Here is a 57671-nt window from a genome sequence, read left to right as displayed (position 1 = left end):
TCATCCGCCGGCAGCGCGTCGAGGAGCTCGAGCAGCCTCGCACGCAGGGCGGCACGGTCGTCGCCGGTGGTGACGCGGACGGCGCCGACCAACCCGGAGAAGGCGGTCTCGTACTCGCCGGCCACAAGCGCCGCGTCCGCGGCCCGCAGCGCCTCGGGCACCGCACCCTCGCCCGCGTCCGCGTCCTCCGACACGCGCCGCGCCGCCCGGACGTACCGCAGCGCCTCGACGAGCGTGTGATCGCCCGGGCGCGCGTCCACGAGCGCGGTGAAGCGCTCCTCGGCGGCCGCGAGATCCCCCTCTGCCAACGCCTCCTCCGCGGCGTCCCGCTCGGGATCCGACGCCTCGTCCGGCTCGGTCTCCCCGGTCTCCGGGGCCGGCCCGCTCAGCTTGCCTTCGGTCGCGCGGAGCACGGCCGCGAGCCACTGGCGGAGGGCGTCCTCGGGCTGCTCGCCCTCGAAGTCCGCGAGCGGCCGCCCGGCCGCGACGGCGTAGACCGTCGGCACCGCGCGCGCCTGGAGGGCCTGCGCGATGCCCGGAGCCACGTCGACGTCGACCGTCGCGTGCACCCACTGGCCCCCGGCCTCCTCGGCCAGGGCCGCCAGCGTCGCCGTCAGCGCGGTCGGCGCCCGCTGCGACACGAGTTCGAGTATCACCGGCACCTGGGCGGAGCGGACGAGGACCTCCTGCTCGAAGGAGGCCTCGTCCACCTCCACCCGCACCCGCGACCCCCCGTCCTGCGGCGGACCGCCCTGACCCGGGGCGCGACCGGGGGCGGCCGCGTCCCGGCGGGTCTCGGCTCGCTTCTTCAGGCCGGAGAGATCGACGGCGCCGGCGAGCGACGCCGCGAGCTTCTGCTCGGCGGCGGACGGGGGTCGGTTACCTGGTCTCGTCACGTCTCCGATCCTTCCACGATGCCCGGACGGGGGTGTCAGCCGGCCGCGGGCACCCGGATGAGCAGGGCGTCACCCTGGCCGCCGCCGCCACAGAGCGCGGCCGCGCCGAGTCCGCCGCCCCGCCGGGCGAGCTCGAGCGCCAGCGTGAGGACGACGCGGTTACCGGACACACCGATCGGGTGGCCGATGGAGATGGCCCCGCCGTTGACGTTGACCTGGTCCGAGCTGAGCTCGAGCATCCGGGTCGAGTGCAGCCCGACGGAGGCGAAGGCCTCGTTGAACTCGAACAGGTCGATGTCCTTGACATCGATGTCCGCACGCCTGCAGGCGTCCAGCACCGCGTCGGCGGGCTGGTGCTGAAGCGTCGAGTCCGGGCCGGCGACCGTCCCGTACCCGACGATCTCGGCCAGGACGGTCCAGCCCTCGGCCTCGGCGCGCGCGGCGCTGGTGACGATCACAGCGGAGGCACCATCGGAGATCTGCGACGACGATCCGGCCGTGATGGTGCCGTCCTTGGAGAAGGCAGGCTTGAGCTTGGCCATCGACTCGGGCGTTGAGTCGGGGCGCACCCCCTCGTCGGTGTCCACCACGGTCTCGCCCTTGCGGCCCTTGACCGTGACCGGCACGATCTCGTCGGCGAACCGGCCCTCCGCGGCGGCGGCGGCCGCGCGCTGGTGGGAGATCGCGGCGAACTCGTCCTGGTGCTCACGGGTGATCTCGAGCTCGACGTTGCGGGCCTCGGTGAGCGCGCCCATCGGCTGGTCCGTCGGCACGTCGTGCAGGCCGTCGAAGGCCATGTGGTCCAGGACCTCGATCGAGCCGTACTTGTAGCCGGCCCGGCTCTTGGGCAGCAGGTGCGGGGCCTGCGACATGGACTCCTGGCCGCCCGCGACGACGACCTCGGAGTGGCCCGAGCGGATCGCCTGGTCGGCGAGCGCGATGGCGGTGAGCCCGGACAAGCACATCTTGTTGATGCTCAGCGCGTCGACGCGCTTGGGGATACCGGCCGCGAGCGACGCCTGCCGCGCGGGCATCTGACCGTTACCGGCGGACAGAACCTGACCCATGATCACCTGGTCGACGGCCTCGGCGGGGACGTTCCCGCGCTCGAGGGCGGCGCGGATCGCGATGCCGCCCAGCTCGGGAGCGGACAGGGAGGACAGGCCTCCCTGCAGGCGGCCGAACGGGGTACGGGCACCGGAGACGATGACGGTGCGGGTGGGGTCGGCGGTCATGGGACACCTTCCGATCGAGGGGAAACGACTGTACTGGCCAAACTACCGGGAAGGGGGAACGGATAACGTGGCAGGTATGACCACCACCCCAACCGGCCAACCCTTGCTGCCCTCCGAGCTCGTCGTGGCGATCGACCACGTCGGCGTGGCGGTGCCCGACTTCGACGCCGCGGTGGCCTGGTACCGCGACAACCTGGGCATGGAGAACCTCCACGAGGAGGTCAACGAGGAGCAGGGCGTGCGCGAGGCGATGCTCGGATCGCCCGGTCGCCCCGAGGGCAGCGCCCTCCTCCAGGTCCTGGCACCGCTCGACGAGACCTCGACGATCGCCAAGTTCATCGACCGCAACGGGCCCGGTATCCAGCAGATGGCGGTCCGTGTCACCGACATCGACGCGATCACCGAGCACCTCACCGGCCGCGGCGTCCGGGTCCTGTACCCCGCGCCCAAGCGGGGCACGGCCGGTTCCCGCATCAACTTCGTGCACCCGAAGGACGCGGGCGGCGTGCTGCTCGAGCTGGTCGAGCCCGCCTCCGACCAGCACTAGGCGCGACGACCGCGCCCGCGGCTAGGGTGGGGGCATGTCGAGCATGCACACTCCCCCGGCGACCGTCGAGCCGTTCGCGGTGGTGCGCAAGGGTTTCGACCGCGAGCAGGTGACGGCCGCCCTCTCGCGCCTCGAGGCCGAGGCGGAGCTCCTGCGTGCTGACCGCGACGCCGCCGTCGCCCGTGCCGACCGGGCCACCGCGGAGGCCGAGCGTGCACGCACACGCGTGAGCGAGCTCGAGGCGCGTGTCGCGGAACTCGGACGGGCGCCGGTCACCAGCGACCAGATGTCGGATCGTCTGTCCACCATGCTCTCGCTCGCCACCGCCGAGGCCGCGGCCATTCGTGACGCCGCCCTCGCCGTTGCCGATCGCGTCCGCACGGAGGCCGAGGAGGAGGCGTGGCGACTCCGGGAGACCGCGGCCGCCGAACTGGCAAACGTCCGCGCCCGCGCCGCCGCCGTCCGGACCGAACACACCGGCGTGCTCGCCGCGGCCCGCACGCGGGCGGAGGAGATCGTTCGCGCTGCCCAGAGGGAGGCGCGGTCACTCGACGAGGAGGCCGCCCGTCGTCGGGAGCAGATCGACGAGGATTTCCGACTCGCGTCGGATCTGCGCCGCAGCGAATCCCTGCGCGAGGAGCGCGAGCGTCACGACGCCGCGGTAGCCGCCGCCGACGCGACGCGCCGTGAGGCGCACGAGGAGGCGCGCCGGATCGTCGACCGGGCCCGTGACGAGGCGCGGGACGTCACGGCGCGGGCCCGCGCGCACGTCGACGAGCTACGGGATCTCCGGCAGCGCGTGATCGGCGATCTCACCACGATTCGCGCGAGGCTCGAACCCGTCCCCGGCACCGAGGGCGACGACGCGTTCGAGCTGCCGCCGGAACCAGGGTTCAGCTCCAGCGACGGGTGAGGCCACGCCGGCCGCGACCGGACCAGCACCCGGCGTGCCAGTGCCGTCGTTCCTCATCGCCACCCGGCCGGTCCGGCCACGCGACGACGTGAGGTGTTCCCGCGGTCACGAGGTGATCACACCCCGGGCATCGATAGTCCTTCGTAGCCCGCGCCGCCGGGATCCGCCGGACGTGGTACTGATCGGGATCGCCGGCGGGGCCGGACTCGAGCGCGCCGCCGCCGAGGCCGTCCCGCCGGGGCGCGGGGCGTTCGCCGCCGCCGCGCCGGTGTCTCCTGGGCATCGGCCGAGCCCGCTCAGAAGAGCCGGAGGTCGGTGGACTCGATGCCGCGGAGCGTGTCGTAGTCGAGGGTGACGCACCGGATCCCCCGGTCCGTGGCGAGGGTCCGGGCCTGCGGCTTGATGACCTGGGCGGCGAAGATCCCGGTCACCGGGGCGAGCAACGGATCGCGGTTGAGCAGTTCCAGGTACCGGGTGAGCTGCTCGACGCCGTCGATCTCACCGCGACGTTTGATCTCCACCGCGACGGTCACCCCGTCGGCGTCACGGCCGAGGATGTCGACCGGCCCGATGGCGGTCATGTACTCGCGGCGCACGAGGCTGTACCCGGGCCCCAGGGTCTCGATGTGTTCGGCGAGCAGCTCCTGTAGGTGGGCCTCGACGCCGTCCTTCACGAGACCCGGATCCACGCCGAGTTCGTGATGGGACTCGTGGTGCACCTCGGCCACGGTGATCCGCAGCTGCTCCCCCGCCTTGTTCTCCACGATCCAGAGGCGGTGGTCAGGGTTCTCCGGATGCTCCTGCTCGGTCAGCGAGCAGGGCGGCGTCATCCAGTTGAGCGGCTTGTACGCCCGGTCGTCGGCATGGACGCTGACCGAGCCGTCAGCCTTGACGAGCAGCAGGCGCGGCGCCATGGGAAGGTGCGCGGTGAGACGGCCCACGTAGTCGACCTGACAGGTGGCGACGACGAGACGCAAGGATTCCTCCTGAAACGGGCGATGGACCGGTGCGGTCGGGCAGCGGACCGGGATCGCGGTCCCGGGGTGTCAGCGGTGTGGACGCCGTAGTCGGATCTGCTCGGTCGAACAGGCCTCGACCCACGCGAGCATCCCGGTCAGTTTGGCGGGGGCCAGACACAGCTCGCCCTCGACGAGGGTGCCCCGGGGATCGGTGCCGGAGAAGGGGACGATCACCTCGCCCTCCTCGGCCACGTCGAGCTCGGGGCCGGTCGGTTGCCGCCGCGCCCCCAGTGCCAGACTCCGACGATCCAGCCGGACGTCGGCCCCGAACCGGACGCTGCCCAGGCGGTAGAAGCCGACGTCGGTATCGGAATACCGGACCGCTCCGTATCGCCACGACTCCTCCCCTGTCCTCCGCACGAGGACCGACGTGGAGTTCCGTCGGACGACCACCAGACGATAGACCGCGGCCGCGACCACCGGGATCAGGACGAGCAGGACGACGACACCGAGAACGATCTCGATGGGAGCCGTCAATCTGCTCAACTCCTTCCGGTGGCCGCGGCCGGGGTGCCGGTCGGGCCGGGGGGTCGACTAGGCGCCGGCCTTCTCGATGGCGCGGAGGCGACCCCGGGCCGTTGCGGCGGCGGCGGCATCGTCGCCGGCCTCGGACAGCGCCTTCTCCGCGGCGGAACGGTCGATCGCGTCGGACCACTCCGCCGCCTCACCGAGGATACTGACCTTGTGAGCGGTGACCGAGAGGAAGCCGCCCTGGACCGCGGCGACCTTCTTGCCCTCGTCGGTGTAGACGGTCACGGTGCCACCGGCGTCCAGTTCGCCGAGCAGCGGCTCGTGCCCGGCCTGGATGCCGATCTCGCCCTCGGTGGTCTTGGCGACCACCATCGTGGCGGTACCGGACCAGAAGCGGCGCTCGACCGTGACGAACTCGACTTCGATGTCAGCCATTGTCTACGGTCACTTCCCCGAGAGCTTCTTGGCGGCCTTCTCGACGTCGTCCAGACCGCCGATGCCGTTGAACGCCTGCTCGGGCAGGTGGTCGAGCTCGCCCTTGCACAGCTTGTCGAAGGCCTCGATGGTCTCGGACAGCGGCACGACCGAGCCGACCTGGCCGGTGAACTTCTCGGCGACGAGGAAGTTCTGGCCGAGGAAGCGCTCGAGACGACGCGCGCGCTGGACGGTGACCTTGTCCTCCTCGGACAGCTCGTCCATACCGAGGATCGCGATGATGTCCTGGAGCTCCTTGTACTTCTGGAGGATCCGGATGACTTCCTGCGCCACGCGGTAGTGCTCCTCGCCCACGATGCCGGGCTCGAGGATGCGGGAGGTCGAGGTGAGCGGGTCGACGGCCGGGTAGATGCCCTTCGACGCGATGGAGCGGGAGAGCTCCGTGGTGGCGTCGAGGTGGGCGAACGTGGTCGCCGGCGCGGGGTCGGTGTAGTCGTCCGCGGGGACGTAGATCGCCTGCAGCGAGGTGATCGAGCGCCCGCGGGTCGAGGTGATCCGCTCCTGCAGCTGACCCATCTCGTCCGCCAGGGTCGGCTGGTAACCGACGGCGGACGGCATACGGCCGAGCAGCGTCGAGACCTCGGAACCGGCCTGGGTGAATCGGAAGATGTTGTCGATGAACAGCAGTACGTCCTGACCCTGCACGTCGCGGAAGTACTCGGCCATCGTCAGGGCCGAGAGGGCGACGCGCATACGCGTCCCCGGCGGCTCGTCCATCTGACCGAACACCAGGGCGGTGTCCTGGAGGACGCCCATCTCCTCCATCTCGAGGAAGAGGTCGGTGCCCTCACGGGTGCGCTCGCCGACGCCGGCGAACACCGACGTACCGGAGAACTCACGCGCGATACGGGTGATCATCTCCTGGATGAGAACGGTCTTGCCGACACCGGCGCCACCGAACAGGCCGATCTTGCCGCCCTTCACGTACGGGGTCAGCAGGTCGATGACCTTCACGCCGGTCTCGAGGATCTCGGTCTTGCCCTCGAGCTGGTCGAAGGCCGGCGGCTCGCGGTGGATGCCCCACTGCTCGCCGTCCCGGCCCGTGCCGGGGGCGTCGAGGCAGTCGCCAAGCGCGTTGAAGACGTGGCCCTTGACGACGTCGCCGACCGGCACCGAGATCGGCTTGCCGGAGTCGACGACCTCGGCACCGCGGACGAGACCGTCGGTCGACTGCATCGAGATGCAGCGCACCATGTTGTCGCCGAGGTGCTGGGCGACCTCGAAGGTCACCGTCTTGGCGACGGCCGGGAGGGTGATCTCGGCCGTGAGGGCGTTGTAGAGGGCCGGGAGGGCGCCGCGCGGGAACTCCACGTCGACGACCGCGCCCAGGACGCGGGAGACCCGGCCGGTGAGACCGGCCGTGCCCGTCGTGCTCTGATCGGTTACAGCTGTGGTCATTGTCTAGTCACTTCCTGCGCTCGCGGCGAGCGCACCGGCTCCGCCGACGATCTCGCTGATTTCCTGGGTGATCTGTGCCTGACGGGCCTGGTTCGCCTCACGGCTGAGACCCTCGACGATGTCGGTCGCGTTGTCCGTCGCCGACTTCATGGCCGTACGACGGGCCGCCGACTCCGACGCCGCCGACTCGAGCAGTGCGGCGAAGGCCCGGGTCGACATGTACCTCGGGAGGAGGTTGTCGAGCAGGGTGTCGGCATCCGGCTCGAAGGTGACCTCGGGCTTGAACTCGGCCTCCGGGGAGTCCATGTAGTCCTCGCCCAGGTCCAGCTCCTCGATCTCGACCTGGGTCTCGATCGGCGCCAACCGCCGCGCCTTGGGCGTCTGGGTCAGCATGGAGACGAACCGGGTGTAGACGATGTGGACCTCGTCCACGCCCTTACGGGTCGTGTCGCCCTGGTGATCCTCACCGAGGAACTCCGCGGCGTCGAACGAGTCCTCGCCGCCGACAGCGAACGCCTTCGACAGGAGCTGGAAGGCCGGCCGGGCCTCCTGGTAGTCGGGCTTCTCGGAGTGCCCGGACCACGAACCGGCGAGGGGGATCTCCCGGAACGTGTAGTAGACGATGCCCTTGTTGCCGAGGACGTAGATGTCCACCTCGCGACCCTCGCCCTCGAGGTACGCGATGAGCTCGGCGGCCTCCTTGAGGACGTTGTGGTTGTACCCGCCGGCCATACCACGGTCGGAGGTCACCACGAGCACCGCGGACCGCTTGGGATCCTCGGGCTCGTTGAGCATGCGGTGCTGGATCGACGACGCACTCGCGAGGTCGGTCAGGATCGCCGTGATCTGGTCCGCGAACGGCTTCGCCGCGGCGACCCGTGCCTGGGACTTGGAGATCTGCGAGGTGGCGATCAGCTCCTGGGCCTTGGTGATCTTCTTGGTCGAGTTGACCGACTTGATCCGGTCGCGGAGTTCGCGCAGGTTGGCCATGGTCTCAGATCACGCTCCTCTCGCCCGAGTATCGGATGGCTGTCATCGCGAGGCCTCAGGCCTTCTTCTTCTTGGTGACCGTCAGCGTCTCGCGGTCGATCTCGTCCTCGGACAGCGCCTCGGCCTCGGGCTCGTTGACGACCCGCGAGCCGTCGGAGGCCACGAAGCCCTCCTTGAACTCGTCGGTCTTGGCCTTGAGGGTGGACATCGAGTCGTCGGACAGCGCGGCGCCGCCGGCGATCTGCTCGTAGACGTCGGAGGCGGCGTGGTGCAGGTGCTCGAGGAGCTCGTTCTCGAAGCGACGCACGTCCTCGACGGGGACGCTGTCGTAGAAGCCCTCGCCCGCGAGGTAGATCGACACGATCTGGTCCTCGACGGCCACCGGCGAGCTCTGGTCCTGCTTGAGGATCTCCACCAGACGCTGGCCGCGCTCGAGCTGGGCCTTGGAGGCGGCGTCGAGGTCGGAGGCGAACGTCGCGAACGACTCGAGATCGCGGTACGCGGCCAGGTCGAGACGCAGCGAGCCGGAGACCTTCTTCATGCCCTTGGTCTGGGCGGCGCCGCCGACTCGGGAGACGGAGATACCGACGTTGACAGCCGGCCGCACACCACGGTTGAACAGGTCGGACTCGAGGAAGACCTGGCCGTCGGTGATCGAGATGACGTTGGTCGGGATGAACGCCGAGACGTCGTTGGCCTTGGTCTCGATGATCGGCAGGCCGGTCAGCGAGCCGCCGCCCATCTCGTCCGAGAGCTTGGCGCACCGCTCCAGCAGGCGGGAGTGGAGGTAGAAGACGTCACCCGGGTAGGCCTCGCGGCCCGGCGGGCGACGCAGCAGCAGCGAGATCGCACGGTAGGCGTCGGCCTGCTTCGACAGGTCGTCGAACACCACGAGGACGTGGTTGCCCTGGTACATCCAGTGCTGGCCGATGGCCGAGCCGGTGAACGGGGCGAGCCACTTGAAGCCAGCGGAGTCGGAGGCCGGCGCCGCGACGATGGTGGTGTACTCCATCGCGCCGTGCTCCTCGAGGGTCGCCTTGACGCCCGCGATGGTGGAGCCCTTCTGGCCGACGGCGACGTAGATGCACCGCAGCTGCTTGGTCTTGTCGCCCGACTCCCAGTTGGCCTTCTGGTTGAGGATGGCGTCGATGCAGACGGCGGTCTTGCCCGTCTTGCGGTCACCGATGATGAGCTGACGCTGGCCGCGGCCGATCGGCGTCATGGCGTCGATCGCCTTGATGCCGGTCTGCATGGGCTCCTCGACCGGCTGACGCTCGAGGACGGAGGGCGCCTGCAGCTCGAGGGCGCGGGTGTCCTCCGACTCGATGTCGCCAAGGCCGTCGATCGGCTGGCCGAGCGGGTTGACGACGCGGCCGAGGAAGCCGTCGCCGACGGGCACGGAAAGGACGTCACCGGTGCGACGGACCTCCTGGCCCTGGGCGATCTCCTCGAAGTTGCCGAGGATGACCGCGCCGATCTCGCGGTCCTCCAGGTTCAGCGCGACGCCGAGGATGCCGCCCGGGAACTCCAGCAGCTCGTTGGCCATCGCCGAGGGGAGACCGCTGATGTGCGCGATGCCGTCACTGGTGTCGACGACGACGCCGACCTCTTCCTTGGTCGCGTCGGTCGAAACAGTCGAGGTGTAGTTCGCAATCGCGCTGCGGATCTCATCGGAGGAGATCGTCAACTCCGCCATGTCATTCCTGCTCTCAAAGTCGGGATGTGCTTTATAGGTGTGTGCCGAGCCTCGACCACTGGAGACCGCAGCTCGTCGTTCGACCGGTCGAACCGGTCAGCGCAGGGTGCGCCGCAACGCGTCCAGGCGACCCGCCACGCTGCCGTCGATGATCTCGTCACCCACGCGGACCACCGCCCCGCCCAGCAGGGCGGGATCGACGTCGTTGTGGATGGCCAGCTCGCGGCCGTAGATCGACGCGAGCCGGCCACGGAGGTCGTCGGTCTGCTGCTCGGTCAGGGGCTCCGCGCTCGTCACCACGGCCACGGCGCGGCCGCGCAGTTCCGCGGCCTGCCGGGAGATCTCCATGAAGTCGTCCGCGGGCATACCGGCCGGCCGGGCGACGGCCTGGGAGGCCAGCGCCTCGGTGACCGCGGTGACCTTGCCGTAGAGCACCTGGGCGAGCAGGGCCCGCTTGGCGTCCGCCGGCGCGGTCTTGTCGGCGAGGGCCTGCTCGAACTCCGCGTCGCCGGCGACGATGCGGCCGAGCCGGAACAGCTCGTCCTCGACCGTCTGGAGCTGGCCCTGCTGCTCCGCGGAGCGCAGGAGCGCCTCGCGGCCCAGCAGGATCAGGCCCGCCCGCAGTTCACGCGGGTTGGACCAGTCCCGGGACACCGCAGCGAGCAGGAGGTCGAGCGTGGTCTGGTCGACCTTCCACCCGAACACCCCGCGGACGAGGTCCTGGCGGGCCTCCACCGGGGCGGACGTGTCGGCCACGGCGACCCGGAGTGACCGGTTGTCCTCCAGGACGTCGACGACCTGGAAGAGCTCCTGGCCCACCTTCGCACCGGTCGCCCCGCCGGCCGGATCGGCGGCCAGGGCGGACTTCAGTGCCTCACGGGTCTGGTCGAGCGCGTCGCGACTCGCTGCGTGCATGGACTCCACTTCCCTTAGTTCTTGCCCGCGCCGGGGACCCGGTCGAGGTCTGCCAGAAAGCGGTCGATGGTGCCGGAGCGACGGACGGAGTCCGACAGCTGCTCACCCATGAGCCGCTCGGCCAGATCGACGGACTGACGCCCGAGATCGGAACGCAGTTCCGCGACGATCTGCTGACGCTGGGCCGCGAGCTGCTGGTTGCCGGCGGCGACGATCCTGTCGCTCTCGGCCTGCGCCTCGGCCTTCATGTCCGCGAGGATCTGCTGGCCCTGGGCTCGCGCGTCGTCGCGGATCTTGGCCGCTTCGCTGCGCGCCTCGGCGAGCTGTGCCTTGTACTTGGCCAGCTCCTCCTTCGCCTCGGCCTGGGTCTGCTCGGCACGACGCAGACCGCCCTCGATCCGCTCCTCTCGCTCATCGAGAACCTGCTGGAACTTCGGAAGGATGAACTTCCAGAACAGCCAGAGGATGACGGCGAGCGGGATGAGCGACCAGACGATGTCATACAGCGGAGGAATGAGCGGGTTGGGGCTCTCCTCCAGGGGGAGTGCTTCCCCCTCGGCCGCCAAGATGGCGATGACGTTGTTCATGGTGCGTCCCTAAGAGGTCGGTGTGTCGTCGATCAGAACAGGAAGCCGGCGACGATACCGATCAGGGCGAGCGCCTCGGTGAAGGCGATGCCGAGGAACATCGTGGTACGGAGGGTGCCGGCCATCTCGGGCTGACGGGCCATGCCCTCGACGGTCTTGCCGACGAGGATGCCGATGCCGATGCCGGGGCCGATCGCGGCGAGGCCGTAGCCGATGGCGCCGTAGCCGCGGGCGGTGGTCTCAGCGGCCTGGGCGAGAGTGACGATGTCCATGTGGATCCCTTTCAGATGGCCGGGGTGGGTGGTTCCGCCCCGGTCGGACGTGGGTTGTCGGTTTGACGGGTGGTCGTGTCAGGCCTGACGGCCCGGGTACTAGTGGTTCTCCGCGTGGAGCGCACTGTCGATGTAGACGGCGACCAGCAGCGCGAAGATGTACGCCTGCAGGAAGATCACCAGGAGCTCGAACAGCGTGAACGCGATCGACAGCACGGAGATGCCGGCGGACAGCAGGGTCCAGCCGTTGAGCTGCCAGAAGAAGAAGTTCGACGCGCTGAACAGCAGCACGATGATCAGGTGACCCGCCAGCATGTTGGCCATGAGTCGGATGGTCAGCGTGGCGGGACGCAGGATGAAGGTCGAGACCAGCTCGATCGGCACCACCAGCAGGTGCAGGGCCGGCGGCAGGTTGGGGATGACCACACTCGCCTTGATGAAGCGGGCGAATCCGTATCGCCGGGACCCGGCGTAGATGAAGGTCACGTAACCCAGCAGCGCGAGGACCAGCGGGAAGCCGATCCGCGCGTTCGGCGAGATGTTGAGGCCCGGGATGATGGTGGGCAGGTTCATCGCGATGACCGCGAAGAAGATCGTCGCGATGATCGGCAGGAAGCGGCGCCCCTGCTCCTTGCCGAGGATCTCCTCCGACACGTGGACGCGGACGAAGTCGAGGCAGATCTCGGCGACGTTCTGCACACCGCGCGGGACGAGCTTCGGGTTGCGCATCGCGAGCACGAAGAAGGCCAGCAGCACGACCGCCATGAGGAGGCGGACGAGCATGAGCCGGTCCAGGGTGAAGGCACCGCCTGCGAAGTCCGTCAGCCACTTGTCGACAGGGAAGAACTCCTTGTCGATGTTCGGGGGATGGAACTCGCCTTTGAAGGCCAGAAGCGTGGTACTCAGTGTGTTCTCCCCTGGTCGTGTCGGGCGACGGGCGCCCCAGCGCGTTCGGTGTGAGCGGCCCGGAGTTCGCGGCCGGATCGGGTCAGCGCGCGAACGTCGTCAGGCCACGTGGCAGCCCGGTGACGTGCTCGTCTCACCGTCGTAAAGAGTAACACCCCGGTCTCGGTCCGTGATGGCAGGGGCACCCCTCAGGGGACGGTGGGTTCGACGTACGGCGTCCGGGCCTTGAGCACGGCCCACGTCTCCCCCGCCAGCACCACGACCAGCGCGACGATGATCGTCACGCCGAAGGCCGTGTGCGAATAGAAGTCGAACTGTGCGAGTGCGGCGACCAGACCCATCGCCACGACGAGCTTGAGGAGCCACGTGCCCAGCACGACCGCCGCGGTCGTCTGGGGCGCCGAGCGCGCTGTGGCGATGACGACGATCGCGGTGGTGAGGACGAACGCCCCGCCGATGCCGGCGCCCATCAGGGCGCCCCACAACCCGGGCAGACCGTCGACGAGCGCCCAGACGATCGCGCCGACGACGGCGAGCACGGCCAGGGCCAGGACACCGAACCGGACCGCCTTGCGCAACGCGGCGGTGTGCGGGCTCTCGGCGGGATGATCGGCGGGGGCGGGCGTGTCTGTCATGGGGTGCAGCCTAGCGGGACGCGGTCTTGCCTCCCGAGTGATGTTGCGCCCGGGAGCTGCGGAGGCGCGGCACCAGGGTCGCGGCCAGCACGGAGAGCAGACCGGCGGCGACGAGCGGCACGATCACCTCGGTGGGCAGCATGGTCGCGCCCACGGCGCCGAAGGCGATGAGCGAGACCCACGCGTAGATCACGAGGGCGACGCGGCGGTGGGAGTGCCCCAGCGCGAGGAGCCGGTGGTGGAGGTGCATCTTGTCGGGCGCGAACGGGCTTCGCCCCGCCCCGACGCGGCGGACGACCGCCATGACGAGGTCCAGGACGGGGACGAACATCGCCGCGGCCACGACGATCACCGGGGAGAGCAGCACGATCATCTCCTGCGGCCCGTACAGGCTCTGCGAGATCTTCCCGGACGCGCTGGTGGAGGCCGCGGCGAGCACCAACCCGATGAGCATCGACCCGGAGTCGCCCATGAAGATGCGCGCGGGCTGGAAGTTGTGGGGAAGGAAGCCCAGGAGCGCGCCCGCGAGCACGGCGGTGACGAGCGCCGGCGGATAGGCGCCTACCGTTCCGCCCTGGTCGAGCATGATCCCCACGGAGAACACGCAGATGGCGAGCGCGGCGATCGCGCCGAGTCCGGCGGCGAGCCCGTCGAGCCCGTCGACGAAGTTCATCGCGTTGACGATCGCCAGTGTGAACACGACGGTGAGCAGCCCGGCCTGCAGCTGGTCCAGGACGAGGATGTTGCCGTCGCCGAACGGCAGGTACACGAGGGTCCACGACACGCCCATGGCGACCAGGACGCCGGCGGCGGCGGCCTGGCCGGCGAGCTTCGTGACGGCACCGAGGCCGAGGATGTCGTCGACGATCCCCACCAGGACGATCACGCCTCCGGCGATGATGGTGGCCTCGACGTCGGGCGCGAAGGGCGGGAACGCCCTGTTGAGGGCGGGGAGCTGGGCGGCGAGGTAGACGGCGACGAGCATCCCGGTGAAGACGCCGACCCCGCCGAGCCGGGGTGTGGGCACGACGTGCACGTCTCGCTCACGCGGGTACGCGAGTCCGCCGATCGCGGGCGCCACTCCCCTGACCAGCCCGGTCACGACGAAGGTGACGAGGCCGGCGGCGACACCGATGAGCAGGAGCTCCCGGAACGGGATCCCGATGCCCACAGCTCAGCCGCGCAGGGCCGCGGGGTCGATGCCGAGGACCTCTCCGACGCGCTCGGCGGTCACCGCTCCCTCACGCACGATGCGCGGGGCGGCCCCGGTGAGGTCGACGATCGTCGACGGGGCCCCGATCGCGCAGGGACCGCCGTCGAGGTACACGGCGACCGAGTCGCCGAGCTGCTCGCGCGCCTGGGCGACGGTCGTCGCCGGCGGCTGTCCGGAGACGTTGGCGCTGGACACCGCGAGCGGGCCGACCTCCCGGAGGAGCTCGATGGCCACCGGATGCAGCGGCATGCGCAGCATGACGGTGCCGCGGGTGTGCCCCAGGTTCCAGTTCAGCGACGGCGCCTGGTGGACGATGAGGCTCAGCCCGCCGGGCCAGAAGGCGCGGATGAGGTCGCGGGCGGGGGCGGGCGTGCTCACGACGAGGCCGTCGATGGTCTCCCACGATCCGACCAGGACGGGGACGGGCATGTCGGGGCCGCGGTGCTTGGCCGACAGCAGCAGGTTGACGGCGTCGGGGTCGAAGGCGTCGGCGGCGATGCCGTAGAGCGTGTCGGTGGGGGTGACGACCAGCCTGCCCGCGCGCAGGGCGCCGGCCGCGGAGCTGAGGCCGACCTCGCGGCCGGTGTCCTCGGTGCAGTCGTAGGTGATGGTCACCGGGTGGTCCCCTTCCGGGCGCTCGTGACGACCTCGTCGTCGTCGTTGTTGCCACTGTGGTCGCCGACGGCGCCGCGGCGCGCGTCGAGTCGCCTCGCGGTGACGAACCGCGGCCGACCGGCGAGGTCGGTGTGCTGCTCCACGGTACCGAAACCCCCCTGCGCGGAGACCACCGCGGCGACCGCGTCGCCGGTCGTGTCGTCGTGCTCGACGGCGAGGAGGCCGCCGGGCGCGAGGAGCGCTGCCGCGAGGTCGACGAGGGGGACGACGACGACGAGGCCGTCCCCTCCCCCGAACAGCGCGGTGGCCGGCTCGTGCGCGAGGACCTCGGCGGGTAGGTCGTCGGTCACGGGGATGTACGGCGGGTTGGACACGACGGCCGCGACCCGGCCCCGCAGGTGCGCGAGGGTCTCGATATCGGTGGCGTCGGCGCGGTGGACCTCGACCGGGGCGTCCCCCGCCGCCGCCCGCTCGTCCGCGTTGCGGCGGAGCCACTCGAGGGCCGCGTCGTGCAGTTCGACGGCGTGCACGCGGGCGTCCGGCCGGGCGTGGGCGATCTCCAACGCGATCGTGCCGCTGCCGGCGCACAGGTCCACCACCACCGGTCCGGGTTCGGGCGTGGGCGCGGGCAGGGCGGCGAGGGTCCACTCGACGAGCAGTTCGGTCTCCGGGCGCGGGATGAACACGCCGGGCCCGACGGCCAGGTCGAGCCGACCCGAGGCCGCGCGGCCCAGCAGGTACTGCAGGGGCGTCCGGTCTCGCGCACGGGCGGCGACGATGCGCTCGACCTCGGCCACCGCCGTGGCGTCGAGGTCGTCGGCGATCATGAGTCGGCCGCGATCGATGCCGAGGACGTGGGCGCAGATGAGCTGTGCCTCGGCGTGCGCGGAGTCGACACCGGCCGCCTGCAGCGTCCGGGTCGCCGAGCGCACCACCTCGGCGGCCGGGGCGGGGCGGGGATCCACGACGTCAGCCGCCTTCCACGGGGCTAGGCCTGTTCCATGCGGCGACGGCGCTCCTCGGCGGCGAGCGCGTCGAGCACCGCGTCGAGGTCGCCGTCCAGCACGGCGTCGAGATTGTGGGCCTTGAACCCGACCCGGTGGTCGGCGATGCGGTTCTCCGGGTAGTTGTAGGTGCGGATGCGCTCCGAGCGGTCGACGGTGCGGACCTGGCTGGCCCGCCCCTCCGCCGCCTCCGCCCCGGCGGCCTCCTCCGCGGCGGCCTGCAGCCGCGCGGCGAGCACCTGGAGTGCGCGCTGCTTGTTCTGCAACTGGCTGCGCTCGTTCTGACACGTGACGACCGTGCCGGTGGGCAGATGGGTGATGCGCACCGCGGAGTCCGTGGTGTTGACGCCCTGCCCGCCCTTGCCGGACGAGCGGTAGACGTCGATCCGCAGATCCGACTCGTCGATCTCCACCGGGCCGACGTCCTCCGGCTCCGGGAAGACCAGCACCCCGGCGGCCGAGGTGTGGACACGTCCCTGCGACTCGGTGACGGGCACCCGCTGCACCCGGTGCACGCCGCCCTCGAACTTCAGTCGCGACCAGACCCCGTCGCGGGACGGCTGGCGGGAGCGGATGGAGAACGATGCGTCCTTGTAGCCGCCGAGGTCGGACTCGGTGACGCCGAGGACCTCGACGATCCACCCGTGCTTCTCGGCGTACCGCGTGTACATGCGCGCCAGGTCGGCTGCGAACAGCGCGGACTCCTCACCGCCTTCGCCGGACTTGATCTCCATGACCACGTCGTCGGCGTCGTGCGGGTCGCGGGGCGCGAGGAGGTCCGCCAGTCGTGCCTCGAGCTCGGCGGCCTCGGCGTCGAGACGGTCGGCTTCCTCGGCGAACGACGAGTCGTCCCCCGCGAGCTCGCGGGCCGCGGCGGCGTCGTCGCGCGTCGAGACCAGCGCGCGGTGACACTGCACGATCGGGGTCAACTCGGCGAACCGCTTGCCGACCCGGCGCGCGGCGGCCGCGTCCTCGTGCAACGTCGGGTCGGACAGCTGCGCCTCGAGGCCCCCGTACTCGGACAGGACGTCGTCGATCGAGGACGGCGACCGTCCCGCGCCCTGGGTCACTCCTCGTCCTGCGGCAGCGTGGGCGTCGTCTTGGCCACCTGCAACAGGAACTCGTAGTTGGTGTTGGTCTTGCGCAGCTGCGACATGAGCAGGTCGATGGCCTGGTGGGTGTCCAGACCCGAGAGCACCCGGCGGAGCTTGTGCATGATGCCCGCCTCCTCGGGGCTCATGAGCAGCTCCTCCTTGCGGGTGCCCGAGGGGCCGACGTCGACGGCGGGGAAGACCCGGCGCTCGGCGATCCGACGGTCCAGCTTGAGCTCGGCGTTGCCGGTGCCCTTGAACTCCTCGAAGATCACGGTGTCACCGGCCGAGCCGGTCTCGACCATCGCGGTCGCGATGATTGTCAGGGACCCGCCGTTCTCGATGTTGCGTGCCGCGCCGAGGAACCGCTTGGGCGGGTACAGGGCGGTCGAGTCGACACCGCCGGACAGGATGCGCCCCGAGGCCGGGGACGAGTTGTTGTAGGCGCGACCGAGACGCGTGATCGAGTCGAGGAGGACGACCACGTCCTGGCCCAGCTCCACCAGCCGCTTCGCACGCTCGATCGCGAGCTCTGCGACCTGGGTGTGGTCTGACGGCGGACGGTCGAAGGTGGAGGCGATGACCTCGCCCTTGACCGACCTCTGCATGTCGGTGACCTCCTCCGGTCGCTCGTCGACGAGCACGACCATGAGGTGGCATTCGGGATTGTTCGTGGCGATCGCGTTGGCGATGTTCTGCAGGATCGTGGTCTTACCGGCCTTCGGCGGCGACACGATGAGGGCGCGCTGCCCCTTGCCGATCGGCATGATCAGGTCGATCACGCGGGTGGAGATGATGTTCTTCTCCGTCTCGAGCCGCAGCCGCTGGTTGGGGTACAGCGGGGTGAGCTTGGAGAACTCCGGACGCTGGCGGGCCTGGTCCGCCGGGCCGCCGTTGACCGTGTCGATGCGGGCGAGCGGATTGAACTTCGCCCGGTTCTTGCCACCCTGTCCGCCACCGCGGCCGCCACCCTGGCCGCCGCCCGGACCGTCGTACTGTCCGTCGGACTGCCCGTCACGGGGCATCTTGACCGCGCCGGTGATCGCGTCACCGCGACGCAACCCGTAGCGACGGATCATGTTCATCGACACGTAGACGTCGTTGTTGCCGGCGAGGTATCCGGAGGTGCGGACAAAGGCGTAGTTGTCGAGGACGTCGAGAATGCCCGCGACCGGCTGGAGGACGTCGTCCTCCCGCACCTCGGTCTCACCCTCGGCCGGGCGGTTGCCGCCACGGTTGCGCTCGCGACGGCGGCGACCACGACGACCGCGGCCCCCGCCGCCATCGTCGTCGCGGTTCTGGCCGTCGCCACGGGGGCCGTTGTCGCCGCCGTCCTGGCCGCCCTGGTCGTTCCGGTTGCTCTGACCGTCCTGGTCGCTGCGACCACCCTGGTCGCTGCGACCACCCTGGTCGTTGCGACCACCCTGGTTGTTCCGGCCGCCCTGATCGTTCTGGTCGTTGCGACCACCCTGGTTGTTCCGGCCGCCCTGGTCGTTCTGGTCGTTGCGGCCACCCTGGTTGTTCCGGCCGCCCTGGCTGCCGCGGTCGCTGCGGCCGCCCTGCTGGTCACGGGTGTCCTGGTCGCGGTTCTGCTGACCGCGCCCCTGCCGCTGACCACCGCGGCTGCCGTCCTCGCGGCGCGACCGGTCGCCCTGGGCGCGTCCGTCGCCCTGGGAGCCGCCCTCGTCGCCCGCCGGTGCCGACTCGCCGCCGTCGGCGCCGTTGCGCGCCTTCTCCCCCGCGTTGTCCGCGCGGTTGCCGCGTCCCCGGCGACCCGCGCCGGTCGACGGTGCCGATTCATCGGCCGAGGGAGACTCGGACCGCGCCTGTTCCTCCGCGCGGCGGGGCGCGTCCGTCTGCTGCGGTGCGTCTGCCCGGCTCGTCGCCTCGGCTTCGCGCGGGGTCTCCGCCCGGCGCGGGGTCTCTGCCCGGCGCGGGGTCTCGGCCTGACGCGGGGTCTCGGCACGGCGCGGCGCGTCGGACTGAGCGGGGCGGCCGCCTCGCGCGCCTTCGATCATCGCGACGAGGTCGCCTTTGCGCTTACCCGAGAGGCCCTTGAGGCCCATCTGCTGCGCCAGTGCCTTGAGCTCGGGCAGTCGCATCGCCGACAGCGCGGCACCCTGGGGCGGGGTGGAAGTGGTGTCCGTCGAGGTCACAAGGATCCTTTCTGGGCCCGGGGCCGGGGCGGTGTGTTCCGCCTCGCATCGAGCAGGTGTCCGGGAAGCGGACTCGGCGTCCCGGGGTGGCCACGTGGGCCTTCCGCACCGGCACCATGGCCGGGCACGGGTCTTTCGTCTGAGGGGGATCCACGCGAGGGGAGAACCGCCCGATGCGGGGGATCCCTGTATGCCACTCGCCGATCGGCCGCTCCGACCGAGACCGACCCACGCCATACCGACCTGCTGCGGCGGGAATGGAAGTGGGATGACTCGGGACGCGGGGACGACCGGGCGCCCGTGACTGAGGACCAGCATACTACCCGGATGCCGATCTCGCGCACATCCCCCTCGCGCGGGTCGCGACCGGCGTGAGGGGCGGTCTCCCGGGCCGGTAACGTACACCACACCGGAGGGCGCACGACGTGGAGGTGACCGTGTTCGGAACCATGGCGGACACGCCGTTGCTCGTCTCCCGCATCCTCGAGCACGCCGCCGAGCGACACGGCGGTTCCACCGTCACCGGATTCGTCGGCGACCTCGAGCCACGGCCCGTCCGCTTCGACGTCGTCGCCTCCCGCGCCGCCGCCACCGCACACGCGCTCGCCGGCCTCGACGTGCGCCCCGGCGACGTGGTGGGCATCCTCTCCGGCGCCCGCACGGAGGTCGTCGAGTTCATGTTCGCGCTGCCGGCCATGGGCGCCGTCGCACTCCCCGTGAACATCCTCCGTTCCCAGGACTTCATCCTCTCCGCCCTGAGGGACAACCGGGTCGAGGTGATCCTGGTCGATCCCGAACTGCTCCCCTCGGCGTACGCCGTTGCCGCACAGGTCGAGACGCTGCGCCACCTCGTCGTCGTCGACGCCACCGTCACCTCCGCCCCCGGTGACCTGCGCGCCGAGGTCCACGCCCTCGAGGCCCTCCTCGACGGGCAACCCACCACCTACCCGTGGCCCGAACTCGACGAGCGCTCCGCGGCGGCCATCGCCTACACGTCGGGCACCACCGGCGCCTCCAAGGGCGTCGCCTACACCCACCGGTCCATCTGGCTCCACTCCATGCAGATGTGCATGGCCGAGAGCGCGGCGCTGCGCAGCGGCGACACCGTCCTGACCACCATCCCCATGTACCACGTCATGTCGTGGGGACTCCCCTACGCGGCGTTCATGTCCGGCGCGGGCGTCATCACCGCCAGGCCGCGCCCGGGAAAGGTGATGAGCACCGGCGCCGACGTCGCCGGACTCCTCGGCACCTACCGACCCAACAAGATGGCGACCACACCCGCCACTCTCCAACGTCTCCTCCAACGCCTCGAGACGAACCCCCAGCAGGTCGGCCACCTCAGCGAGGTCCTCGTCGGCGGTTCCCCCGTGCCCGAGGCGCTGTTCGACGCGTTCGTCAAGCGCCACGGCGTCACGATCATGCAGGCCTACGGCCTCACCGAATCCAGCCCGATCGCCACGTTCGCCCGCCCGGATCCGCACTCGTCGGCCACCTACCGACGCGCACAGATGCTCGGCCAGGGCAGGTTCCCCGCCGGCGTCCAGGCCCGCCTCGTCGACGGCGACCGGGTGCAGCCGAACGACGGGTGGTCCGCCGGCGAACTCCAGATCCGCGGACCGTGGGTCACCGCCGGATACCTCGGGGACGAGGCGTCCGACCGGTTCGTCGACGGGTGGCTACGCACCGGCGACGTGGGCACCATCTCGCCGAGGGGCTACCTCGACGTGGTCGACCGGGTCGACGACATCATCGCCTCCGGGGGAGAGCTGATCTCGACCGTCGAACTCGAGCACGCGGTGCTGCGGGACGACCGGGTCGCGGAGGTCGCGGTCGTCGGCGTGCCGGACGAACGCTGGGGCAACCGGCCCCTCGTGCTGGTCCGCCTCAAGGCCGGCGCCACCGCGACCGCCCGCTCGCTGTGGGACGGGCTCGACGGGCTCGTCGAGCCGTGGAAACGCCCCGATCACTGGGCGTTCGTCGACCACATCCCCCAGACCACCGTCGGAAAGTTCGACAAGATCCGGATCCGCGCCCGCCACGCCGCGGGCGACTACCAGGTCACGACGATCGCACCGCGCTGACGCCGGTCAGCCGGCCGCCACGACGCGGGCGCCGTCCGCGATCTCCAGGTCCCGGACCGTCCACCCCTGCCGCTCCGCCAGCTCCCGCAGATCCTCGGGGAGCGCGCCGGTGCCGAGCACCAACACGGTCGGGCCCGCACCGGACACCGTCGCGGCCAACCCGCGCTCGCGGAGCCGCGTGACCCACTCGGTGGTGCCGACCAGGGCCGGCGCGCGGTACGACTGGTGCAACCGGTCCTCGGTCGCGGCCAGCAGGTGTTCGGGGTGGGACGCCAGGGCGACCGACATGAGTGCGGCGCGGCTCGCGTTGAACGCCGCGTCCTCATGCGGGACGGTCGCCGGCAGCAGACCCCGGGTCTGGGCGGTCGAGGACGTCTCCGACGGCACCAGCACGGTCGCCACGATCGACGGGTCGACCTCCATGCGCACGGCCCGGTAGTGGACGCCGTCGGTCGACCGCTCTGTCCACGAGACCACGACGCCGCCCAGGACACTCGCCGCGGCGTTGTCCGGATGGCCCTCGAACTCACTCGCCAGTTGCACGAGATGGTCGGTGGACAGCGCACCGTCCATCAGCCCGTTCGCCGCCACCAGTCCCCCGACCGCGGCCGAGGCCGACGATCCGAGACCACGCGAGTGCGGGATGGCGTTGGAACACGAGATCCGGACGCCAGGCGCTCCGACGCCGCCCGCGCGGAGCCCCGCCTCCACGGCCTTGGCCACCAGGTGGGAGGCGTCCTCGGGCACCTGGCCCGCACCCTCCCCAGAGACCTCGAGCTCGAGACCCGAGGCGATGACGGTCACCGTGATGGTGTCGTACAGGCCGAGCGCGACACCGAGCGCGTCGAACCCGGGCCCGAGGTTCGCGCTCGAGGCGGGGACCTCGATCGTCACCGTCCGACCGACCGGCAGGATACGCCCGCCCGAACTGCCGAAGACCTCCGGGCCGGAGCCGTCCACGTCGCTCACTGCAGACCGAGGGCGCCGGCCACCGCGGAGGGATCCACCGGCACGGGCTCGACCTCGGGCATGCCCAGCAGCGCCGTGTCCGGGTCCTTGAGACCGTTACCGGTCACCGTGCACACAATGGTCTGCCCGGCCTCGAGTTCGCCGTTCGCGTGGGCGTCGAGCAGGCCCGCCACCGACGCGGCCGAGGCGGGCTCGACGTAGACGCCGTCCTTGCCGGCCACCGTGCGGTACGCCTCGAGGATCTGCTCGTCCGTGCGCTTGCGGAACGTGCCACCGGACTCGTCCCGCGCCGCCACGGCGCCGTCCCACGACGCCGGGGCGCCGATCCGGATGGCGGTGGCGATGGTCTCCGGGTCCTTGACCGGCGCGCCGTCGACGAGCGGTGCCGCACCCGCGGCCTGCACGCCCATCATCCGCGGCCGGGTCGAGATGACGCCGTCGGCGTGGTACTCGGTGTAGCCCTTCCAGTACGCGGTGATGTTGCCCGCGTTGCCGACGGGCAGGAAGTGCAGGTCGGGCGCGCGGCCGAGGACGTCGACGATCTCGAACGCCGCGGTCTTCTGTCCCTCGATACGCACCGGGTTCACCGAGTTGACGAGCCCGATCTCCGCGTAGGTGGCGGTGGTCTTGCGTGCCAGCTCGAGGCAGTCGTCGAAGTTGCCGTCGACCTGGATGATCGTCGCACCGTGCATGACCGCCTGGGCGAGCTTGCCGGCGGCGATCTTGCCCTGCGGGATGAGCACCGCGCAGCCCATGCCGGCCCGGGTCGCGTACGCCGCCGCGGACGCCGACGTGTTACCCGTCGACGCGCACAGCACCGCCTTCTGGCCCCGTGCCTTCGCGTCGGTGACCGCCATGGTCATGCCGCGGTCCTTGAACGAGCCGGTCGGGTTGAGGCCCTCGACCTTGAGGTACACCTCGCACCCGGTCACCGCGGACAGATGGGTGGCGTGGATGAGCGGGGTGCCGCCCTCGTACAGCGTCACCGGCTCCCAGTCGGAACCGATCGGCAGGCGATCGCGGTAGGCCTCGATGAGGCCGGGCCACCGGCGGTGCACGGGCTGGTGGGTGTTGCTCATTCGGTGTCCACTCCCTCGAGACGGATGACGCTGGTGATGGCGGTGACCGCGTCCTGATCCGACAGCGCGGAGACGGTGTCCGCCAGAGCGCGCTCGGTGGCCAGGTGGGTCAGAACGGTGATCTCGGCGGTCGGCTCGACGTCCTCGGTCGCGGCGTCGGGCACCTCGACCTCGGTCTGGCGCACCTGGGCGATCGAGACCCCGTGCGTGGAGAACTCAGTGGCCACCTGCGCGAGCACACCCGGCTTGTCCGCGACCCGCATGCGCACGTGGTACCGGGTCGAGATCTCGTCCATGTTCGCCACCGGCAGGGCGGCGTACGTCGACTCCCCGGGGGCCCGCCCCGCGCCGGCCTTGTTGCGTGCGGCCGCGACCATGTCGCCGAGCACGGCGGAGGCCGTGGGCGCGCCGCCCGCGCCCTGACCGTAGAACATGAGGCGACCGGCGGCCTGGGCCTCCACCACGACCGCGTTGAACGCGCCGTTGACCGCGGCCAGCGGGTGGCTGTTCGGTAGCAGGGCCGGGTACACGCGCGCCGAGACGGCCTCCGAGCCGTCGCTCTGACGCAGCTTCTCGCAGATCGCCAGCAACTTGATGGTGCAGTCCATGTCACGCGCGGACTCGAAATCGTCGGGCGAGATGCGCGAGATGCCCTCGCGGTAGACGTCCCCGGCGGTCACGCGACTGTGGAAGGCGATCGAGGCGAGGATGGCGGCCTTCGCCGCGGCGTCGTAGCCTTCGACGTCCGCCGTCGGGTCCGCCTCGGCGTAACCCAGCCGCGAGGCCTCGGCGAGCGTCTCCGAGTAGTCCGCGCCGGTCGAGCCCATCTCCGACAGGATGTAGTTGGTGGTGCCGTTGACGATGCCCACCACGCGCTCGACCTGGTCGCCGGCCATCGACCGACGCAGCGGCCCGATGACGGGGATCGCGCCGGCGACGGCCGCCTCGAAGTACAGGTCGGTGTGCGTCGAGTCCGCGGCCTCGGCCAGCTCGTCGGTGTACTCGGCGAGCAGCGCCTTGTTCGCGGTCACCACGGCCTTGCCGTGACGCAGCGCCTCGAGCAGGAGGGGACGTGGGAGGTCGATGCCGCCCATGAGCTCGACGACGATGTCGACGTCCTCGCGCGAGACGAGCGAGGCCGGGTCCGCGGTGAGCAGATCCGGGTCCAGTCCGCGGTCCTTGGTCAGGTCACGGACGGCGACGCCGCGCAGGACCAGGGGCGCCCCGATGCGGGCGGCCAGCGCCTCGGCGTTCTCGGTCATGTAGCGGATGACCTCGGATCCGACGGTGCCCATTCCGAGCACCGCCACTCCCACGGGTCGCACGCCCGACGCGGTTACGTCGCTCACTGTCCCACCTCCAGGCTCGTCAGATCGTCCAGGGTCTCACGGCGCAGCATCAGTCGTGCCCGCCCGTCGCGCACCGCGACCACCGCGGGACGCCCGATCAGGTTGTAGCGGCTCGACATGGAGTAGCAGTACGCGCCGGTGGCCGCGACGGCCACCAGGTCGCCGGGGCCGGCGTCCTCCGGCATCCACAGGTCGCGGACCACCACGTCACCGCTCTCGCAGTGTTTGCCCACGAGCCGGGACACGACCGGTTCGGCACCCGAGGCACGACCCACGAGCCGGGCGTCGTAGACGGCGTCGTAGAGGGCCGTGCGGATGTTGTCGCTCATGCCGCCGTCGACGCTGATGTACCGCCTCTGCTCGCCCCCGGCGAGGTCGACGTCCTTGACCACACCGACCTCGTACACGGTGACCGTCCCGGGACCGGCGATGGCGCGGCCGGGCTCGACGACCAGGGTCGGAGGGGTCAGCCGCGCGTCACGCGCGAAGCCCTCGACGATCTCGCGGAGGGAGGCGGCGAGCCTGGCCACAGGAGGCGGATCGTCCGAGGGGACGTAGCTGATCCCCAGTCCTCCGCCGAGGTCGAGGTGATCGAGCTGAGCGGTGCGTTCCGTGCCGAACTCGTCGACGATGTCGCGCAGGAGTCCGATGACCCGGCGGGCCGCGAGCTCGAAGCCGTCGATGTCGAAGATCTGCGAACCGATGTGGCTGTGCAGGCCGGTGAGCCGGATGTGCGACGCGGCGAAGACGGCGCGGACCGCCTCCATCGCCGCGCCGCCGGCGAGAGAGAAACCGAACTTCTGGTCCTCGTGCGCGGTGGCGATGAACTCGTGGGTGTGGGCCTCGACGCCGACGGTGACGCGGATGAACACGTCCTGGACCACACCCTCCTCGCGGGCGATCCTGTCCAGCAGCTCGATCTCCGACATCGCGTCGATCACCACGTGGGCGACGCCGCTGCGCACGGCGTACCGCAGCTCGTCGGCCGACTTGTTGTTGCCGTGCACGGTGATCCGCTCCGGCGGGAAGCCCGCCCGCAGGGCGATGGCCAGCTCGCCCCCCGAGGCGACGTCGAGACTGAGTCCCTCCTCGGCGACCCATCGGGCCGTCTCGGTGGTGAGGAACGCCTTGGACGCGTAGTGGACGCGCTCTGCTCCGCCGAACGCGTCGGCCATCTCGCGGCAGCGCGACCGGAAGTCGTCCTCGTCGATCACGAACAGCGGCGTGCCGAACTCGGCGGCCAGGTCGGTCACCGGCACGCCGGCGATCTCGACGACGCCGTCGTCGCGTCGACGTGCGCCCCGCGGCCAGACCGACGGGGCCAGCGCCATGAGGTCGTCGGCGTCGGCGGGCCGCTCGGCGATACCGGGGGCGTGCGGGACCTCGTGTCGGGTGCCCGCGGGATGCGCGCTCACATTCTCTCCGGGGCGGTGACGCCGATGAGGCGGAGGCCGTTGGCCAGCGTCTGCCGGGTCGCCGAGCTCAGCGCGAGCCGGGCCGCGTGCAGGGGCCCGGGCTCCTCGTCGCCCATCGGCAGGACCCGGCAGGTGTCGTAGAAGCGGTGGTAAGCGCCGGCCAGTTCCTCGAGGTACCTCGCGACGCGGTGCGGCTCGCGCAGGTCCGCGGCGCTGGCGACGACCCGGGGGAACTCGCCGATGGTGCGGATGAGGGCGCCCTCGCGGTCCTCGACCAGCAGTGCCAGGTCCGCGCCCTCCGTGGTGACCCCGAGGTCGGCCGCGTTACGCGCGAGCGAACACAGACGGGCGTGCGCGTACTGAACGTAGAAGACGGGATTGTCGTTGGTCGCCGACGTCCACAGCTTCAGGTCGATGTCCATGGTCTGGTCGACCGAGGAGCGGATCAGCGCGTAGCGCGCGGCGTCGACACCGATCGCGTCCACGAGGTCGTCGAGCGTGATGACCGTGCCCGCCCGCTTGCTCATCTTCACCGGTTCGCCGTCGCGCACGAGGTTGACCATCTGGCCGATGAGCACCTCGATCGTCGCCGGGTCGTCGCCCAACGCCGCGGCGGCCGCCTTGAGTCGTGCGATGTACCCGTGATGGTCGGCGCCCAGCATGTAGATGCACAGGTCGAATCCACGCTCGCGCTTGTCGAGGAAGTAGGCGATGTCGCCGGCGATGTAGGCGGCGTCGCCGTCGGACTTGAGGACGACACGGTCCTTGTCGTCCCCGAACGCGGTGGAACGCAGCCACCACGCGCCCTCGGACTCGTACAGGTTGCCGTTGCCCTTGAGCGTCTCGATCGCCCGGTCAACGGCGCCCGAGGTGAACATGGAGTTCTCATGGGTATAGACGTCAAAGACGGTGCCGAACTCGGCGAGCGAGTTCTTGATGTGGGAGAACATCAGGTCGACCCCGGCCGCGCGGAAGGTCTCCAGCGCCTCGTCCTCCGGCATGTCGAGGACACCCGGATGCGCGGTCATCACCTGCGCGGCGATGTCCTGGATGTAGGCCCCGGCGTACCCGTCCTCCGGGGTCTCCTCCCCACGCGCAGCAGCGGCCAGCGAGCGGCTGAACCGGTCGATCTGGGCACCGTGGTCGTTGAAGTAGTACTCGCGGGTGACCTCGGCTCCGGAGGCCTCCAGGACGCGGCCGAGCGCGTCACCGACGGCCGCCCACCGGGTGCCGCCCAGGTGGATGGGGCCGGTGGGGTTCGCGGAGACGAACTCGAGATTGACCCGTCGGCCGGCCATCGCGTCGCCGTAGCCGTACCGCTCCCCCTTCTCGAGCACGGTGGCGACGAGCGAGCCCTGCGCACCGGAGTCGAGCCGGATGTTGAGGAAACCGGGACCGGCGATCTCCGCCGATGCGATGCCCGGATCCTGCGCCAACGCGTCCGCGAGCGCCTGTGCGAGGTCCCGCGGTGCGGACCCGATCTTCTTGGCCAGCTGCAGCGCGACATTGGTCGCGTAGTCGCCGTGTTCGGGGTTGCGGGGCCGCTCGACGGTCACCGTCTCCGGAACGACCGACGTGTCGGCGCCGCGCTCGGTGAGAACGGCGATGAGGGCGGCGCGGATGACGGCGGCGAGGTCGGCGGGAGTCACGTCTGCCCATCCTAGATGTCGGCACGTCGAGCCGGGAATCGGAGCCCGTGGGCACGTCGGTCGCCCGGCCGGAGGACACCCGATGCGGTGTCCGCCCGGGCCCGGTGCTACGATCAGTCTCGCTGTTCGACCGGATCCGCCACGCGGGTCCACGAGACAGCCTCCGGCCCATGCGGGTCGGTATCCCGCCCTCGTAGCTCAGGGGATAGAGCGTTGGTTTCCGGTACCAAAGGTCAGGGGTTCGATTCCCTTCGGGGGCACGACGGAAAGCCCTCTCCCGCCTGCATAGACGCAGGACAGGGAGAGGGCTTGTCACTTATCCGGGGCGGGCGCCGGGAGCAACGCGGCAATCGCCGGGCCGGTGGGCGGCGCACCTGATGAGCCCCCTGCCGCGGCGTCACCGTGGCGTCACCGCGGCAAGGTGATGCCGTCTACCTTCCCGACGCGCTGCACGACCCTTTCGAAGATGTCGGTGAGGATTCCGACCTCCTCGGGCGTGAGCTCGTCGATGAACAACTCGCGGACCTTCTCCACGTGCTTGGGGGCCACGGCGGCGATCGCCTGGGCGCCGGCCTCGGTCAGGGTGACGACGGTGCCGCGACCGTCCTCGGGGCACTCGCCCTTGGAGACCAGGCCGCGCCCCTCCATCCGACGGACCTGGTGGGAGACCCGGCTGCGGTCCCAGCCCAGCGCTGCGCCGAGTTCACGAGCACGCAAACCCTGCTCGCTGCCCTCGCTGAGGCTCACGAGTACCGAGTAGTCGGACTGGGACATCGAGGCGTCACGCTGGAGTTGCCGTTCCATCGCGAGCTCGAGCAGTTGATTGGCGTCGCGGTACCGCCGCCACATGCGCTGCTCATCGTCGCTCAACCAGCGTGTTTGACTCATGTGACTATTACAGCACGACGTTCCTTCGCCGAGTGTCCAGGCTCTACCCCGCCACCCGCACTCGATCAGTCCGCGTTCACCCGTTGGACGCACCCGATCGCTGCATCACGTGCGTCCGGGCCCCACCGATGCCGGCGAAGCGCGCCCGGTCGCACGTGAGCACGATCACCTGTGAGGTCGCCGCGGCCGCGGCGATGACCGCTCCCATGGTGAGCCTGCGTGTCGGGTCGGTGTAACCCATGGTGTCGTCGAGGAACACCGGGACGCCGTCGTCCCCGACGAGACGCGCACACGCGATCCGGACGATCACCGCCAACTGCTCCCGCGCTCCACCGGACAGTGACTCGTAATCCACTGTGACATCTCCGATCCGCCGGGACAGGATCGTCAGGTCCTCACCGAGCCGGACGTCGAAGTCCCGCCCGTAGACGAGCGACCCCAGTTCGACGACCGCACGGTGGAACGGCTCCTGATAGGCGAGCAACGCCTCGGAGCGCCGGGCGACGAGCGTTCGGTGGAGTAGGTCCGCCGCGCGGGCCCGACGCCAGAGGGCGGCGTTCTCCCGCTCCGCCGCGTTCAGCTCGCGCTCCGCAGTGGCGACCGCCTCGAGCCGTCCCTGGTCGCCGATCGCGTTGACCCGACCGAGCGCCGTCGCCACCGCCGCGGCGGAGTCGCGTTCCTCCGCCGCGAGTGTGGCGAGTGAGGCCCGCGCGTTCTCGAGCAGGTCCGGCGGTGCATCGGCGAGCGCGTCCTCGAGCGCGGCCCTGGCCTGCTGCGCCTTATCCCGCGCCGACTGTGCGTGCTCGCGTGTCTCCGCCTCAGCCTCCTCCAGATCCCGGTCGGAGACCGCCTCCCTCGCGGCGCTGAGCGCGTCTCTGCACTCGCCGAGCCGTCCGGCGGCCTCGGCGGCCAACGCCGCCTTGGTCGCGTGCTCGGTCCTGAGGGTCGCGGCCTCGACATCCGCGGCGCGGTCGTCGGCCCGGCATCGTGCGAGCGCCTGTTCCGCGTTCGCGGCCTCCTCCGCCGGGTCCCCGGCCCCGTCGGCGTCGTCCGCCGTCGACCCGCCGACCCTCTCGGCCCCGTCGGCCTCGGGTGCCGACGGCCCGCCGTCCTCCCCGGCCGCCGGGTTCGGCGCGTCTGCCAGCAGGGCCCGCAGGTCGGCGCGCCGGTCCTCGAGATCCTGCGGGGTGTCGGCGCCGAGCAGGTCCGCCCGCCGACGCCTCAACGCGGCGACCTCGGCTCGGAGGCCCTCGGCGCGTCGTGCACGCAGATCCGCCTCCTCGACGGAGTCGACGCCGAGGTCGGCGAGGAGCCGGTCACGTTCGGCGCGGGCGGCGTTCTCCTCCCGCCTGACCGCCTCTGTGTCGCCCGCGGGGACGACCGTGAGGGAGACCGTGCCCACCTCGAAGACCGTCTCCTCGACGATGTCGCGGGTCCACCCCGTCCCCGCATCGAGGCTCTCCCCCGCCACGCGGACGTCGCCCTCACCGGCGATCTCCACCCTGGGCGCGCTGGCCGCACTCCGGGCGACGGCCTGCCGGAGCGCGTCCTCGGCACGGCGACAGGCTTCGACGGCGCCGTCGGGAACCGCGATCGCGGCCAGGTCGGCCTCCTTGCCCCGCAACTCCTCGCCGAGCGTCTCCAGCGTCCGCAGCAGGCGCTCGATCCCCTCCAGATCAGCACGCCTCCGCGCCCGTTTCTCCTCCGCCCGGACGGCGTCGAGTCGAGCCCGGGCACGGGACACGCGTTCCTCGGCTGCCTCCAGTTCGGCGCGGGCGCGGTCGGCCCGGGCCTGCGCCGGCGCCATCCGCTCTGCGGCCACTGCCGTGGCCGCAGACAGGTCGTCGTGCCGGCGTTGCTCGTCCTCGGCCCTCGCGATGAGTGCCCGCCGCTCCCGCAGCGCGCCGGACGCGGCGTCGTGCGCGGCCACGGCGCGGTCGAGTTCGGCGTCGGCGGCCGCACGGGCACGGCGCAGCTCGTCCACCACGCGGCCGGCGGCCTCCAGCCTGTCGACCTCCGCGCGCAGCGTGGTCAGCGACTCCTGCCGCGCCCGGTGGACGGACGCCTGAGCCTCGTGATCGGTTACCGCGGCGTCGAGCTCGGCGTGGCGTGCCCGCGCCTCGGACAGGGCGGCGCGGGCCTCGGCGAGCCGCGTCTCCGAACGCGCGAGCTCGCCGGTCGGCTCGCCGCGGCGGGCCGTCAGGTAGCGGTTGCGCTCCTCCGCGACGCGGTCCATCAGCGAGTCGTCACCCGTGGGGTCCTCTCCGCCCGCGGCGGCGTCCAGGGCGCGGCGCAGAGAGCCCATCCCCTTGGCCGCGTCCACCTGACCCAGTGGTTCGTCCTGCGCGATCCGCAGTGCCTTCCACAGCGACCGGTCCACCTGGCGGTCCAGCAGGTCGCGGACGTGGTCGTGGGCGTCGTCACCGCTCAGCGCCGGGCGCGTGGAACCCGGGAACTCGAGTGACGTCCGCTTTCCGCGGACGAACTCCTTGCGGTACCGCATCCGCTGCCCGTCGACCGTGAACTCGGCCTCCACCACCACCGGCACGTCCCTGCCCACGGGGCTCGCGGCCTTGATCTCCGCGCGGCCGGACGACGCTTTGTGCTCGAGGAGCATCTCCAGGGCGTCCATGAGGCTGGTCTTGCCCGATTCGTTCGGCCCCTCGATCACCAGGACGCCGCGCGGTTCCAGTTCGACCTCCTCGCGGACCACCCCTCGGAAGTCCTCGAGCATGAGTCGGTGCAGGATCATCGCGTTCCTCCGTCCACGAGTCGGTACAGCAGACTGAGGGCGTGGCCCGCATCCTCGGCCTCGGCCCCGCCGGAGCCGGCCATTGCGACGAGATCCGCGACCGCGCGGCCCGCGTACCCGTCGACCAGGTCCGTGAAGTCCGTGTCCTCGGCCCGGACGACCAGATGGGTCCGGGACTGTCTCAGATAGGCGGCGGCGAACAGCGCGTCCCACGTCTCCAGCAGGTCGTCGATCCGCGCCCGGAGAGCGACCCCGACCGTGCCCGTGAGTCCGAGTTTGAGCACCGTCCGCGGCTTGTCGTCCATCGCCTCGATCCGCTCCGCCAGGGCGTCGAGATCGGCGTCCGTGTCGATCCGGGCGTCGACCGCGTGGAACGACCATCGTCCCGTCCGCAGCGGCGTGACCGTGCAGGCGCCCCGCTGCGACGAGGTCGCGGCCCGGGAGAGTTCGACGAGCAGGGCGTGGCCCGAGTCGGTCTCCACATCGTCGAAGTCGGTGGTCTCGGGGCTGCCCGAGAACCAGATCCGTTCACCGGAGCCCACCCTGGTCACCGAATGTCGGTCGCCGAGCGCGACGTAGTCCAGCCGACCCGACCCGATGGCCTCCTCCAGGGAGGCGACCGCGATCGCCTCCACCGACGGCGAGTGACCTCCGTAGATCTCGTCCGTCCCCCCGTGGGCGACCAGGACACGCAGACCGTCCGTCGGCTCCAGGGAGTCCACCAACGCCGGCAGTCGGGAGGGATCCGGCCGCTTGGACGTCCACGGGACGCCCACGACCTCGACGCCGGGCACGACCTCGACCGGCCCGGTGCCGTCGAGCACGACGACGCCGCCGCCCTCGACCGCCGGCGCGAAGTCCCGGCACCGGAACACCGACGACACGTCCAGCGGATCGTGGTTGCCGGGCAGCACCAGCACCGGCACCGGGAACGCCGCCAGGACCTCGACCGCGCGCAGGACGACCGACCGCGGCACCGCGTTGTCCTCGAAGGCGTCGCCGGCCACCACGATGAACCGCGCCCCGTGGTCGGCCGCGAGCGTGCCGAGCGCCTCCACGGCGGCCAGCCGGTCGGCCGTGTAGACGGCCTGCGACTCGTCTCCGAGGAACCGCCGGGTCATGCCGAGCTGCCAGTCGGCGGAATGCAGGAATCGGATCGTCTCGCCGTCCCGTGGGGTGGTCATGGCCGCATCGTAGGACGCCGGTCCGACACGGCGGCCGGCGCGGGCCCGCTCACCGCGGTCGGTACCTGCCGAACGCGTCGAGGAAGTCCTCCAGATCGGCCACGACGCGCAGCTGCTCGAGGGGGTCGTTCGTCGTCGCGGCGGCCAGTCTGCGGGTCACGGGCGCGTCCAGGAGGTCCTCGAGTCCGGCCGGCTCCGGGGACGGCACCGTCGGCAGGACCGGCTCGGTCCCCCACAGCGCCTCCTCGACGTCGACGGACACCTCGTCGTCGTCCCCTCCCCTCAGGACGGCGCCGAGGTTCTCGGCGCTCAGGCCCCGCAGCGCGAACATGACGTCCGGCCTGGCGTCCCACCACTCGACCATGATGTACGCGGCCGCCAACACGTGCAGGCACGGCCCGGGCTGGACGGGACACCGGCAGGAGTAGGCGGTGTCGCCGTGGACCGCCGGGAGGAGGAGGAACCCGACGGTGTCGGAGAAGTTCCCCGCGAGGGCGCCGAGCACGCCGCCCTCCTCGCGCCTCAGGGCGGTGCGGAGCGCGTCCGAGTCGGCGGCGTCGAGGGGGGCGAAGGTGAACTCGACGGTGAACGGCTCGGGTCGGCTGCCGTCGACGTCGCAGCGAACGGACCGGCCCGCGTGCTCCAGCGAGAGCACCCTGTCGGCGCGCGCGGCCTTCCGCGCGAGGTACGCCTCGCCGCGGGTGACCCCGGATTCGAGGTCGCTCGTCCACCGCCGGCTCCACATGTGCCCGCCGAACGCGCCCGCGCGCGCCCTCGCGCGGATGCCCTTGCCGCCGTTCATTCCTCGTCCCGCCCCTCGTCGGTGAGCTCCACCAGCGCGGCGAGATCGGCGTCGGCGAGTTCGGTCAGCGCGCCCGCCAGCGGGCCCAACGTCAGCTCGGCGAGGTCCCGCTTGGCCTCGAGCAGTTCATCGATGCGGTCCTCGACCGTCCCCGGCGCGACAAGGGTGCGGACCTGGACCCGCCGCGTCTGACCGATCCGGTGCACACGGTCGGTCGCCTGGTTCTCCACCGCCGGGTTCCACCACCGGTCCAGGTGCACGACGTGATTGGCCTCCGTCAGCGTCAGGCCCGTCCCGCCCGCGCGCAGCGACGCCAGCATCACCGGCGGTCCCTGCGCGCTCTGGAACTCCTCGACCATCTGCGCCCGACCGGCCGCCGTGACGCCACCGTGGAGGAACGGCACCGAGCTGGCCGCCCGTCGCTCGAGCAGGGGCAGGATGAGGTCCCCGAACGCGCGGTACTGCGTGAACAGGAGGACCTTCTCGCCCGCGTCCAGGATCTCCGTGAGGACCTCATCGAGGGCGGCGAGCTTTCCTGAGCGATGGCGGCCGCCGCGCAGGAGCGCGGACCCGTCCCCGAGGTAGTGGGCGGGGTGGTTGCACACCTGCTTGAGCGCGGTGAGCCCGGCGAGGATCGCGCCTTTGCGCGCGGTCCCCTCCGACTCCTTGACCTGCTCCATCATGTCCTCGACGACCGCCTGGTACAGGGTCGCCTGCTCGCGGGTCAGTGGCGCGTCGACCCGGATGTGCAGCTTGTCCGGCAGGTCGGCGACCACCCTGGGATCCGATTTGAGGCGACGCAGCACGAACGGCGCGGCCAGGGCCCGCAGCCGCGAGGCCGCGGCCTCGTCGCGGTGCGATTCGATGGGCACCGCGAAACGCGCGCGGAACGTGCTCGCCGACCCGAGCAGACCCGGGTTGGCGAATTCGAGTACCGCCCGCAGCTCGTCCAGCCGGTTCTCGACCGGCGTGCCCGTAAGGGCGATACGGTGCTCCGCCGGGATCGAGACGATCGCGCGGGCGACCGAGGTGGAGGGGTTCTTGATGGTCTGGGCCTCGTCGGCGACGAGTCGGCGCCACGGCACCGCGGCGAGGAGCTCGGCGTCACGCGAAGCGGTGCCATACGACGTGAGGACGAGGTCGGCGGCACCGAGCCGCCCGGCCGCGTCGTCGCCCCGCTCACGTGAGGGGCCGTGGTGGACGCGCACCGTCAGCTCCGGGGCGAAGGTCGCGGCCTCGCGCGCCCAGGTGGCGACCAGGGTGAGAGGCGCCACCACGAGGGTGGGGCCGAGCACGCCCCGGGCGTGCTCGGAGGCGGTGAGAGCGAGAACCTGCATGGTCTTGCCGAGCCCCATGTCGTCGGCCAGGACGGCGCCGACACCCGCGCGGGCGAGCGACGTCAGCCAGCGCACGCCCTCGAGCTGGTAGGGACGGAGGGTGGCGACGAACCACGCCGGGAGGTCGACGGGCATCGACGACGACGAGGGGATCCAGTCGAGGGTCGTGGGCGCCTCGATCTCGACGCCCTCCGCCTCCTCGGACATCATCGCGGCGGCGAGAGCCGGTGCGGTGACCCGCCCGCCACGCCTGGCCGCGAGGAAGCGGGCCGCGCGCCGGAGCGCCCCCGGATCCGCACGGACCCACTGACCGCGGAGCTTGACGAGGTCCGAGGCGGCGTCCAGGAGCATCCGGACCTCGGTGGCGTCGAGGGGGACGTCGTCGACCACCATCTCCCAGTTGACGTCCGCCAGCTGGTCCAGCCCCAGGCGGCGACCGGAGTCGACGTTCTCCGTGCCGGGTTCCGCGACGGTGACGCGCACGGCGGTCCGCACCCTGGTCCACGCCCGTGGCAGGAGCACCTCGACGCCCCGCCCGCGCAGCGCCTCGACCCCCTCGTCGACGAGCTGCACCACCAGCTCGGTGGGGAGGAGGAGGTCCTGGCCGTCGAGCGCCGGTACGGCGCGTCCCAGTGGCGGCCAGCAGCGCACCGCGCGGTCGACGACATCGCGGACGGCGTCGCCGACCGCGGTCGTGTCCGGCAGGTCGGAGAACGGGCGCAAGGTGTCCGTGCCCGTGCGCACCAAGACCTCCAGCCGCCACAGAACCTCCGCGTCGACGGCACCACCGGTCCTCTCGTCCCCGTGGACGCCCGCCCCGGGCTCGGCGCCCCGCCCGGCATCACCGACTCCGTCCCGGTCGGCATCACCGACGCCGTCACCGTCGACGTCCGCCTCCCCGGACGGCTCCACCACGCGGAAGACCACCTCGACGTCTCTCGCCGCCGCCGCGCGTCCGAACTCCCCGATCGCCTCGGCCAGCGCGTGGCCACCCGAGGTCACCTCTCCACCGACGATCAGGGCCGAGCCCAGCACGCTGCGCCGGTCGGCGGCCAGCGGCGCGAGGGCCATCCGGGCGTGCTGATCCGCCAGCGCCGCGAGCAGCCGGTCGAGATCCTCGCGGTCCGACACCAGACCGTGGCACCGGCTCAGACTCTCCGCGGCCCACGCCGACACGACGGGCGAGGCCGCGAGCGCCCACGAGGCGTTCCACGCGCCGTCCGACCGCGACATCGTCGGAACGACGTGGCCGGCGCGGACGAAGGCCGCCACACCGGCGGAGAGCGCCGCGAGCGCCCGTAGCCCCGGGCCGACCCAGTGTTCGGCGACGTCCGTCATCCCGCACAGGTCCACCGCCGTGGCCACCGAGACGCGGATCCCCGGGACGGTCGCCGGACGGACCCGACCCTCGAGGGGCACCCGCACCGCGATCCGGTGGGTGAGCGAGAACCCGCCGAGCAACTCCACTACGTCCCGCGGGGCCCCGGCCCTCCCGACCGCGGTCACCGACGACGCGGGGGCAATCGAACCGGGCCGGCGCAGGCCCGTCTCGCACCACAGGCCGACGACCCCTGACTGCCACACGGCGTGGAGGCGGGGGGCTGGCGTCGGGGTCACGCCCACATGTAAGCACGCCGGTCCGACACGGCTCCGGGCGCACGCCCCCGAGACGACGCGCGGGTGCTCCACAGGGCCGTCCCTCTCCACAGGCCGACCGCCGCAACCTCGTGCGCGGGCGGCGGGCCCCGGGGTCGGTGTCAGGATCGGTCCGTGATCCGGAGAGTGCGGCAGTGGTCGTCGGCGCGGGCGGCGGCGGGCCCGTGGCCGCCGCGGCGACGGCGCACCACGGCACGCGCGAGGGTGGTCCCGCCCCTCGCACCGCGGGCACTGGCGCTCGCGTCGGCGGTCGTCGTGGCGGCGATCGTCGTCGCCCGCCTCGGCCAGCCGCCCGACTCGGCGCCCGGTAGCCCGCCGAGGCAGTCGGTCCTGGCTCTGCTCGAGACGGTGCGCGTGGTGGACGCCCGTGAGTCGGTGCCCGGATACGACCGTGAGTGCAGCGGCGCATCCGCCTGCGTGTTCGGGCCCGCCTGGAGCGACTCGACCGAGGCGCCCGGGGCGGGCAACGGGTGTTCGACCCGCCACGACGTCCTGGCGCGTGACCTGCGCGGGGGGACCCCGGTATCCGGATCGCCGTGCGAGCGTGACGGTGGCGTCCTCGTCGACCCCTACACCGGGCGGGCCGTCGACGTGGGCGTCACCGGGCTACGCGGGATCCACGTAGATCACGTCTACCCGCTCTCGGCTGCGTGGGACCTCGGCGCATGGGCCTGGTCTCCGAGTCGGCGCGCCGCTTTCGCCAACGACGTCGACCACAATCTGCTGGCCGTCACCGCCGCGGTCAACACCGGGAAGAGCGATTCCACCCCCGCCGACTGGCTCCCACCGGACCCGGCCCGTCACTGCTTCTACGCGTCCCGGTACCTCACCGCGGCCACGGTCTACGGGCTCCCCGTGACGAGGTCGGATCACGAGGCCCTCGCCGACGCCGCCCGTCGGTGTCCGGCAGGGCGGTGAGGTGGAGGCCGGCGTCCGGCCGGGCAAAGAGGCGGTAGGCCGGCGTCGACGCCGGCCTACCGCGGGAATCCGCGTCAGTAGCGGTCCTGCCCGCCCCCGGAACGCCCCCGGAACCCTCCGCCGCCGCGACGGTCGTCGTCCCCGCGGCGGAACCCGCCCCGGTCGTCGCGCCGGTTGTCGCGCCTGTCGTCCCGGCGATCCCCGTGTCGCTCGCCGCGACGGTCAGAGTAACCACCGCGGTCACCGCGATCGTCGCGCCGGTGGCCGCCCCCGCGCGGCTTCCCGCCGCGGTCGTCCCGGAACGAGGAGGGACGCCCCGCCGGCGCGCCACTGTCCGGCCGGATGTCGATCTCGGCGCCGCCGACGCGGATGCCCTTCATCGACTCGAGCTGATCCGAGGGCAGGCCGGCGGGCAGCTCCACGATCGAGTGATCGAAACGGATCGAGATGCGCCCGATGTCGCCCCCGCTGAGGCCGGCCTCATTGGCCAGCGCGCCCATGATGGATCCGGGCTTGACGTTGTTCCGCTTGCCCACGGCGATCCGGTACTGGGCCATGTCCTTGCCCGAGCGCGACGGCCGCGGCCCGTCGGAGAAGTTCCGCGCGGGGCGGTCGCGACGGTCGCCCCCGCGGTCGTCCTGCCGCTCACGCCGCGGGGGACGCTCGGGCTCACGCATGAGGAACTCGTCCGAGTTGCGGGACTGGGTGGCCAGTGCGGCCGCGATGTCGGCCATCGAGACCGAGTGCTCGGACGCGTACTCCTCCACGAGCCGGCGGAACAGCGCGATGTTGGGGTCGTCGAGGCTCTCGGTGATCGACTGTGCGAACTTGGCCATCCGCATCTCGTTGACGTCATCGACGCTGGGCAGCTGGACCTCCGTCAACGGCTGCCTGGTCGCGCGCTCGATCTGGGACAGCAGTCGACGCTCGCGGGGGGTGACGAACAGCAGTGCGTGCCCGCTCCGGCCGGCGCGGCCCGTTCGGCCGATGCGGTGGATGTACGACTCGGTGTCGTGCGGGATGTCGTAGTTGACGACGTGGCTGATGCGCGGCACGTCGAGACCACGGGCTGCGACGTCGGTCGCGACGAGGATGTCGGTGCGCCCGTCCTTGAGCGCCTCGATGGTGCGCTCGCGGAGGTTCTGGGGGATGTCGCCGTTGATCGGGGCGGCGGAGAAGCCACGTGCGCGCAGCCGCTCGGCGAGTTCCTCCGTCGCCGACTTCGTCCGGACGAACATGATCATCGCGTCGAAGTCCTCGACCTCGAGGATGCGGGTCAGGGCGTCGAGCTTGTCACGGTGGTTGACCAGGACGTAGCGCTGCTGGATGGTCGGCGCGGTCGACGTCTTGGAGGCGACCTTCACCTCGGTGGGATCGGTGAGGTACTTCTGCGAGATGCGTCGGATCGCGGACGGCATCGTGGCCGAGAACAGCGCGACCTGGGTGCTCTCCGGAGTGTCCGAGAGGATTCGCTCGACGTCCTCCTGGAAGCCCATCGCGAGCATTTCGTCCGCCTCGTCGAGGACGAGGTGCCGCAGGCCGGAAAGATCAAGCGTGCCCTTCTTGAGATGGTCGATGACCCGCCCGGGGGTGCCGACGATGATCTGCGCGCCCCGCCGGAGACCCGAGAGCTGGATACCGTAGGCCTGACCGCCGTAGATGGGCAGGACGTTCACCTGGGGCATGCCCGCGGAATAGGTGACGCACGCCTCGGCGACCTGGAGCGCGAGCTCGCGGGTCGGCGCCAGGATGAGGGCCTGGGGGCTCTTCACCGACGGGTCGATCAGCGAGAGGATGGGCAGCGCGAACGCGGCCGTCTTGCCGGTACCGGTCTGGGCGAGCCCGACGACGTCCCGTCCCTCGAGGACGAGCGGGATGGTGGCCGCCTGGATGGCGGACGGCACCTCGTAGCCGACGTCCCGGACCGCCTTCGCGACGGCGGGCGCGAGCCCCATGTCCGCGAAGGTGACCGCGGCGTCCTCGGCGGGAGCCTCGTCGTGGGGGGCGTCGTCGCGGGCTCCGGCGGGCGCGGCTACGGGCGTTTCGGGAGTGCTGGCGTCGGTGTCGACCTCGTCGCCGGCGGTGGCGGTACGGTCCTCGTCGTTGTTGTCCATGAGGCCTTACATGCTACGGCCTGCGAGGTCCGTTGAGCGACACGGCTTGCGCAGGTCACTCCCCCGCGGCCACCCTGTCGGCCGTCTGCCGGGGCTCCCTGGCCACGGCCCACGGCACCACCGCCGCCAGGAGGAGGACGCCGGAGACCGCGAAACCCGTCGCGTAGCCCAGCCGGTCCACCACCAGGCCCACGACCACGGGGCCGAGGATCGCCCCGGAGTCACTCGCCATCTGGAACGTGGCCAATACCTTGCCGCCGGCGCGGTCCGCGCCGATGACGTCCGCAACGGCCGCCTGCTGTGCCGGGTTGAGGATCCCCGCGCCCATGCCCGCCACCACCGACGCCGCGACGAGGAGAGGAACCGTGTCGCACCATCCCAGGGCGATGGTCGTGACGCCGGAGACGACGAGACCGGTGATCACCATCGGCCGCCTCCCGAACCGGTCCGACAGTCTGCCCGCCACCGAGACCACGGAGGCCGTGCCCACGGCGAAGGACGCCAACGCCGTGCCCGCGATGCCGGCACCGGCGTCGAAATTGGCCGCGGCGAACAACGGGATGATGGCGGCACGGACGCCGAACGAGGTCCAGCCGTTGACGAAACTGGAGATCAGCGCGGCACGGTAGCCGCTGTGACGCAACGCCTCGCCGACGAGCAACGACTCCTGTTCGGGGGAGTCGTCATCGGGTGAGCGTCGACGGCCGCCGCGTAGGAACACGGCCACCACGCCGGTCGCCGCGAGCAGGGTCCCAGCATAGACGAAGAACGGGACGCGCATCCCGAACTCCGCCAGCAGTCCGCCCAGCACGGGCCCGCCGATGTTGCCGATGAGGAACGCGGTCGCGTACAGCCCGGCGATCCGTCCCCGCTCGCCCGGCGGTGAGAGCCTGGTCAACAGCGCCATCGCGGAGATGGTGAACATCGTGGATCCGAGACCGCCGAGGCCGCGGAAGACCAGCAGCTGCCAGTAGGACTGCGCCAGGCCGGTCGCCAGAGTGGAGACGACGACGATGAGCAGGCCGGTCATGTAGACCCATCGCTCCCCCATCCGGTCCACGAGGAACCCGCCGGCGGGCGCGAACACCAGTCGAAAGAAGGCGAAGGCGCTGACCACGACCGAAGCGGCGGCGACGGACACGTCGAAGTCGCGGGCGAACTGCGGCAGCACCGGCGCCACGAGTCCGTACCCGATCGCGACCGCGAACGCGGCCACGACGAGGACCCAGATGTCCGCGGGCAGGCGCGTTCGCGGCGCGGACCGCGCGACGTCGCGGTCCTGCGTGGTGCCCCTCACGCCGACCGGAGCACGCGCGCAAGCACGTCGGCACCGAAGTGCAGCGCGTCGACGGGCACTCGTTCGTCGACGGCGTGGAAGTGCCCGAACACGTCGAACTCGTCGGGCACGCGCAGCGGGACGAATCCGTATCCGTCGATCCCCAGCTCGGCGAGATGCTTGTTGTCGGTGCTGGCGGGCAGGAGGTAGGGCACCACCAGGGCGTCCGGATCCGACTCGCGGACGGCCTCGCCGATCACGTCGACCAGGGGCGCGTCCGCCGGGGCCGCGATGGGCGGCTGCCAGATCCACTCGACCGACACGTCCGGCCCGAGCTCCCGCTCCACCTCCGCGCGGAACGTCTCCTCGCCGCCGGGCAGGACACGGCAGTCGATCTCGGCGTGCGCCTCGGTCGGGATGACGTTGGTCTTGTACCCGGCGGACAGGACGGTCGGCGACGCGGTGTGCGACAGGGAGGCGGCGACGAGCGGGCCGAAGTGGCCGAGGACCTCGAGGCGGTCCGGCAGTTCCGCGATATCCCCGCTGCCGCCGGCGATACGGCCGACCGTCGCGGCGAGCGCGGTGTTGGCCTCGGTGGGTTCCACCGGGAAGTCGATGCCGGCGACGCGGTGAACCGCACCCGCGACGGCAGCGACGGCGTTGTCGGGCGTGGGGCGCGAGGCGTGTGCGGCGGCCCCGTGTGCGGTCACCTTCGCCCAGGCCACCCCCTTCTCCGCGACCGCGATCGGGTACAGGCGGCGTCCGGCCACGGGCACCGACCACCCGCCGACCTCGCTGAGCGCCTGGGTCATGCCGTCGAAGATCTCGGGGCGTTCGCGGACGATCCACTTGGCGCCCATGATGCCGGCCGCCTCCTCGTCGGCGAAGAAGGCGAGCAGAAGGGGCCGGCGGGGGACGATCCCTTCCCGGCGGTAGTGGCGCACGACGGCGAGCATCATGCCGATCATGTTCTTCATGTCGACGGTGCCGCGTCCGTAGAGCCACCCGTCCCGGATCTCGCCCGCGAAGGGCGGGACGGACCAGTCCTCGGCGACCGCCGGCACGACGTCGACATGACCGTGCACGACGAGACCACCCGCCTGCGGATCCGCCCCCTCCAACCGTGCGAACAGGCTGCCCCTGCCCGGCACCGACTCCACGAGTTCGCTGTCGATGCCGACCTCGCTGAGGTACTCGGCGATCCGCCGACAGACACGGGTCTCGCCGTCGCCGATCGTCGACGGATCACCGGTGTTGGTCGAATCGATGGCGACGAGGTCGGCCGTGATCGAGACGGCCTCCGCGCGCATCCGCTCCCGGGCCCTGTCGGTCATGTCGTGGGCGTCGGTCATCCGAAACACTTCCCTTCACCACGGTAGGTGGGCCAGCGGTCCACGAGGGCGGGCCCGTCAGCAGTCTCGTCCACCACGTGCAGCGTGTCGAACCGCTCGCACAGCTCACCCGCCTTGGCGTGCCTCCACCAGGCACGCCCGCCGATGGGCACCTCCCCGCGCACGGGCGTCTGGACCTCTCCGGCGCCCTCCCGGCCGAGGTATCGCATCCCCGCCGGCGCGACGGGCACCGGCAGTCGGTCCCTGCCCGGGGGTCCGGACGCGACGTACCCGCCGTAGAGGAAAGTGGTCAGCCCGGACGCGGGTCGGCGTACGGCGGGCAGCGCGAACATCAGGGCCGGCCGTGGGGTGAAGGAGCGGTACGCGTCGAACAGGCCCGGGGCGTACAGGCCGGACCCGGCGGTGACCTCCGTGACGGCCGGCGCCGCGGCGCTCTCCGCGACCGATCCCGTGCCCCCGGAGTTGATGATCTCCGGCCACTGTCCGGTGATGTCCGCGATCACCCCGGCGACCGCCTCGCGCACCCCGCGGAGCCGACGCATCGACAGTCGCTTGACCACGCCGACCCCGGGGACGTCGTCCGGCACCCCTGCGACCTGTGCCTCGTAGAACATCGCGCCGACCACGCGGAACCCCTCGCCGGTGGCGTGACGCACCAGGGGGGCCACGTCCTCCGGGCCGCGGAGGGGAGACCGCCGGACCCCGAGGTGGACCGGACCCAACCGCAGCGACGAGTCGACGTCGATGCAAACCCGCGCGCCGCCCGCCCCGGCCTCGCGGGCGATCTCCAGCTGCCGCGGGTGGTCGATCATGAGGGTCACGGCGTCGAGGGCCGCCGCGTCCGCACCGAGGCGGCCCAGGGCCGCGCGGTCGACGGCGGGGTACCCCATGAGGACGTCGTCGCACCCCGAGTCGACGAGCCACAGCGCCTCGGAGAGCGAGTACGCCATGACGCCACGGACCGCCTCGTCCCCGAGCAGGTCGGCCCCGAGTACCTCGCGGAGCACTCCACGCGACCGCACTGATTTGCTGGCGATGCGGATCCTGGTGCCACCGGCCCGCCGGCGCAGATCCCGCAGGTTCGCCCGCAGGCTCGGCAGGTGCAGCGCGGCGAGCGGCGCGTCGATGTCGGCTGTCGCGGCGTCCAGGGCGCCGACGACTCCGAGCGGGTGGGCCCGGGCCGGGCTACGCACCGTCGGCGGGCCGCGCGTCCCGCACCACGAGGTCGACCGCACGGCGCAGGAGGTCGTTGGCCTCGTCGTCGTCCCGGTAGATCTGCCACCGCAGGCTGATGCCGGTGATGATCGACAGCACCACCCGCACCATGTCGTCCAGGCCCATGCCCCACCGCACGCCGGCCGACTCGGCGGTGCGCTCCAGGACGGAGCGCACGATCGCCTCGTTCGACTCCTGCTGGTCCCGGGCCAACCCCACCTCCGGCAAACCGTGCGTCCGCAACGAGTACGAGACGATCTCGTAGGTGAGCAACTGCCGATCCGGCGACGCGGAGATGACCGCCCAGATCAGGTCGATCGCCTCATACAGCCGGCGGCGGAGGCCCTCCGTCCCGCGGGCGCCCGAATCGAAGTCGACGCTCACGAAGGCCCTGGCGGCCTGGTGCACCTCGGAGTTCACAGCGCCGATCACCTCTCGGAGGAGTTCCTCCTTGTCGGTGTAGCAGTAGTGGACGACACCGAGGGAGACGCCGGCACGCTCGGCGACGCCTCGCACGGTCACCGCCCCGAGGCCGTCGTGCTCGGCGATCTCCAGCGCGGCCTGGAGGAGCTGCGCCCGGCGCTGATCGGCAGGTAGTCGTCTGGTCACCCGTCCATGGTACGACGGCGAGGAGGGAGTAGACACCGATAACAGGCCTCTGCTCCCCCGGCCGTCCGGGCCTCCGTCATCTATTCAGGTCGATTGTCCAGGACGGCTCCCGGTCCGGCCGCCCGCGGGTACTCTCTCCAGCCATGACGACCTCGGTGTCCCCCTGGCAGAACTGGGCTGGCAACGTGCTGGCGACCCCGTCGGATCGGCGGGCGCCCACGACAGTCGCCGAGGTGAGCGACGTGGTGACCGCGGCCGCGGAGCGTGGTGACCGGGTCAAGTGTGTGGGCGCCGGGCACTCCTTCACGCCGGCCGCGGCGACCGACGGGGTCCTGGTATCCCTTGACGACCTGACCGGCATCGAGTCGATCGTGCCGACCCGCGACGCGGCCGGCCGGGTCGACGGCGCCGACGTGACGGTCTGGGCCGGGACCCGCCTGCACCGGCTGGGCCCTCTGCTCTGGGAACTCGGGTTGGCGCAGCAGAACCTCGGGGACTTCGCGGAGCAGTCGCTCGCCGGCGCGGTGTCCACCGGGACCCACGGCACCGGGTGCGGAGCGCCCGGGCTGCCCGCCACCGTCGTCGGACTGCAGCTCGTCGCCGCCGACGGGTCCGTCCTCTCCTGCTCGCCGACCTCGCATCCGGAGGTCTTCGAGGCCGCGCGTCTCGGGATCGGAGCCCTGGGGGTCATCACCAAGATGACGATCCGGTGCGTGCCCGCCTTCGCCCTGCGGGCCGAGGAACGCCCGTGGACGCTCTCGGCCGCTCTGCAGGATCTGGAGGGGTTCGCCCGGTCCGCCGACCATGCCGAGTTCTTCTGGTTCCCGCACACCGACGCGATCACCGTCAAGCGCAACACCCGCCTGCCCGGGGACACTGAGCTCAGCCCCGTGGGCCGTGTCCGCGAGCTGGTGAGCGACGAGTTCCTGTCCAACGAGGCGTTCGACGCGTTGTGCCGCGCCGCGACGCGCAGGCCGACACTGACGCCCCGGCTCAACCGCGTCGCCTCGCGGGCGCTGTCCGCCCGCGGGTTCACGGATCGCAGCTACCGTGTGTTCGCGTCGCCGCGGCGCGTGCGGTTCCGCGAGATGGAGTACGCGGTGCCCCTCGGCGCCGCCTCCGGCGTGCTGCGGGACCTGCGCGACACGATCGACCGGTCCGGCGTCGTCACGCCGTTCCCCGTGGAGGTTCGGTTCGCCGCCGCCGACGACGTGTGGATGTCCACGGCCCACCACCGCGAGGTCTGCTACATCGCCGTCCACCAGTACCATCGGATGGACCACACCGAATTGTTCCGGCTGGCCGAGTCGATCTTCCTCGCCTCGGGCGGGAGACCGCACTGGGGCAAGATGCACACCCGGACCGCCGCGGACCTGTCGACGATGGTCGAGCGCTTCGACGACTTCGTCTCGGTGCGCGACCGACTCGACCCCGATCGGCTCTTCGGCAACGAGTACACCGAGCGTGTACTGCCCTAGGGCGCGCCCCGCCCCAGGTTGCGTACCGTGGTGGTACGAGCGGCTCGAGCCGACCGCCCGCCACGACCCCCAGGAGTGAGTGACCAGTGCCCGACCGCGTCCCCGCCCAAGCCGACGCCTCCGGTCCCGCCGCGGGGCTGGTGACGGCAGCCCTGCGCCGGGCGATCCGAGGTCAGGCCGGCGCCGCCCGCGCCTACGTCCGCCAGCTCCGTCGCGCACACCCCGACGAGTCGCCCGCGCGGATCCGCGAACGTCTCGACAGCCGCTTCCTCGCCGCCGTCACCGCCTCCGGTGCGGCCGTGGGCGCCACCGCCGCCGTTCCCGGCATCGGCACGATCGTCGCGTTCGGCGCGGTCGGCGCGGAGTCCCTGGTGTTCCTGGAGGCGGCCGCCTTCTACACGCTGGCGGTGGCGGAGGTGCACGGCATCGACGTCCGTGAGGGCGAACACGAGGAACTCCTGGTCATGACCGTGATGCTCGGAGCGTCCGGCACGGCGATCCTCGCCAACGCGGTCGGGTCGTCCGGCGGCGCGGGCTCGCTGGCGAGCAGGTCGCTGCACGTGCCCGGTCTCAAGGAGATCAACCGCCGCATGCTGAGTCGTTTCGTCCGCAAGTTCGCCGTCAAACGCGCCGGGTTGGCCGTGGGCAAACTCGCGCCCGCCGGGCTCGGGGCGGCGGTCGGTGGCTGGGGCAACCGGCGACTCGGACGGACGGTCGTGGACACCGCCGACGCGACCTTCGGTGCGCCCCCCACGGCGTGGCCCACTGCATGAACAGACGACCCGGCCCACCGCGTGAACCCACGGTGACGGGCGAGTGGCATCCCCCTGTCAGGTGAGATCGGAAAGCCCCGATCGGGCAGACGGTCTAGCCTGGATCCATTGACGTGTGAAACCCACCACAGAACCAGAGAGGCACCACAAGATCGTGAGCTACAACGTCTCACAGTTCGGACAGAACCAGTGGCTCGTAGACGAGATGTACGAGCGGTTCGCCAAGGACCCGTCCTCGGTGGACGAGTCCTGGCACGAATTCTTCAAGGCCAACCCGGAGGCCGCCTCCTCCTCCGGGTCCGGCTCCACCAACGGCACCGCCCCGCGCGGAACGGGCGGGGCCGGAGACCGGGCGCGAACCGGCGGTGAGACCCGTGCGACGTCGAAGCAGTCGGACAAGGCGGACGAGGGGACCGGGTCCTCGGCGAAGAAGAAGGCCGCGGAGCTGACCGTGGACGACGTGACGCCGACGGTGTCCGCCAAGGACGTCGCGGCCAAGCCGGACGCCGACGCGTCCCCCCGCCGTAAGGCGCGTGGCCAGGGCGTACCGGCTCCCTCGGGCACCCCGGAGACACGCAGGAAACCCGATACGCCGGCGGTCGGCAAGCCCTCCCGTCCGCAGTACACGCCTCCTCAGGAGACGGAGACCAAGGCGCTGCGCGGGGCGGCCAACGCGATCGTCAAGAACATGAACGCGTCGCTCTCGCTGCCGACCGCGACCTCTGTCCGCGCGGTCCCGGCCAAGCTGATGATCGACAACCGGATGGTCATCAACAACCATCTCAAGCGCACGCACGGTGGGAAGATCTCCTTCACCCACCTCATCGGGTACGCGATGGTGCAGGCCATCAAGGTGTACCCGAACATGAACAACCACTATGAGGAGATCGACGGCAAGCCGCACACCGTCACCCCGGCGGGGATCAACCTCGGACTGGCCATCGACATGAAGACCAAGGCCGGTCGCTCGCTCGTGGTCGCGGCCATCCGCAACTGTGAGGCGCTCGACTTCCGCGGCTTCCTCGACGCCTACGAGGACATCGTCGCCCGCGCCCGCGAGGGCAAACTGACGATGGACGACTTCTCGGGCGTCACGGTCTCGCTGACCAACCCGGGCGGCATCGGCACAGTGCACTCGGTGCCCCGTCTGACCGTGGGTCAGGGCGCGATCCTCGGTGTGGGCGCCATGGAGTACCCCGCCGAGTTCCAGGGTGCCAGCGCGGAGCAGCTGGCCAACAACGCCGTCGGCAAGATCACCACGCTGACCTCGACCTACGATCACCGGATCATCCAGGGTGCCGAGTCGGGCGAGTTCCTGCGTGAGATCCACCGCCTGCTCCTCGCGGACGAGTTCTACGACGAGATCTTCGACGTTCTCGGCATCCCGTACGAGCCCGTCCGGTGGCGCCAGGACATCACCGATCCCCGCGTGGACAAGGACGCCCGCGTCCTGGAGCTCATCGCCGCGTACCGCGATCGCGGCCACCTCATGGCCGACATCGACCCGCTCGACGGGAAGCACGCGCAGCGGCGCCGCACCTTCCACCCGGATCTCGACGTCAACTCGCACGAGCTCACCCTGTGGGACCTCGACCGCAAGTTCTCCGTCGGTGGATTCGTCGGCAAGGACAAGATGCGTCTGCGCGACGTGCTGGCCGCGCTGCGCGCCGCCTACTGCCGCAAGATCGGCATCGAGTACACCCACATCCTCGAGAACGAACAGCGCCAGTGGATCCAGGAGCGCATCGAGGGGGTCGACGACAAGCCGACCGTCGCCGAGCAGAAGTACATCCTGTCCAAGGTCAACGCCGCCGAGGCCTTCGAGACCTTCCTGCAGACCAAGTACGTCGGTCAGAAGCGGTTCTCCCTCGAGGGCGCCGAGTCCGTCATCCCGATGATGGACGCGGTCATCGACGAGGCCGCCGAGTTCGGCCTGGACGAGGTCGTCATCGGCATGCCGCACCGCGGTCGCCTCAACGTGCTGGCGAACATCGTCGGTAAGCCCTACCGCCAGATCTTCACGGAGTTCGAGGGCAACATGGACCCCTCGGCCGCGCACGGCTCGGGCGACGTGAAGTACCACCTCGGTGCCGAGGGCATCCAGTACCAGATGTTCGGCGAGAACGAGATCAAGGTCTCGCTCACGGCCAACCCGTCCCACCTCGAGGCGGTCGACCCGGTTCTCGAGGGCATCGTCCGCGCCAAGCAGGACCTCATCGAGGACCCGGAGTGGCGCGCCGAGTACCCGGTCGTGCCGCTCATGCTGCACGGTGACGCCGCGTTCGCCGGCCAGGGTGTCGTCGCCGAGACGCTCAACCTCTCCCAGATCGACGGGTACCGCACCGGTGGCACGATCCACATCGTGGTCAACAACCAGATCGGGTTCACCACGGCCCCCGAGGCCGGCCGCTCCAGCCAGTACGCCACGGACGTCGCCAAGATGATCGGCTCGCCGATCTTCCACGTGAACGGCGACGACCCCGAAGCGTGTGTGCGCGTCGCCCGCCTCGCGATGGACTTCCGTCAGCAGTTCAAGAAGGACGTCGTGATCGACCTCGTCTGCTACCGCCGTCGCGGGCACAACGAGGCCGACGACCCGTCGATGACCCAGCCGCGGATGTACGAGGTGATCGACGGCAAGAAGAGCGTCCGTCAGTCCTACACCGAGGATCTCGTCGGTCGTGGCGACATCACCGAGAAGGAGGCGGAGAACGCCCTCCGCGACTTCCAGGGTCAGCTCGAGCGCGTCTTCAACGAGGTCCGCGAGCTCGAGAAGCACCCGGTCAAGGCCTCCGAGTCGATCCTGCCCAACCAGCCGCTACCCAAGCGACTGGTGACGGCGGTGGACGAGTCGGTCATCCACGCGATCGGCGACGCCTTCGGCAACCTGCCGGAGGAGTTCCACATCCACCCGCGCGTGAAGCCGGTGTACGAGGCACGCCAGAAGATGGCCTACAACGGCAACGTCGACTGGGCCTTCGCCGAGCTCCTCGCGATCGGCTCGCTCGTCCGTGAGGGCAAGACCGTCCGCCTGGCCGGCCAGGACTCGCAGCGCGGCACCTTCACGCAGCGGCACGCGGTGGTGGTCGACAAGACCACCTCCGAGCCCTACTCACCGCTCCAGAACCTCGAGGACGCCGAGGGCCGCTTCGAGGTGTGGAACTCGGCGCTCACCGAGTACGCGGGCCTCGGCTTCGAGTACGGCTACTCCGTCGGCGACCCCGACGCGCTCGTGCTCTGGGAGGCGCAGTTCGGTGACTTCGTCAACGGTGCGCAGACCATCATCGACGAGTACATCTCGTCCGGTGAGGCCAAGTGGGGACAGAAGTCCTCGGTCACCCTGCTGCTCCCCCACGGCCACGAGGGCATGGGCCCGGACCACACGTCCGGCCGCATCGAGCGGTTCCTCCAGCTGTGCGCGGAAGGCTCGATGACCGTCGCCCAGCCGTCGACCCCGGCGAACTACTTCCACCTCCTCCGCCGCCACGCCACCGACGGCATCAAGCGGCCCCAGGTGGTGTTCACGCCCAAGTCGATGCTGCGCAACAAGAAGGCCGTCAGCGCGATCGCGGACTTCACCTCCGGCAAGTTCCGGTCCGTCCTCGATGATCCGACGTTCGCGGACGGGTCCAAGGACGCGGGCAAGGTCAAGACCATGCTGCTGGTGTCCGGCAAGCTCTACTACGAGTTGGCCGCCCGCCAGGAGAAGGAGGGCCGCGACGACATCGCGATCGTCCGCCTCGAGCAGCTCTACCCGGTCCCCCACCGCCGCATGCGTGAGGCGCTGGACCACTACCCGAACCTCACCGAGGTCCGCTGGGTCCAGGAGGAGCCGGCCAACCAGGGTGCGTGGAGCTTCCTCGCGCTCGAACTGCCGGAGCGGATCGACGACTTCCCGCCGCTCAAGCGGGTCTCCCGTCGCCCGATGGCCGCCACCTCGACCGGCCTGAGCAAGGTCCACGCCGTCGAGCAGAAGGCTCTGGTGGACGAGGCGTTCGCCTGATCCTCCCGAACCGGGAACGGGGCCCGGCCGCCATCGGCGGCCGGGCCCCGTTCTCTGGTGCGGCGCGCCGCCGCCGGGTCGGTCAGTACCCGTGCGAGTCCAACCAGTAGTTGGCCAGGGCGACGGGGGTGGCGGTTCCGAACTCCACACCCAGCAGCAGCTCACGCACGTCGTCGGTGGTCAGCTCGCCGCTGATCCGGTTGACCAGACTCAACTGGTCCTCCGAGAGCGAGCCCTTGCGGAAGATGGGCACCAGGTTCTGGGCGCGGACCGCGTTCTCGTCGTCGTCCAGGGTCACGATGTCCTCGGGGAGGCCCACCGGATCGGCCGACTGGACCAACCCCACGCCGACCTGCCCCGCACGCAGGGCGTCGAACACCGCCCGTGGGTTCGGGCCCAGCGCCACCCGACGACCGAAACCGCAGTCGTACGCCTCTCCCACGGCGGCGGCCAGGTCGCTGTCGGCGAGCGCTTCCTGCCTCGCACCGAGCGTGAACTCACCGCACCGCCCGGCCAGATCCGACATCGCGCGCAGTCCCCGGGTCTCCGACGTGGTGCGCGTGACCACGTACACCGGCGCGTCCTCGGCGGGTGCCGGGTCCGCGGCCGTGACGCCCTCCGGTAACGCGGCCATCATCGCGGCGTACACCTCGTCCCCCTCGGTCGCCGTCGCGCCGGGATCGAACGCCTCCAGGAGCTCACCGGTGAATCCGACGGTGAAGGTCGCGTCGCCCGCGACGACGGACTCCACGACCTCCGACTGGGTCCCGGACTGCGGTCGCGCGGTCACCCGCGAGCCGGACCGGACCAGCGCGTTGCCGTAGATGTGGCCCACGATCTCCGCCTCACCGAACGAGGCCGTGTCGATCACCACCACCGGATCGTCCCGGTGCGCGGGCACGATCGACGACTGCGCCTGACACCCGGACAGCGCCATCACCACCACACCCGCGAGCGCCACCGCGCCCCTCCCGGGCCGCCCCACCGTGCGCCGCACCCGACCACGTCCTTCCTCACCCCGACCGCACCCGTCAGCGCGGACATCTCGACCGACAGTGTCCCAGGACCGTCCCGGTGCCGTCACGCCGAGGCCCCGCGTGGCCGCCGTCCGGAGTCGACGGCCCGTCCGTCAGCGGGTCAGGCCCGGGTTCACGGCGGACCGGGCGGGATCGGTGACGTCGATACCGGCCTCCGCCCACGCCTCCTCGAGTTCCGCCGCGCCCTTCATGCGGACCCACGCCGCCTCCGTGTGGGTGACCGGCACGGCCCGGAACACCCGGACGGGTGCCGCGTCACCCGGGAGGTCGACGTCCGGGATCTCGGGGGCACGCAGCACCACGGCGGTGAACGCAGCGCCGGGCCACAACGGCTCGCCCAGGTCGATCAGCGCGCCCTCGGACAGGACCAGTCCCTCCACCGCGGGCGCGGCCGCGAGCACCGCCAGGGCGCGCACCACGCCGTCCACGCCGCCCCGGAGCACGAGGCTCAGCTCCGCGCGCGGCGCCGCCGGGTCGGGAACGAGCGCCGACGGATCGCCCATCGGCTCGGCCGAGCACCCGAGCGAGACGTACCGCACCACTCCGGTCTCCACGTCCACGAACCGGAGGATCCGGATCGGCGCGGCACCGAGGAACGTCACCGACGCCTCCTGCGGCTCCGGTCCATACCGCTCCTCCAGATGAGCGCGTACCGCCGCCAGAACCGTCGACCCGTCCGCAGGGCCCCCCGGCAGCACTACTTCAGCCCGAGCCGGGCGAGCTCGTCGCGCACCCGCTCGGCGTTGGCGGGCTCACACAGGACGTCGTAGCGGCCCGCGACCAGCTGGGAGGTGGACGCGAAATCCCGCTTCCCACGGGTCGCGGCGTAGGACAGCGACGCCGAGACGACGCCGAACACCGAGCCGCCGACCAGACCGGTCAGCACCACGCCCCACATGGGCTGCGTGAAGATGCCCAGGAGCAGGCCGATGAACAGGCCGAGCCACGCACCGGTCGCCAGCCCGCCCAGCAGGACCTTCGGCCAGGTCAGCCGGCCCGTGACCCTCTCGACCTGCATGAGATCGACGCCGACGATCGTGACCTCGTGGACGGGGAAGTCCTCGTCGGCGAGGTGATCGACCGCTGCCTGGGCCTGCGCGTACGTCGGATAGGAGCCGACCACCCACCCGGTGGGCGGTGTGGGCAGTCCCGGCGTCTGGGCTCCCCGGGCGCGCGCGCCCCGCGGGTTCACGGGAGTGGTCATGAGGTCCGTCCTTCCGCGTCGTCCCCGGCGGTTCCCCGGTCCGAGACGGTCATCCCGGCCGCACGTCCACGAGCGGAGACGACCAACGCCATCTTACGGCTGGCCTCGTCGAGCATCTCGTCCCCGAACATCACCGCACCGCGAGCGCCGCCCTCCACCGAGGTCGAGTGCGCGTAGGCCTCGAGGATGGCCTCGGCCTTGTCGAACTCGTCCTGACGCGGGCTGAACACCTCGTTACCCGCGTCCACCTGGGCGGGGTGCAGGACCCACTTGCCGTCGAACCCGAGAGCGGCGGTGCGGGCCGCCGCGCGGCGGAAACCGTCCTCGTCGCGCACCTTGAGGAACGGGCCGTCGATCGCCTGGAGACCGTGCGCGCGGGCGGCGACCAGGATCGTCATGAACACGTGGTGGTAGGCGTCGCCCGGGGCGTACCCGTCCGGCTGCTCCCCCACCGTCAGCGTGCGCATCCCGATGGAGGCCATGAAGTCGGCGGGGCCGAACACGAGGGTGAGCACCCGCGGGCTGGCCGTCGCGATCGCGTCGATGTTGGTCAGACCGAGGGCGTCCTCGATCTGCGGCTCGATCCCGATGTGACCGACCGGCAGGCCCGCGGCCTTCTCCACCTGGGTTAGCACGAGGTCGAGCGCGGCGACCTCTGCCGCGGTCCGCGCCTTGGGCAACAGCAGTGCGTCGACGTGGGCACCCGCCCGACCGACGACCTCCGTGACGTCGCGGACCGTGTACTCGGTGTCCCAGGCGTTGACGCGCACCACCACGGTGGGCGCCGCGAACCCACCCCGGCCGAGAGCGGCCACGACGTTCTCGCGCGCCTCCTCCTTCGCCGGGCCGGCCACCGCGTCCTCGAGATCCAGGAAGACCTCGTCCACAGGCAGTCCCCGTGCCTTGTCGATCATCTTCACGCTGCTGCCGGGCACGGCGAGGACCGTGCGCCGCGGCCGGGCGCGCAGGTCCGCGATCGCCGAGGCGGCGTCCTCCGACGGCGCCGCTGTCGCGTGGGGGGCTGCGGTCATCGTGGGTGGCACTCCCTTACGTCCGGTACGGCGGGCGGGCGCCGCCTGTCGGTGACTAGGTTGGTCTGCATGGCGAACCTCAACAAGGCCTTCGTCGCCAGGCTAGCGGGATTGCCCGTGATCGGCCCTGACGGGGACGACATCGGACGCATCCGGGATGTCGTGGTGACGATGCGCTCCGGGCACAAACCCCCGCGGGTCATCGGGCTGGTCGTCGAGCTACCCACGCGGCGCAGGATCTTCGTGCCCATGCTCCGGGTCGCCTCGATCGATCCGCGGTCGGTGTCCCTGGTCTCGGGGACCATCAACCTGCACAGGTTCCAGTCCAGGCCCGGGGAGAATCTCGTGCTGGGCGCCCTGGTGGACTCGGTCATCGGAGTCGAGCGCGACCAGCCCGCGGGCGAGCGCTCCGCGAATCAGGGCCGCCCGACCCGGTACCAGGTCGTCGATGTGGAGATCGAACGCCAACGCTCGCGGGACTGGCTCGTGTCGCGGCTCGCCGTCCGCGAGCGCCGCGGGCGTTCCCCCCTCGGCCGTCGCGGAGAGGTGTCGATCCACCCGTGGAGCCGCATCAGGGGCCTGGACGACGCGATCGGCACCCCTGAGCACGGCGCCGAGAGCCTGGTGGAGCAGTACGCCGACCTCCGTCCGGCGGACGTCGCCATCGCCCTGCGCGAGCTGCCGGAGGTGCGGCGGCTGGAAGTCGCCCGCACCCTCGACGACGAGCGGTTGGCCGACATCCTGCAGGAGCTCCCCCACGACGAGCAGACCGAGATCGTCACCCGGCTCGAGCTCGAGCGCGCGGCGGACGTCCTCGAGGCGATGGACCCCGACGACGTGGCCGACCTCCTCGGCGAGCTCCCCGAGAAGGACGCCGAGTCGTATCTCGAGCGGATGAACCCCGAGGACTCGTCGAACGTCCGGCGCCTGCTGACCTTCGACGCCGACACCGCCGGCGGGTTGATGACGCCCGAGCCGATCATCCTCTCGCCGCAGACCACGGTGGCGGAGGCGCTCGCACACTGTCGCAACCCCGACCTCAGTCCCGCGCTGGCCAGCCTCGTCTTTGTCGTCCGCCCTCCCACGGCCACCCCGACGGGCAAGTACCTGGGCTGCGTCCACATCCAGGCGCTGCTGCGCGAGCTCCCCTCCGCCATGGTCGCCGAGACGGTCGACACGAGCCTGTCGGCGCTCCGCCCCACCGACTCGGTGGACGCGGTGACCCGGTTCTTCGCCACCTACAACCTCGTGTGCGGCCCCGTCGTCGACGACGAGGGGCACCTCCTCGGAGCGGTCGCGGTGGACGACCTGTTGGATCACCTCCTACCCGACGACTGGCGGGACATGGACCTGCACGACGACGCGGAGACGGCGCGATGACCGAACCCACCGTGAGGTCGTCACTGTCCACGCCGGTGACCTCCCGCCGGCCCCGGATCAGCTTCGACTCCGACGCGGTCGGCCGTTACAGCGAGGCCGTCGCCCGCTTCTTCGGCACCGGCATGTACCTGCTCATCCAGACGGTCGTGGTGATCGTGTGGATCGTCATCAACGTCGCGGTCGTGGCGCTGCGATTCGATCCGTATCCGTTCATCCTCCTCAACCTGGCGTTCTCGACCCAGGCCGCCTATGCCGCGCCGCTCATCCTGCTCGCACAGAACCGCCAGGAGGACCGCGACAAGGAGTCCGTCAAGGAGGACCGGCTCCGGGCCACCCAGACCAAGGCGGACACGGAGTTCCTCGCCCGCGAGCTCGCGTCGGTACGCCTGTCGGTGGGCGAGACCGTCACGCGTGACTACCTGCGCCGCGAGCTCGACGACCTGCGGGATTCCGTGGAACGGATCGAGACGATGCTGGCCGGGCTCTCCGCCGGCGGCGGTAACGCCGCTGGCGGGAAAACCGATCCAGACGACAGGGGCCGGGGGTAACCTCGCCCCAGACGAAGCGTCGCGGGGGCGGTGCACGGCCGTGGCGCCGTCCGTTACGTCGTAGGGGGAGAATCTTGCGCCGAATCGCGCACACTGCAGACCGCCGCGTGCTCACCAGTGCAGCCGTGACCGTCGGAGCCATCACGGTCCTCGCCGCGGTCGGGCTCACGATCGACACGAGCCGTCCCGCCGCACCTGACATCACGCCGCTGGCCGAGTACTCGCCGGAGCCGCCGGTCGACCCCGGCGCCGCGCACATCGAGCCGGCGACGATCCCCGACGGACCGCTCGGGATCCCGGGCATCGCCCTGGACGCCTACCACCGGGCGACGGAGCGGCTCAACGCGGAGCGCCCCGCCTGCGAGATGGACTGGACCCTCCTCGCCGGGATCGGTCAGGTCGAGTCCAACCAGGGCCGCGGGCTCTTCGACGTGCGCGGCAACACGATCGGCCGGATCGTCGGCCCCCGACTCGACGGCTCCCTGCCGGGCACCGCCGTCATCACCGACACCGACGGCGGCAGATTCGACGGCGACCCCGACTTCGACCGTGCCGTCGGACCCGTCCAGTTCATCCCGTCGACCTGGGCGACGCTCGGGCGCGACGGCAACGACGACGGCGTGGCCGATCCGAACAACATCTACGACGGTGCCCTGTCCGCGGCGACGCTCCTGTGCAACCAGGGCGGGTCGATGGCGGACCCGGCGGCCCGCACCCGCGCGATCCTGGCCTACAACAACTCCCTGGCGTACGTGGCCAACGTCAACGCGTGGGCGCACGGCTACGCGGTCAACGCCTTCCCGCTGCCCTCCGATCTGCCGGAGATCCACCGACCGGAGCCCACGGTCGAGCCCCCGCGGCCACCGGAGCGCTGCCCCGAGGGCTGGGAGGGCGAGCCGACCGCCGCGCCGGAGCCCGCGAAGCCCGGAGAGCCGGAACCGCCGGTGCCCGGCTGCACGGAGGTCGCCCCGCCGGCGGCGCCGACGTCTCCCACGACCGAGGCGCCGTCGACGGCGCCGACGCCGACAACGACGGAATCGTCCCCGGCCGCCGCGCCCGCCCCGGCGCCGGCGCCGCCCGCCATCCCGGGCCTGCCGGTCATCGAGTTGCCCTGTATCCCGCCGTTCTGCGTGCCGCCGCCCCCGGCCTGAATCGTCACGGGGTGCCGCGACGCCTAGACTCGGGGCATCATGAGTGCACCCAGCGAAGAATCGATCCGCGCCGCACTGGCCAAGGTCGATGATCCGGAGATCCGCAAGCCGCTCACCGAGCTCGGCATGGTCAAGGGCGTCGAGGTGGACCCCGCGACCGGCCGCGTCGATGTCGGCATCTACCTGACCGTCGCCTCGTGTCCGATGCAGGACACGATCAGCGACCGCGTCCGCTCGGCGGTGTCCGACGTCCCGGGCGTCGGCGAGGTCGCCGTCGAGCTCGACGTCATGAGCGACGAGCAGCGTACCGAACTGCGCAAGCACCTCCGTGGTGACGCGGCCGAACCCGTCATCCCGTTCGCCCAACCCGGCAACCTCACCCGGGTCTACGCGGTCGCCTCGGGCAAGGGCGGCGTGGGTAAGTCCACCGCGACGGTCAACCTCGCGACGGCGCTGGCGTCCCGCGGCCTGTCCGTGGGCGTGCTCGACGCGGATATCTACGGGCACTCGATCCCGCGGATGCTCGGCACCGACGCCCGGCCGACCCAGGTCGAGCAGATGATCCTCCCGCCCGTGGCGCACGACGTGAAGGTCATCTCGATCGCGCAGTTCACGAAGGGCAACACCCCGGTCGTCTGGCGTGGTCCGATGCTCCACCGGGCCCTGCAGCAGTTCCTCGCCGACGTGTACTGGGGCGACCTCGACGTCCTGCTGATGGACCTGCCCCCGGGCACCGGCGACGTGGCCATCTCGATCGCCCAGCTCATCCCGTCGGCGGAGATCCTCGTGGTCACCACTCCGCAGCAGGCGGCCGCCGAGGTCGCCGAGCGCGCGGGGTCGATCGCGCTGCAGACCCGTCAGCGGATCGCCGGTGTCATCGAGAACATGTCGTGGCTGGAGCTGCCCGACGGCACCCGCATGGACGTGTTCGGTACCGGCGGCGGCGCGGAGGTCGCGGCCAACCTGTCCCGCTCGGTCGGCGCGCCCGTCAAGCTGCTCGGTCAGGTGCCGCTCGAGCAGGCCGTGCGCGAGCACGGGGACGAGGGCACGCCGATCGTGCTGGCCGAGCCCGAGTCACCGTCGGGGCGCGCGTACCGCGAGATCGCCGACGGCCTGGCCGTGCGACCCCGCGGACTGGCGGGGATGAACCTGGGGATCGACACCACGCGTCACCTCTGACGGATCGGCCCTCGGGTGGTCGGCGGGGCGTCACGCCCCCCGCCGGCCCCGGGCCGGGTCGCCTTTCGCCTCCGGGCGGGCGACGGTCCACCCGGGGTCCGACCTCAGGTGGCGTCGAGGTCCCAGACCGGGCCGGAGGCCGGTGCCGCGTCGCCGGGGACGTCCGCTTCGCGGACCGCCGCGGG

Annotated in this window: 49 protein-coding genes and 1 tRNA gene (1 of these 50 running past the window's edge); 12 read left to right on the top strand and 38 right to left on the bottom strand. The window is 71.4% G+C overall.

Translation table 11 applies throughout. The features are described 5' to 3' along the window. Together KHA85_RS03325 and KHA85_RS03320 are read right to left on the bottom strand one after the other, a co-directional pair. A protein-coding gene (locus KHA85_RS03325) for a tetratricopeptide repeat protein (protein WP_007627604.1) crosses the window boundary here: on the bottom strand, positions 1-896 show its 5' portion. It extends 49 nt beyond the left edge of the window; only the first 896 of its 945 coding nucleotides appear in the window; the start codon lies at positions 894-896; its stop codon lies beyond the left edge, outside the window. Positions 897-931: 35 nt separating this feature from the next. After that, complete coding sequence (locus tag KHA85_RS03320) at positions 932-2131, bottom strand: acetyl-CoA C-acetyltransferase (protein ID WP_070721296.1); 1200 nt, start codon at positions 2129-2131, stop codon at positions 932-934. 76 nt (positions 2132-2207) lie between these two features. Here KHA85_RS03320 and mce point away from each other — a divergent pair, with 76 nt between their 5' ends. Both mce and KHA85_RS03310 read left to right on the top strand, forming a co-directional pair. Then, positions 2208-2678, top strand: coding sequence for a methylmalonyl-CoA epimerase (gene mce / locus KHA85_RS03315; RefSeq protein ID WP_213184794.1), 471 nt, complete (start codon positions 2208-2210; stop codon positions 2676-2678). A 34-nt stretch (positions 2679-2712) separates the two neighbouring features. Further along, positions 2713-3591, top strand: a complete 879-nt coding sequence (locus tag KHA85_RS03310; RefSeq protein WP_236885103.1) for a coiled-coil domain-containing protein — start codon at positions 2713-2715, stop codon at positions 3589-3591. Here KHA85_RS03310 and KHA85_RS17815 read toward each other — a convergent pair. The 17 genes from KHA85_RS17815 to rho form a co-directional block, all read right to left on the bottom strand. Continuing rightward, positions 3572-3874, bottom strand: coding sequence for an Rv1322 family protein (locus tag KHA85_RS17815; protein ID WP_081470490.1), 303 nt, complete (start codon positions 3872-3874; stop codon positions 3572-3574). The genes KHA85_RS03310 and KHA85_RS17815 overlap by 20 nt on opposite strands. A 13-nt stretch (positions 3875-3887) precedes the next feature. Beyond that, the gene (gene nucS, locus KHA85_RS03305) at positions 3888-4568 is read right to left on the bottom strand and encodes an endonuclease NucS (protein WP_070721294.1); all 681 of its coding nucleotides are present in this window, start codon (positions 4566-4568) and stop codon (positions 3888-3890) included. A 69-nt stretch (positions 4569-4637) separates the two neighbouring features. Then, a complete protein-coding gene (locus KHA85_RS03300) occupies positions 4638-5087 on the bottom strand; it encodes a DUF2550 family protein (protein WP_213184793.1) in 450 nt (149 codons plus the stop codon). Positions 5088-5144: 57 nt separating this feature from the next. Beyond that, positions 5145-5516: a F0F1 ATP synthase subunit epsilon gene (locus KHA85_RS03295; protein WP_108847584.1), complete on the bottom strand. Its 372-nt coding sequence runs from the start codon at positions 5514-5516 to the stop codon at positions 5145-5147. Between the two features lie 9 nt (positions 5517-5525). Continuing rightward, positions 5526-6974, bottom strand: coding sequence for a F0F1 ATP synthase subunit beta (atpD, locus tag KHA85_RS03290; RefSeq protein WP_007627613.1), 1449 nt, complete (start codon positions 6972-6974; stop codon positions 5526-5528). A gap of 3 nt (positions 6975-6977) precedes the next feature. Next, positions 6978-7964, bottom strand: coding sequence for a F0F1 ATP synthase subunit gamma (locus KHA85_RS03285; protein ID WP_007627615.1), 987 nt, complete (start codon positions 7962-7964; stop codon positions 6978-6980). A 55-nt stretch (positions 7965-8019) separates the two neighbouring features. Next, positions 8020-9660 carry a F0F1 ATP synthase subunit alpha gene (gene atpA, locus KHA85_RS03280; RefSeq protein ID WP_007627617.1) on the bottom strand — a complete coding sequence of 547 codons (1641 nt, stop codon included), beginning with the start codon at positions 9658-9660 and terminating at the stop codon, positions 8020-8022. 96 nt (positions 9661-9756) lie between these two features. After that, on the bottom strand, positions 9757-10575 hold the full coding sequence (locus KHA85_RS03275) for a F0F1 ATP synthase subunit delta (protein WP_007627619.1): 819 nt from the start codon (positions 10573-10575) through the stop codon (positions 9757-9759). Positions 10576-10589: 14 nt separating this feature from the next. Further along, the gene (locus KHA85_RS03270; RefSeq protein WP_007627620.1) at positions 10590-11162 is read right to left on the bottom strand and encodes a F0F1 ATP synthase subunit B; all 573 of its coding nucleotides are present in this window, start codon (positions 11160-11162) and stop codon (positions 10590-10592) included. 32 nt (positions 11163-11194) lie between these two features. Continuing rightward, on the bottom strand, positions 11195-11434 hold the full coding sequence (locus KHA85_RS03265) for an ATP synthase F0 subunit C (protein ID WP_182642655.1): 240 nt from the start codon (positions 11432-11434) through the stop codon (positions 11195-11197). 99 nt (positions 11435-11533) lie between these two features. Further along, positions 11534-12325: a F0F1 ATP synthase subunit A gene (gene atpB, locus KHA85_RS03260; protein WP_182642660.1), complete on the bottom strand. Its 792-nt coding sequence runs from the start codon at positions 12323-12325 to the stop codon at positions 11534-11536. 203 nt (positions 12326-12528) lie between these two features. Further along, positions 12529-12975, bottom strand: coding sequence for a Cg1360 family ATP-synthase-associated protein (locus KHA85_RS03255; protein ID WP_213184792.1), 447 nt, complete (start codon positions 12973-12975; stop codon positions 12529-12531). Between the two features lie 10 nt (positions 12976-12985). Continuing rightward, positions 12986-14146 carry a glycosyltransferase family 4 protein gene (locus KHA85_RS03250; protein ID WP_213184791.1) on the bottom strand — a complete coding sequence of 387 codons (1161 nt, stop codon included), beginning with the start codon at positions 14144-14146 and terminating at the stop codon, positions 12986-12988. Between the two features lie 3 nt (positions 14147-14149). Beyond that, complete coding sequence (locus KHA85_RS03245; RefSeq protein ID WP_061227665.1) at positions 14150-14803, bottom strand: L-threonylcarbamoyladenylate synthase; 654 nt, start codon at positions 14801-14803, stop codon at positions 14150-14152. Next, positions 14800-15768 carry a peptide chain release factor N(5)-glutamine methyltransferase gene (prmC, locus tag KHA85_RS03240; RefSeq protein ID WP_213184790.1) on the bottom strand — a complete coding sequence of 323 codons (969 nt, stop codon included), beginning with the start codon at positions 15766-15768 and terminating at the stop codon, positions 14800-14802. Before prmC ends, KHA85_RS03245 begins: the two co-directional genes overlap by 4 nt. 23 nt (positions 15769-15791) lie before the next feature. Beyond that, a complete protein-coding gene (gene prfA, locus KHA85_RS03235) occupies positions 15792-16877 on the bottom strand; it encodes a peptide chain release factor 1 (protein ID WP_061227663.1) in 1086 nt (361 codons plus the stop codon). After that, a complete protein-coding gene (gene rho / locus KHA85_RS03230; RefSeq protein ID WP_438802040.1) occupies positions 16874-19054 on the bottom strand; it encodes a transcription termination factor Rho in 2181 nt (726 codons plus the stop codon). Before rho ends, prfA begins: the two co-directional genes overlap by 4 nt. A 431-nt stretch (positions 19055-19485) precedes the next feature. On the opposite strand from rho, the gene KHA85_RS03225 reads away from it, so the two are divergent. Further along, positions 19486-21138 (top strand): AMP-binding protein, encoded by a 1653-nt coding sequence (locus KHA85_RS03225; protein WP_308936844.1) that lies wholly within the window; start codon positions 19486-19488, stop codon positions 21136-21138. Positions 21139-21144: 6 nt separating this feature from the next. Here KHA85_RS03225 and thrB read toward each other — a convergent pair whose 3' ends face one another. From thrB to argS, 5 genes are read right to left on the bottom strand one after another with little or no spacing between them, the layout of a single operon-like run. Continuing rightward, positions 21145-22107: a homoserine kinase gene (gene thrB / locus KHA85_RS03220; RefSeq protein WP_213184789.1), complete on the bottom strand. Its 963-nt coding sequence runs from the start codon at positions 22105-22107 to the stop codon at positions 21145-21147. Beyond that, complete coding sequence (gene thrC, locus KHA85_RS03215) at positions 22104-23186, bottom strand: threonine synthase (RefSeq protein ID WP_070721954.1); 1083 nt, start codon at positions 23184-23186, stop codon at positions 22104-22106. Before thrC ends, thrB begins: the two co-directional genes overlap by 4 nt. Further along, positions 23183-24535 carry a homoserine dehydrogenase gene (locus tag KHA85_RS03210; RefSeq protein WP_213184788.1) on the bottom strand — a complete coding sequence of 451 codons (1353 nt, stop codon included), beginning with the start codon at positions 24533-24535 and terminating at the stop codon, positions 23183-23185. Before KHA85_RS03210 ends, thrC begins: the two co-directional genes overlap by 4 nt. Next, complete coding sequence (gene lysA / locus KHA85_RS03205) at positions 24532-25950, bottom strand: diaminopimelate decarboxylase (protein WP_213184787.1); 1419 nt, start codon at positions 25948-25950, stop codon at positions 24532-24534. Before lysA ends, KHA85_RS03210 begins: the two co-directional genes overlap by 4 nt. Continuing rightward, positions 25947-27599, bottom strand: a complete 1653-nt coding sequence (argS, locus tag KHA85_RS03200; RefSeq protein WP_213184786.1) for an arginine--tRNA ligase — start codon at positions 27597-27599, stop codon at positions 25947-25949. The genes lysA and argS overlap by 4 nt, the downstream gene beginning before the upstream one ends. Before the next feature lie 187 nt (positions 27600-27786). Between argS and KHA85_RS03195 the strand changes: the two genes are divergently transcribed. Then, a tRNA-Arg gene (locus tag KHA85_RS03195) sits at positions 27787-27859 on the top strand. 148 nt (positions 27860-28007) lie between these two features. Here the strand turns inward: KHA85_RS03195 and KHA85_RS03190 are convergent. The 5 genes from KHA85_RS03190 to KHA85_RS03170 form a co-directional block, all read right to left on the bottom strand. Next, complete coding sequence (locus tag KHA85_RS03190; RefSeq protein WP_236885102.1) at positions 28008-28487, bottom strand: MarR family winged helix-turn-helix transcriptional regulator; 480 nt, start codon at positions 28485-28487, stop codon at positions 28008-28010. A 76-nt stretch (positions 28488-28563) separates the two neighbouring features. Then, positions 28564-31239, bottom strand: a complete 2676-nt coding sequence (locus KHA85_RS03185; RefSeq protein ID WP_213184785.1) for an AAA family ATPase — start codon at positions 31237-31239, stop codon at positions 28564-28566. Continuing rightward, positions 31236-32423, bottom strand: a complete 1188-nt coding sequence (locus KHA85_RS03180) for a metallophosphoesterase family protein (protein WP_213184784.1) — start codon at positions 32421-32423, stop codon at positions 31236-31238. Before KHA85_RS03180 ends, KHA85_RS03185 begins: the two co-directional genes overlap by 4 nt. 49 nt (positions 32424-32472) lie before the next feature. Then, on the bottom strand, positions 32473-33225 hold the full coding sequence (locus tag KHA85_RS03175; protein ID WP_007631708.1) for a hypothetical protein: 753 nt from the start codon (positions 33223-33225) through the stop codon (positions 32473-32475). Beyond that, positions 33222-36179, bottom strand: a complete 2958-nt coding sequence (locus KHA85_RS03170) for a DEAD/DEAH box helicase (RefSeq protein ID WP_213184783.1) — start codon at positions 36177-36179, stop codon at positions 33222-33224. Before KHA85_RS03170 ends, KHA85_RS03175 begins: the two co-directional genes overlap by 4 nt. Positions 36180-36422: 243 nt before the next feature. Here KHA85_RS03170 and KHA85_RS03165 point away from each other — a divergent pair, with 243 nt between their 5' ends. Next, a complete protein-coding gene (locus KHA85_RS03165) occupies positions 36423-37136 on the top strand; it encodes an HNH endonuclease family protein (protein WP_213184808.1) in 714 nt (237 codons plus the stop codon). A gap of 74 nt (positions 37137-37210) precedes the next feature. On the opposite strand, the gene KHA85_RS03160 is transcribed toward KHA85_RS03165, so the two are convergent. From KHA85_RS03160 to KHA85_RS03140, 5 genes are read right to left on the bottom strand one after another with little or no spacing between them, the layout of a single operon-like run. Then, a complete protein-coding gene (locus KHA85_RS03160) occupies positions 37211-39250 on the bottom strand; it encodes a DEAD/DEAH box helicase (protein WP_213184782.1) in 2040 nt (679 codons plus the stop codon). Positions 39251-39305: 55 nt separating this feature from the next. Then, entirely contained in the window at positions 39306-40547 is a 1242-nt protein-coding gene (locus KHA85_RS03155) for an MFS transporter (RefSeq protein WP_213184781.1), read from the bottom strand. Beyond that, positions 40544-41878: a M20/M25/M40 family metallo-hydrolase gene (locus KHA85_RS03150; RefSeq protein ID WP_213184780.1), complete on the bottom strand. Its 1335-nt coding sequence runs from the start codon at positions 41876-41878 to the stop codon at positions 40544-40546. The genes KHA85_RS03155 and KHA85_RS03150 overlap by 4 nt, the downstream gene beginning before the upstream one ends. After that, positions 41875-43071 (bottom strand): alanine racemase, encoded by a 1197-nt coding sequence (locus KHA85_RS03145; RefSeq protein ID WP_213184779.1) that lies wholly within the window; start codon positions 43069-43071, stop codon positions 41875-41877. The genes KHA85_RS03150 and KHA85_RS03145 overlap by 4 nt, the downstream gene beginning before the upstream one ends. Continuing rightward, positions 43064-43702, bottom strand: coding sequence for a TetR/AcrR family transcriptional regulator (locus KHA85_RS03140; protein ID WP_213184778.1), 639 nt, complete (start codon positions 43700-43702; stop codon positions 43064-43066). The genes KHA85_RS03145 and KHA85_RS03140 overlap by 8 nt, the downstream gene beginning before the upstream one ends. 143 nt (positions 43703-43845) lie before the next feature. Here KHA85_RS03140 and KHA85_RS03135 point away from each other — a divergent pair, with 143 nt between their 5' ends. From KHA85_RS03135 to KHA85_RS03125, 3 genes are all read left to right on the top strand, one after another. Continuing rightward, the gene (locus tag KHA85_RS03135; protein ID WP_213184777.1) at positions 43846-45180 is read left to right on the top strand and encodes a D-arabinono-1,4-lactone oxidase; all 1335 of its coding nucleotides are present in this window, start codon (positions 43846-43848) and stop codon (positions 45178-45180) included. Between the two features lie 86 nt (positions 45181-45266). Beyond that, positions 45267-45953, top strand: a complete 687-nt coding sequence (locus KHA85_RS03130; protein WP_213184776.1) for a YbdD/YjiX family protein — start codon at positions 45267-45269, stop codon at positions 45951-45953. Positions 45954-46107: 154 nt separating this feature from the next. Next, complete coding sequence (locus KHA85_RS03125; RefSeq protein WP_308936842.1) at positions 46108-49956, top strand: multifunctional oxoglutarate decarboxylase/oxoglutarate dehydrogenase thiamine pyrophosphate-binding subunit/dihydrolipoyllysine-residue succinyltransferase subunit; 3849 nt, start codon at positions 46108-46110, stop codon at positions 49954-49956. 82 nt (positions 49957-50038) lie between these two features. Here KHA85_RS03125 and KHA85_RS03120 read toward each other — a convergent pair whose 3' ends face one another. The 4 genes from KHA85_RS03120 to KHA85_RS03105 form a co-directional block, all read right to left on the bottom strand. Continuing rightward, positions 50039-50917 carry a glycine betaine ABC transporter substrate-binding protein gene (locus KHA85_RS03120; RefSeq protein WP_308936841.1) on the bottom strand — a complete coding sequence of 293 codons (879 nt, stop codon included), beginning with the start codon at positions 50915-50917 and terminating at the stop codon, positions 50039-50041. 168 nt (positions 50918-51085) lie between these two features. Next, the gene (locus KHA85_RS03115) at positions 51086-51655 is read right to left on the bottom strand and encodes a suppressor of fused domain protein (protein WP_213184805.1); all 570 of its coding nucleotides are present in this window, start codon (positions 51653-51655) and stop codon (positions 51086-51088) included. Between the two features lie 35 nt (positions 51656-51690). Further along, positions 51691-52197, bottom strand: coding sequence for a YflT domain-containing protein (locus KHA85_RS03110; RefSeq protein ID WP_061227646.1), 507 nt, complete (start codon positions 52195-52197; stop codon positions 51691-51693). Next, entirely contained in the window at positions 52194-53240 is a 1047-nt protein-coding gene (locus KHA85_RS03105; protein ID WP_438802039.1) for an HpcH/HpaI aldolase/citrate lyase family protein, read from the bottom strand. Before KHA85_RS03105 ends, KHA85_RS03110 begins: the two co-directional genes overlap by 4 nt. Positions 53241-53297: 57 nt before the next feature. Here KHA85_RS03105 and KHA85_RS03100 point away from each other — a divergent pair, with 57 nt between their 5' ends. The 4 genes from KHA85_RS03100 to KHA85_RS03085 all read left to right on the top strand — a co-directional run bounded on the left by KHA85_RS03100 (position 53298) and on the right by KHA85_RS03085 (position 57486). Beyond that, entirely contained in the window at positions 53298-54608 is a 1311-nt protein-coding gene (locus tag KHA85_RS03100) for a magnesium transporter MgtE N-terminal domain-containing protein (protein ID WP_213184774.1), read from the top strand. Then, on the top strand, positions 54605-55156 hold the full coding sequence (locus tag KHA85_RS03095; RefSeq protein WP_213184773.1) for a DUF1003 domain-containing protein: 552 nt from the start codon (positions 54605-54607) through the stop codon (positions 55154-55156). The genes KHA85_RS03100 and KHA85_RS03095 overlap by 4 nt, the downstream gene beginning before the upstream one ends. Before the next feature lie 125 nt (positions 55157-55281). Further along, positions 55282-56307, top strand: a complete 1026-nt coding sequence (locus tag KHA85_RS03090) for a lytic transglycosylase domain-containing protein (RefSeq protein ID WP_213184772.1) — start codon at positions 55282-55284, stop codon at positions 56305-56307. A 39-nt stretch (positions 56308-56346) separates the two neighbouring features. Next, on the top strand, positions 56347-57486 hold the full coding sequence (locus tag KHA85_RS03085) for an Mrp/NBP35 family ATP-binding protein (RefSeq protein WP_007631677.1): 1140 nt from the start codon (positions 56347-56349) through the stop codon (positions 57484-57486). Positions 57487-57671: the final 185 nt, after the last annotated feature.

The organism is Dietzia massiliensis (assembly GCF_018390595.1).
Taxonomy (GTDB): Bacteria; Actinomycetota; Actinomycetes; order Mycobacteriales; family Mycobacteriaceae; genus Dietzia; species Dietzia massiliensis.
The sequence above is the reverse complement of the archived record's forward strand: the minus strand, read 5'-3'. Positions and strand labels throughout refer to the sequence as shown.

Coding starts and splice junctions, on each gene's coding strand:
- KHA85_RS03320 (WP_070721296.1), bottom strand. CDS start 2,131: ATGACCGCCGACCCCACCCGCACCGTCATCGTCTCCGGTGCCCGTACC.
- mce (WP_213184794.1), top strand. CDS start 2,208: ATGACCACCACCCCAACCGGCCAACCCTTGCTGCCCTCCGAGCTCGTC.
- KHA85_RS03310 (WP_236885103.1), top strand. CDS start 2,713: ATGTCGAGCATGCACACTCCCCCGGCGACCGTCGAGCCGTTCGCGGTG.
- KHA85_RS17815 (WP_081470490.1), bottom strand. CDS start 3,874: ATGCCCAGGAGACACCGGCGCGGCGGCGGCGAACGCCCCGCGCCCCGG.
- KHA85_RS03295 (WP_108847584.1), bottom strand. CDS start 5,516: ATGGCTGACATCGAAGTCGAGTTCGTCACGGTCGAGCGCCGCTTCTGG.
- atpD (WP_007627613.1), bottom strand. CDS start 6,974: ATGACCACAGCTGTAACCGATCAGAGCACGACGGGCACGGCCGGTCTC.
- KHA85_RS03285 (WP_007627615.1), bottom strand. CDS start 7,964: ATGGCCAACCTGCGCGAACTCCGCGACCGGATCAAGTCGGTCAACTCG.
- atpA (WP_007627617.1), bottom strand. CDS start 9,660: ATGGCGGAGTTGACGATCTCCTCCGATGAGATCCGCAGCGCGATTGCG.
- KHA85_RS03275 (WP_007627619.1), bottom strand. CDS start 10,575: ATGCACGCAGCGAGTCGCGACGCGCTCGACCAGACCCGTGAGGCACTG.
- KHA85_RS03270 (WP_007627620.1), bottom strand. CDS start 11,162: ATGAACAACGTCATCGCCATCTTGGCGGCCGAGGGGGAAGCACTCCCC.
- KHA85_RS03265 (WP_182642655.1), bottom strand. CDS start 11,434: ATGGACATCGTCACTCTCGCCCAGGCCGCTGAGACCACCGCCCGCGGC.
- KHA85_RS03255 (WP_213184792.1), bottom strand. CDS start 12,975: ATGACAGACACGCCCGCCCCCGCCGATCATCCCGCCGAGAGCCCGCAC.
- thrC (WP_070721954.1), bottom strand. CDS start 23,186: ATGAGCAACACCCACCAGCCCGTGCACCGCCGGTGGCCCGGCCTCATC.
- KHA85_RS03190 (WP_236885102.1), bottom strand. CDS start 28,487: ATGAGTCAAACACGCTGGTTGAGCGACGATGAGCAGCGCATGTGGCGG.
- KHA85_RS03185 (WP_213184785.1), bottom strand. CDS start 31,239: ATGATCCTGCACCGACTCATGCTCGAGGACTTCCGAGGGGTGGTCCGC.
- KHA85_RS03180 (WP_213184784.1), bottom strand. CDS start 32,423: ATGACCACCCCACGGGACGGCGAGACGATCCGATTCCTGCATTCCGCC.
- KHA85_RS03175 (WP_007631708.1), bottom strand. CDS start 33,225: ATGAACGGCGGCAAGGGCATCCGCGCGAGGGCGCGCGCGGGCGCGTTC.
- KHA85_RS03160 (WP_213184782.1), bottom strand. CDS start 39,250: ATGGACAACAACGACGAGGACCGTACCGCCACCGCCGGCGACGAGGTC.
- KHA85_RS03150 (WP_213184780.1), bottom strand. CDS start 41,878: ATGACCGACGCCCACGACATGACCGACAGGGCCCGGGAGCGGATGCGC.
- KHA85_RS03135 (WP_213184777.1), top strand. CDS start 43,846: ATGACGACCTCGGTGTCCCCCTGGCAGAACTGGGCTGGCAACGTGCTG.
- KHA85_RS03110 (WP_061227646.1), bottom strand. CDS start 52,197: ATGACCACTCCCGTGAACCCGCGGGGCGCGCGCGCCCGGGGAGCCCAG.
- KHA85_RS03100 (WP_213184774.1), top strand. CDS start 53,298: ATGGCGAACCTCAACAAGGCCTTCGTCGCCAGGCTAGCGGGATTGCCC.
- KHA85_RS03095 (WP_213184773.1), top strand. CDS start 54,605: ATGACCGAACCCACCGTGAGGTCGTCACTGTCCACGCCGGTGACCTCC.
- KHA85_RS03085 (WP_007631677.1), top strand. CDS start 56,347: ATGAGTGCACCCAGCGAAGAATCGATCCGCGCCGCACTGGCCAAGGTC.